50 protein-coding genes are annotated in these 57,501 nt (G+C 65.4%); 9 read left to right on the plus strand and 41 right to left on the minus strand.

Annotated features, from left to right (window positions below; translation table 11 throughout):
- The first annotated feature begins 81 nt into the window (after positions 1-81).
- The gene (locus tag SSO01S_RS09875) at positions 82-714 is read left to right on the plus strand and encodes a tyrosine-type recombinase/integrase (protein WP_066798664.1); all 633 of its coding nucleotides are present in this window, start codon (positions 82-84) and stop codon (positions 712-714) included.
- 264 nt (positions 715-978) lie between these two features.
- On the opposite strand, the gene SSO01S_RS09880 is transcribed toward SSO01S_RS09875, so the two are convergent.
- From SSO01S_RS09880 to SSO01S_RS09910, 7 genes are all read right to left on the minus strand, one after another.
- Positions 979-3,105, minus strand: a complete 2,127-nt coding sequence (locus SSO01S_RS09880; protein WP_066798519.1) for an Atxe2 family lasso peptide isopeptidase — start codon at positions 3,103-3,105, stop codon at positions 979-981.
- Positions 3,099-6,029 (minus strand): TonB-dependent receptor, encoded by a 2,931-nt coding sequence (locus SSO01S_RS09885; RefSeq protein ID WP_083942953.1) that lies wholly within the window; start codon positions 6,027-6,029, stop codon positions 3,099-3,101. Before SSO01S_RS09885 ends, SSO01S_RS09880 begins: the two co-directional genes overlap by 7 nt.
- A 98-nt stretch (positions 6,030-6,127) precedes the next feature.
- Positions 6,128-7,132, minus strand: coding sequence for a FecR family protein (locus SSO01S_RS09890; RefSeq protein WP_066798521.1), 1,005 nt, complete (start codon positions 7,130-7,132; stop codon positions 6,128-6,130).
- On the minus strand, positions 7,132-7,689 hold the full coding sequence (locus tag SSO01S_RS09895; protein WP_066798522.1) for an RNA polymerase sigma factor: 558 nt from the start codon (positions 7,687-7,689) through the stop codon (positions 7,132-7,134). The genes SSO01S_RS09890 and SSO01S_RS09895 overlap by 1 nt, the downstream gene beginning before the upstream one ends.
- Positions 7,690-8,253: 564 nt before the next feature.
- Positions 8,254-10,074, minus strand: coding sequence for an AAA family ATPase (locus SSO01S_RS09900; RefSeq protein ID WP_066798523.1), 1,821 nt, complete (start codon positions 10,072-10,074; stop codon positions 8,254-8,256).
- A gap of 188 nt (positions 10,075-10,262) precedes the next feature.
- Entirely contained in the window at positions 10,263-14,024 is a 3,762-nt protein-coding gene (locus SSO01S_RS09905) for a hypothetical protein (RefSeq protein ID WP_066798524.1), read from the minus strand.
- Between the two features lie 3 nt (positions 14,025-14,027).
- Positions 14,028-14,690: a CHAP domain-containing protein gene (locus SSO01S_RS09910; protein ID WP_169798346.1), complete on the minus strand. Its 663-nt coding sequence runs from the start codon at positions 14,688-14,690 to the stop codon at positions 14,028-14,030.
- Positions 14,691-14,899: 209 nt separating this feature from the next.
- On the opposite strand from SSO01S_RS09910, the gene SSO01S_RS09915 reads away from it, so the two are divergent.
- Complete coding sequence (locus tag SSO01S_RS09915; RefSeq protein WP_066798665.1) at positions 14,900-15,796, plus strand: LysR family transcriptional regulator; 897 nt, start codon at positions 14,900-14,902, stop codon at positions 15,794-15,796.
- Positions 15,797-15,897: 101 nt separating this feature from the next.
- On the opposite strand, the gene SSO01S_RS09920 is transcribed toward SSO01S_RS09915, so the two are convergent.
- The 3 genes from SSO01S_RS09920 to SSO01S_RS09930 all read right to left on the minus strand — a co-directional run bounded on the left by SSO01S_RS09920 (position 15,898) and on the right by SSO01S_RS09930 (position 20,927).
- Positions 15,898-18,963, minus strand: a complete 3,066-nt coding sequence (locus tag SSO01S_RS09920; RefSeq protein ID WP_066798526.1) for a beta strand repeat-containing protein — start codon at positions 18,961-18,963, stop codon at positions 15,898-15,900.
- Between the two features lie 93 nt (positions 18,964-19,056).
- Positions 19,057-20,295 carry a CsgG/HfaB family protein gene (locus SSO01S_RS09925; RefSeq protein ID WP_245646715.1) on the minus strand — a complete coding sequence of 413 codons (1,239 nt, stop codon included), beginning with the start codon at positions 20,293-20,295 and terminating at the stop codon, positions 19,057-19,059.
- Positions 20,296-20,378: 83 nt separating this feature from the next.
- The gene (locus SSO01S_RS09930) at positions 20,379-20,927 is read right to left on the minus strand and encodes a hypothetical protein (protein WP_218000359.1); all 549 of its coding nucleotides are present in this window, start codon (positions 20,925-20,927) and stop codon (positions 20,379-20,381) included.
- Between the two features lie 266 nt (positions 20,928-21,193).
- On the opposite strand from SSO01S_RS09930, the gene SSO01S_RS09935 reads away from it, so the two are divergent.
- Positions 21,194-22,066: a DUF4238 domain-containing protein gene (locus SSO01S_RS09935; RefSeq protein WP_066798528.1), complete on the plus strand. Its 873-nt coding sequence runs from the start codon at positions 21,194-21,196 to the stop codon at positions 22,064-22,066.
- 46 nt (positions 22,067-22,112) lie between these two features.
- On the opposite strand, the gene SSO01S_RS09940 is transcribed toward SSO01S_RS09935, so the two are convergent.
- From SSO01S_RS09940 to SSO01S_RS10060, 25 genes are all read right to left on the minus strand, one after another.
- Entirely contained in the window at positions 22,113-24,068 is a 1,956-nt protein-coding gene (locus SSO01S_RS09940; protein ID WP_157073720.1) for a hypothetical protein, read from the minus strand.
- Between the two features lie 114 nt (positions 24,069-24,182).
- Entirely contained in the window at positions 24,183-24,392 is a 210-nt protein-coding gene (locus SSO01S_RS09945) for a DUF2274 domain-containing protein (protein WP_066798530.1), read from the minus strand.
- Complete coding sequence (locus tag SSO01S_RS09950; RefSeq protein ID WP_066798531.1) at positions 24,389-25,591, minus strand: TraB/TrbI/VirB10 family type IV secretion system protein; 1,203 nt, start codon at positions 25,589-25,591, stop codon at positions 24,389-24,391. Before SSO01S_RS09950 ends, SSO01S_RS09945 begins: the two co-directional genes overlap by 4 nt.
- Positions 25,588-26,580 (minus strand): P-type conjugative transfer protein TrbG, encoded by a 993-nt coding sequence (trbG, locus tag SSO01S_RS09955; protein ID WP_066798532.1) that lies wholly within the window; start codon positions 26,578-26,580, stop codon positions 25,588-25,590. Before trbG ends, SSO01S_RS09950 begins: the two co-directional genes overlap by 4 nt.
- Entirely contained in the window at positions 26,577-27,260 is a 684-nt protein-coding gene (gene trbF / locus SSO01S_RS09960; protein ID WP_066798533.1) for a conjugal transfer protein TrbF, read from the minus strand. The genes trbG and trbF overlap by 4 nt, the downstream gene beginning before the upstream one ends.
- A gap of 6 nt (positions 27,261-27,266) precedes the next feature.
- Complete coding sequence (gene trbL / locus SSO01S_RS09965; protein ID WP_066798534.1) at positions 27,267-28,718, minus strand: P-type conjugative transfer protein TrbL; 1,452 nt, start codon at positions 28,716-28,718, stop codon at positions 27,267-27,269.
- A gap of 1 nt (position 28,719) precedes the next feature.
- A complete protein-coding gene (trbK-alt, locus tag SSO01S_RS09970) occupies positions 28,720-29,073 on the minus strand; it encodes a putative entry exclusion protein TrbK-alt (protein ID WP_083942957.1) in 354 nt (117 codons plus the stop codon).
- 11 nt (positions 29,074-29,084) lie between these two features.
- A complete protein-coding gene (gene trbJ, locus SSO01S_RS09975) occupies positions 29,085-29,834 on the minus strand; it encodes a P-type conjugative transfer protein TrbJ (RefSeq protein ID WP_066798536.1) in 750 nt (249 codons plus the stop codon).
- Positions 29,835-29,839: 5 nt separating this feature from the next.
- Positions 29,840-32,266, minus strand: coding sequence for a conjugal transfer protein TrbE (trbE, locus tag SSO01S_RS09980; RefSeq protein ID WP_066798537.1), 2,427 nt, complete (start codon positions 32,264-32,266; stop codon positions 29,840-29,842).
- 7 nt (positions 32,267-32,273) lie between these two features.
- On the minus strand, positions 32,274-32,552 hold the full coding sequence (locus tag SSO01S_RS09985) for a VirB3 family type IV secretion system protein (RefSeq protein ID WP_066798538.1): 279 nt from the start codon (positions 32,550-32,552) through the stop codon (positions 32,274-32,276).
- Positions 32,552-32,881 carry a TrbC/VirB2 family type IV secretion system protein gene (locus SSO01S_RS09990; RefSeq protein WP_066798539.1) on the minus strand — a complete coding sequence of 110 codons (330 nt, stop codon included), beginning with the start codon at positions 32,879-32,881 and terminating at the stop codon, positions 32,552-32,554. The genes SSO01S_RS09985 and SSO01S_RS09990 overlap by 1 nt, the downstream gene beginning before the upstream one ends.
- Positions 32,878-33,852 carry a P-type conjugative transfer ATPase TrbB gene (trbB, locus tag SSO01S_RS09995; protein WP_066798540.1) on the minus strand — a complete coding sequence of 325 codons (975 nt, stop codon included), beginning with the start codon at positions 33,850-33,852 and terminating at the stop codon, positions 32,878-32,880. Before trbB ends, SSO01S_RS09990 begins: the two co-directional genes overlap by 4 nt.
- 275 nt (positions 33,853-34,127) lie before the next feature.
- Positions 34,128-35,498, minus strand: a complete 1,371-nt coding sequence (locus SSO01S_RS10000; RefSeq protein WP_157073721.1) for a PepSY-associated TM helix domain-containing protein — start codon at positions 35,496-35,498, stop codon at positions 34,128-34,130.
- Positions 35,492-37,513, minus strand: coding sequence for a TonB-dependent receptor family protein (locus tag SSO01S_RS10005; protein ID WP_066798541.1), 2,022 nt, complete (start codon positions 37,511-37,513; stop codon positions 35,492-35,494). Before SSO01S_RS10005 ends, SSO01S_RS10000 begins: the two co-directional genes overlap by 7 nt.
- Positions 37,514-37,606: 93 nt before the next feature.
- Complete coding sequence (locus SSO01S_RS10010) at positions 37,607-37,999, minus strand: hypothetical protein (protein WP_157073722.1); 393 nt, start codon at positions 37,997-37,999, stop codon at positions 37,607-37,609.
- Positions 38,000-38,046: 47 nt separating this feature from the next.
- Complete coding sequence (locus SSO01S_RS10015) at positions 38,047-38,478, minus strand: CopG family transcriptional regulator (protein WP_066798542.1); 432 nt, start codon at positions 38,476-38,478, stop codon at positions 38,047-38,049.
- Positions 38,475-40,448: a conjugal transfer protein TraG gene (locus SSO01S_RS10020; RefSeq protein ID WP_066798543.1), complete on the minus strand. Its 1,974-nt coding sequence runs from the start codon at positions 40,446-40,448 to the stop codon at positions 38,475-38,477. Before SSO01S_RS10020 ends, SSO01S_RS10015 begins: the two co-directional genes overlap by 4 nt.
- A gap of 13 nt (positions 40,449-40,461) precedes the next feature.
- A complete protein-coding gene (locus SSO01S_RS10025; RefSeq protein WP_066798544.1) occupies positions 40,462-42,204 on the minus strand; it encodes a relaxase/mobilization nuclease domain-containing protein in 1,743 nt (580 codons plus the stop codon).
- Positions 42,205-42,451: 247 nt separating this feature from the next.
- Positions 42,452-43,159, minus strand: a complete 708-nt coding sequence (locus tag SSO01S_RS10030) for a lytic transglycosylase domain-containing protein (RefSeq protein WP_066798545.1) — start codon at positions 43,157-43,159, stop codon at positions 42,452-42,454.
- Positions 43,159-43,503 (minus strand): DUF736 domain-containing protein, encoded by a 345-nt coding sequence (locus SSO01S_RS10035; RefSeq protein WP_066798546.1) that lies wholly within the window; start codon positions 43,501-43,503, stop codon positions 43,159-43,161. The genes SSO01S_RS10030 and SSO01S_RS10035 overlap by 1 nt, the downstream gene beginning before the upstream one ends.
- Positions 43,487-44,083: a S26 family signal peptidase gene (locus SSO01S_RS10040; RefSeq protein WP_066798547.1), complete on the minus strand. Its 597-nt coding sequence runs from the start codon at positions 44,081-44,083 to the stop codon at positions 43,487-43,489. The genes SSO01S_RS10035 and SSO01S_RS10040 overlap by 17 nt, the downstream gene beginning before the upstream one ends.
- Positions 44,080-44,610 carry a DUF2840 domain-containing protein gene (locus SSO01S_RS10045; RefSeq protein ID WP_083942958.1) on the minus strand — a complete coding sequence of 177 codons (531 nt, stop codon included), beginning with the start codon at positions 44,608-44,610 and terminating at the stop codon, positions 44,080-44,082. Before SSO01S_RS10045 ends, SSO01S_RS10040 begins: the two co-directional genes overlap by 4 nt.
- Complete coding sequence (locus tag SSO01S_RS10050; RefSeq protein WP_066798548.1) at positions 44,607-44,882, minus strand: helix-turn-helix transcriptional regulator; 276 nt, start codon at positions 44,880-44,882, stop codon at positions 44,607-44,609. The genes SSO01S_RS10045 and SSO01S_RS10050 overlap by 4 nt, the downstream gene beginning before the upstream one ends.
- A 121-nt stretch (positions 44,883-45,003) precedes the next feature.
- On the minus strand, positions 45,004-45,735 hold the full coding sequence (locus tag SSO01S_RS10055) for a DNA -binding domain-containing protein (protein ID WP_066798549.1): 732 nt from the start codon (positions 45,733-45,735) through the stop codon (positions 45,004-45,006).
- Positions 45,736-45,933: 198 nt separating this feature from the next.
- Positions 45,934-46,257, minus strand: coding sequence for a DUF736 domain-containing protein (locus tag SSO01S_RS10060; RefSeq protein WP_066798550.1), 324 nt, complete (start codon positions 46,255-46,257; stop codon positions 45,934-45,936).
- 672 nt (positions 46,258-46,929) lie between these two features.
- Between SSO01S_RS10060 and SSO01S_RS10070 the strand changes: the two genes are divergently transcribed.
- A complete protein-coding gene (locus SSO01S_RS10070; RefSeq protein ID WP_157073723.1) occupies positions 46,930-47,277 on the plus strand; it encodes a hypothetical protein in 348 nt (115 codons plus the stop codon).
- Positions 47,278-47,294: 17 nt separating this feature from the next.
- On the opposite strand, the gene SSO01S_RS17750 is transcribed toward SSO01S_RS10070, so the two are convergent.
- Positions 47,295-47,462, minus strand: a complete 168-nt coding sequence (locus SSO01S_RS17750) for a hypothetical protein (protein ID WP_169798347.1) — start codon at positions 47,460-47,462, stop codon at positions 47,295-47,297.
- A 441-nt stretch (positions 47,463-47,903) separates the two neighbouring features.
- Here SSO01S_RS17750 and SSO01S_RS10075 point away from each other — a divergent pair, with 441 nt between their 5' ends.
- The 3 genes from SSO01S_RS10075 to SSO01S_RS10085 all read left to right on the plus strand — a co-directional run bounded on the left by SSO01S_RS10075 (position 47,904) and on the right by SSO01S_RS10085 (position 52,340).
- A complete protein-coding gene (locus tag SSO01S_RS10075) occupies positions 47,904-48,413 on the plus strand; it encodes a MerR family transcriptional regulator (RefSeq protein ID WP_066798553.1) in 510 nt (169 codons plus the stop codon).
- Between the two features lie 100 nt (positions 48,414-48,513).
- Positions 48,514-51,621 (plus strand): N-6 DNA methylase, encoded by a 3,108-nt coding sequence (locus tag SSO01S_RS10080; protein ID WP_218000360.1) that lies wholly within the window; start codon positions 48,514-48,516, stop codon positions 51,619-51,621.
- Positions 51,618-52,340, plus strand: coding sequence for a Fis family transcriptional regulator (locus tag SSO01S_RS10085; RefSeq protein ID WP_066798555.1), 723 nt, complete (start codon positions 51,618-51,620; stop codon positions 52,338-52,340). Before SSO01S_RS10080 ends, SSO01S_RS10085 begins: the two co-directional genes overlap by 4 nt.
- 311 nt (positions 52,341-52,651) lie before the next feature.
- Here the strand turns inward: SSO01S_RS10085 and SSO01S_RS10090 are convergent, their stop codons facing one another.
- Together SSO01S_RS10090 and SSO01S_RS10095 are read right to left on the minus strand one after the other, a co-directional pair.
- On the minus strand, positions 52,652-53,440 hold the full coding sequence (locus tag SSO01S_RS10090; RefSeq protein WP_066798556.1) for an SDR family oxidoreductase: 789 nt from the start codon (positions 53,438-53,440) through the stop codon (positions 52,652-52,654).
- Positions 53,437-53,766: a nuclear transport factor 2 family protein gene (locus SSO01S_RS10095; protein ID WP_066798670.1), complete on the minus strand. Its 330-nt coding sequence runs from the start codon at positions 53,764-53,766 to the stop codon at positions 53,437-53,439. Before SSO01S_RS10095 ends, SSO01S_RS10090 begins: the two co-directional genes overlap by 4 nt.
- Positions 53,767-53,862: 96 nt before the next feature.
- On the opposite strand from SSO01S_RS10095, the gene SSO01S_RS10100 reads away from it, so the two are divergent.
- Entirely contained in the window at positions 53,863-54,774 is a 912-nt protein-coding gene (locus tag SSO01S_RS10100) for a LysR family transcriptional regulator (RefSeq protein ID WP_066798557.1), read from the plus strand.
- 60 nt (positions 54,775-54,834) lie between these two features.
- Here SSO01S_RS10100 and SSO01S_RS10105 read toward each other — a convergent pair whose 3' ends face one another.
- The gene (locus SSO01S_RS10105) at positions 54,835-55,422 is read right to left on the minus strand and encodes an FMN-dependent NADH-azoreductase (protein ID WP_066798558.1); all 588 of its coding nucleotides are present in this window, start codon (positions 55,420-55,422) and stop codon (positions 54,835-54,837) included.
- Positions 55,423-55,508: 86 nt separating this feature from the next.
- Between SSO01S_RS10105 and SSO01S_RS10110 the strand changes: the two genes are divergently transcribed.
- Entirely contained in the window at positions 55,509-55,889 is a 381-nt protein-coding gene (locus SSO01S_RS10110) for a winged helix-turn-helix transcriptional regulator (protein ID WP_066798559.1), read from the plus strand.
- A 76-nt stretch (positions 55,890-55,965) separates the two neighbouring features.
- On the opposite strand, the gene SSO01S_RS17785 is transcribed toward SSO01S_RS10110, so the two are convergent.
- Together SSO01S_RS17785 and SSO01S_RS10120 are read right to left on the minus strand one after the other, a co-directional pair.
- Positions 55,966-56,397 carry an organic hydroperoxide resistance protein gene (locus SSO01S_RS17785; protein ID WP_066798560.1) on the minus strand — a complete coding sequence of 144 codons (432 nt, stop codon included), beginning with the start codon at positions 56,395-56,397 and terminating at the stop codon, positions 55,966-55,968.
- Positions 56,398-56,421: 24 nt separating this feature from the next.
- Entirely contained in the window at positions 56,422-57,438 is a 1,017-nt protein-coding gene (locus SSO01S_RS10120) for an alpha/beta hydrolase (RefSeq protein ID WP_066798561.1), read from the minus strand.
- Between the last annotated feature and the right edge of the window lie 63 nt (positions 57,439-57,501).

Genomic DNA, 57,501 nt, shown 5'->3' on the forward strand with positions numbered 1-57,501 from the left:
GACGCTGACTCCCCGCCCGTCCGCTCTTACTGCAACAAAAGCTGTTCAACCCACGGCCAATCAAGGCCGTGGAGAATGACCATGGGTTACTCACGTTTTGATCCCGGCGTTCAATCGCGACCTGCATGGAACGCAGGTAAGGTGGTGGGGACGAAGCGCCCGTTAACGCAGAAGCAAATATGGGCCGTCCGCTTCTTCCTGGACCGCGAGGGGCGCCTTCGCGACAGAGCGCTCTTCGACTTGGCGATCGACAGCAAATTGCGTGGCTGCGATCTGGTCAAGATCAAGATCGATGACTTGGTGTCCGGAGCCGAAATAAGAACTAGGGCGATCGTTATTCAGCAGAAGACGGGCCGACCTGTTCAATTCGAACTCACTGCAGATGTCCGCGCGAGCCTCCATGCATGGCTCGGATGCCGGGGCGGCACCAAGAGCGACTACGTTTTTCCAAGCCGCGTTGATCGCGCGGGGCATCTCAGCACGAGGCAGTACGCCCGGTTGGTAGATGAATGGGTCGATGCGATTGGCCTTCGACGAGCCGAGTACGGTACACACTCTCTTCGCCGGACCAAGGCGTCCATGATATACAAGGCGACCGGGAACCTCCGTGCGATCCAGATCCTGCTGGGACACACCAAAATCGAGAACACGGTTCGATATCTCGGCGTTGACATCGAGGATGCCTTGCTCCTCGCCGAGCGAACGGAAATCTGATCTCCGAGCGGCCCATCGGGACTGTAGATGGGCCGCTCTCATGGTCGGCAAACGCCACTTTTCGGGGGCCAGCCGGCGGTTCGCGATGGGTAAATCTGCCGATCGACAGCTCTCCTCACGCGCCGTGCTGCAACTGACGTGTTTGGCCAAGCACGTCTGCTCTCGCCGTTCGCATGCCGAAAGCGGACCGACGGCTGTCGGCCCAATTCCGGTCACCCAACACGGAATTTTGAGGTCGCGCCATCTTTTCGCTTTTTGCGCCAATTACGGCCTTCTCGCTGGAGAGACCGGCTTGCGTCTCAGACGCGCAATCAACTCCTCACGCAACTCTGACCAGCGCATGTTTGCGTCGGGGTCGATCGGGGGCTTTGAGTTCAGCCAGAAATCGAACCACGCCACGCCGCGCGTGTAGACCGCGAACCTGTGCGCGGGATGCGATTTGATATGGTTCTCGTCCGGGAAGACGTACATCTCGACCGGCGCGCCGTGCGCCTTCAGCGCCGCAAATGTCTCGGCGGCCCCTCGCACTTCACTATCCGAGACCTGCATCAGCAGTGGGACACGCATTCCGTCTGCATTCAACGCGAGCGACTGAGGTTTCCAGAAAGCGCGGCCGTCCGAACCAGCAGGCGGATAGCCCCAGCGTGCACCCGAGGAAGCGTAGCTGGGGCCTGCGACGAACATCATTCCAGGCTCGTCGCAGCATGAGCTGATTGCGGCGGCCTTGAACCGGTTCGAATGGTTGAGCGCGAATTGAACGGTGCTGGCGCCGTCGCTGAATCCTGTGATGCCGATCCGGTCCGGGTCGATTGAGCCGGTCGATACCGCGGTGTCGATCCCGGCATCCAGCGAGCGGAAGATACGGGTGCGCTCCGCCCACCCGGTGACGTTGATGCGTTGGGCTGCGTTCTCATCGCCTGCCGCGAGCATGGCAGGGAGCGGTTCGGGCTTCTGGAAGCTCAGCACGGCGAAACCATGGGTTGCAAGCAACTGGATCGGATAATCGTCGCCGGTCCCGCCGCGCAGGAATCCGCGGCTGAGATATTGCACGATGATCATCGGATGCTTGTCGCCCGCCTTGTGCGACGGCGGCAGGACCAGATCCCCGAAGGAGGGTACGCCGTTGCCGTCCACCCAGCGAATTCTCTGGACGCTTCCGAGCACCACGTCGGCCATATGCGGGTTCGGATCGAAGATTGGGCGAGCATCGCCGGTGTTGAGGTCCAGCTCAACGATTGTGCGAGGACGCGTCGCAGACTCGCGAGCGCACAATAGACTTCCCGCAGCCAACTGGCAGCTCGCTAGCAAATCGGTCGTCTCGAACAGGCGAACGGGCGGCCGATCGGCTCGGATATGCCAGCGGAAGAATGCGGTGCGGCCCCCATTTGAAGAAGTGCTGCCGCGCATCACGATAAGCTCGTCTGGACTGAACCACCATAGCCCGGCTATCGGACTGTTGCAGATCGCGTCGGCGCAGATCAGTTCACGCCCGCCCGCCTCAACGTGCAGCTTGGCGCCGCCGAAAGGCTGCGCGGGGTTAGCCAGCGCAACCCACGCTCGGTTCCCGGCAGGCGAACCCGCAAACAGCGTCGCATTGTTCGGCCTGAGGTTCGAAAGTCCTGGGCCGGTGCTTGCAGGCTGGGGTTCGTCCCGTACGGCGCCGGTCACTGGATCGACACGTACCGTCAGGCGTGGAAGCGGTGAGCGCGGATGCGGCCGTGCGTCGGCGGAAAGGCGAAACCGCTCGTCATAGAAATAACCGGTCGCCGCCTCGCGATCGATTTCGGCACTCTGCGCCCGCAGCGCTGGCATCGTCGTCAACAGCAGCGAACGTCCATCCTCGCTCCAGGCGATGCCAAGGACATCGTCCACTTGGCCGGGGACTGGCGTCGCCGGACGACCATCCAGGCCGACGACCCATGCCCGGCTCACGCCCTGGTCGCGTCTAAGAAATGCCAGCGACTGGCCATCGGGGGACCAGACCGGGTTCCCCTGTTTGACGGCGCCCGTCACGACAGCTTCGATGCCGAAGATGTCGGTCACACTCAGGATGAGTTCGCCTCCGACATCGAGGAGCTTTGGCTGCGCGCTGCCGTCGATCGCGATCAGGACCAGACCGATGCAATAGCTGTCGGTTGCGACATCGGCACGCCTGAGCGTCAACGCTGCATATCTGCCATCCGGGGAGATGCTGAAAGCCTCGGTGGCGCCTTCAACGCGCCCGAAGTCGCGCAATTCGATGAGGTCCTGGGCCGTTATCGCCCGCGGACCTGCTGCCGCCTCACGAGGAGGCGGCAACAGGCGCTCGATACAGGTCGCGGGCGTTGCGTGCGCCACCGCGATCCCGACCGAGACGTTGAGGAGGAGACACGCGACCGCGCACTTCACCATGTCTTCGTGACCTGGAGTGCGACGAAGCGGCCGAGCGGGCTGGCGTTCTCACCGTCATATCCGCTGGTGTAGGCGCCCGCGAGATAGGTCAGGTACGGCGGATCCGCATCAAACACATTGGTGGCGTTGAGCGAGATGCGCAGCCCTCTCAGAGGACCGCGATCGCGGTCGAACGCGTAGCCGATGTTGAAATCGAACGTGGTCCACGAATGGACTCGGGCGACCGGATTCACCGTCCGGTTCGTATAGCCGTCGGTGTAGTTGACGAAGACCGTCGCGCCGAAGCCGCCGCTGGACCAGCCGGCGCGACCCCGCACGCGCAAGTCGACCGGGTTGCCGGTGGTGTCGGCAACGTCGGCGGGCTTCGCCGTCACCGTCAGTTGCTGCCGGATATGCAGGATATAGGTCCCGACCGCGCCCAGTTCCACGCGCCCGCCGGCGGCGTCGAAGCCATATCCGATATCGAAATCGATGCCCGACTGCTTGACGATGGAGAGATTGGTGAGCCGCGCATCGACTTCCGCCGCGAAGGTCGCCGTGCGCGGGATGCCAGCCAAGTCGAGATAATAGGGCGAGTCGAAAATCTCGGCGACGCGCGCTGCCGACGGGACAGAAATCACCGGCGCATAGATGTCCCGGTCAGTCAGGAAGCTGTTGATGTTGGTGGCGACCGAGCCGATCCGGTCGCGATAGTCCACGTTGAACCAGGTCAGCCCGGCATGGAAGCCGGGCAGTCCCTTGGGGGCGAAGTCGGCACCCAGCGTCCAGCTGGTGGCTCGCTCGGGTGTCAGGTCGGGATCGTTGCCCCGGATGACGAGGATGTTCGACATGCCTGTTGGCGAGGCCGGATCGGCGACGGGATAGGCGAAATATCCCATCGAGCCCGGGTCCTGACGAAGCTCCGTGAAGGTGGGAGCCCGGAACGACTTGCCGTAGCTTCCGCGCAACGTGAGGCCATCGATAGGCTGCCACGAGATACCCAGTTTCGGGTTCGTGGTTTTTCCGAAATCGCTATATTCCTCCGTGCGGACCGCCGCCGACAGGTCGAGCTTGTTGAACCCGGGCATGATGGCATCGCCGCCGAACAGGGGGATCAGCAATTCGCCATATAGCCCCTTCACCACGCGGGTACCCGGCAGCGGGGCCTTGGCGATCGGTATGGGCGTCAGCGTTGAAACATAGGTTGTGCCCCCACCATCACGGTAGCTGTCCTCGCGATACTCGCCGCCAAAAGCGAGCCGCACATCGCCCGCCGGCAGCGCAAAGAGCGGTCCATCGGCGCGTAACGTGCCCGACCAGACGATGCCGTCATAGTTGCGATCACTATAGCCTCGAATCGAATCGATCGTGGCGCGGTTGGTTGAGGGGCCATCGCCGAAAAGATTATAGGCAGTCGCAGGGTTTGTGTCGGCAAGAGCCAGCGCAAGCCGGGCGGTGTTGACGCGGTTGAGCAGCAGATAGCGCTCGGCAAGCCGCCCCCAAGTACCATGCGCATCGACCGTCCAGCGCCCGAATGTGGCTTCCAGCCCGGCGGTGCCGCCATAGGCCCGGACCTGTCCATGTTGGGTCTGGGGGCCGAGATCGCGCGCGAAGCTATACTGCACACCGACCGGCAGATGCGTACCGATTGGATCGACATAAAAGGGATTGGTGACCGGCACCGTGCGGCGCGTGTCATTCTCCGGCCGTACGCCTTGGTCGAACTTGCGCCAGGTCGCGAGCCCATGTGCGTAGAAGCGTAGCGTCTCGGTCAGGTCCTGGCTTACAGCGGCGAACAGCGAATGGCGCTGCTGCTGAGGAAGAATATCGACGCCGTACCAATTGTCGCCGCGATTGATCGCGTCGGGAGTGAGCCGGGCGGCGGTCAGTCCGACGCCATTCTGGCCGCTTGGAATCGCGAAGTTCCGGCCGCCCGCGATGATCGTCCCCGGGCTCGCATAGTTGCTGCGGCGATCGGGGCCGCCAAAGGCCCGCAGATCGTCGGTGATATAAGGACGATCGGCGGCCTCAAGCCTGCCCCGCTGATAGAATTCATAGGCCAACACCGCGTGGCCGCCCGTCCAGCGAACGCCGATAAGCTGACTCGCCTGATATTCGTCGGCATGCCCGTCAGCGGTGCCGATCCGAAAGCTCGTTTCCGCGCCGCTGAAATTGTTGCGGGTGACGACGTTGACGACGCCCGCGACCGCGTCAGACCCATAGATTGCCGACGATCCGTCGGGCACGATTTCGACGCGTTCGATCACTGATGCCGGGATGACGGAAATGTCGGCGAAGGTGCCGCTGATACCGCCAAGTGGCGGACGGTCGCCGTTGATCAGCACCAGGGTCGAGGTCTGTCCGAGCCCACGCAGGTTCACTCCGGAGCCCCGCGATACGTTGCCGTTGCCGGCGGCAGAGAGAAGACCGGTGGTATTCTCATTGGCTCCACCGGCGAAGTTCTGAGGGATCGACTGGACGATCTGCTGGGTCGTAGCGAACCCTCCCTTGGCTATGTCCGAGCGGTCTAGGGTGATGACGGAAACGCCAACCGGGCCGCTCCCGCGGATCCTCGTGCCCGTGACTAGGATCTCCCCCTGCCCCTCAGCGGTTTCGTTTCCCTCCTGGCCGGTATCCTCGCGCTGCACGACGAGCGTGTTGCCGACGAACACCACGCGCAGCCGGCTACCGCGAAGCAACAGCGAGACCGCGTCCTCCGGACGGAATTTGCCCTTCAGCGCCGGCGCCTGATGGCCCGCCACGAGTTCGGTCGGCGCAATGACCTGCGTGCCCGACTGCTGCACGATCGCGCGCAGCGCAGCGCCCAGATCCTGGCTCGGAATATTGAACTCGCGCGCATCGTCCGCCTGCGCAAACGCCACCGGCGCAACCATGATCATCGCCGTGCCGGCCAAAGCCAGCGCACCCATTTTCCCCATGCGCATCTATCGCTCCCCATTTTGATGCCGCCGATTTGGCGGTCTGGGGTGCGAGACGAGGTTGGGCGGAAAACCCGCCTAAAATAATTTTGGGGTCATTTAGATTATGGGCGGCGAAGGATCAGATCGCCTTGCGGCGAGCGCTCGACGCGCAGCGAGAAGGCCGCGGCAAGGGCGGCGGCAAGTTCATCGACCGGAAGCGGCCGGAACCCGCCAGTCACGCGCTGGGAAGCAAGCGAGGGGTCGCCCAGGCGGATCTTACGCGGCGAATAGCGATTGGTCTGCTCGAGCACGTCGCCCAGCGGCATGCCGTCGAATTCGAGCATGCCGGAAACCCACTGCTGCGTGCCCGGCGGCGCCTTGGCCACCTGAGGCCTGCGGGAAAGATCGGTGAAGCATTCGCCGGGCGAGAGCCGCGTCACCGCCGCCACGCTGCCCGCGGGCGCAAGGCCGCGAACATCGACCGAACCGCGAAGCAGGCTCACCCTCACCCCTCCCGGCTCGAACCCGACATCGAACAAGGTCCCGAGCGCCGTGACGGTCCGGCCGCCCGCCTCGACCCGGAACGGGCGCGCCGCATCATGGGAGACATCGAACCGGGCACGCCCCCGGACGAGACGAACCAGGCGCAGATCGCCCGACAATCGGACCTCGATCGCGCTGTCGGTGTCGAGAGTCACCGTCGATCCATCCGCGAGCTTCACAGAGCGGATCTCGCCCACGCGAGACACTGTCGGCTCGGTGGCAGCAACCAGCGGCCCGTCGGGCGCTCCACTCGGCGCGCGCAGGAGCCAGAAGCCTGCCAACACCACCAGCAGCAGGGCAGCCACCGCGAAGGCCGGTCGCGCACCGGGCATTTCCCAGATCGGAGGCCTGCGCTCGGGCAGGCGGCGGTTGCGCCCCATCTCGGTGTCCGCGAGCCCGCCCGTCTTGAGCCATTGCCCGCCGGCCTCCTCATAGGCCTGGCGATGCGAAGGATCTGCGTCGCGCCACCGCTCGAACTCTGCACGCAGCTTTTCGCGATCGGGCCCTCGCATCCGCGCGAACCAGATTCCTGCCTGCTTGGCGACGGCAGGGCTGTAGCCGTCGTTGGGTCCGGGACCCGGCATCAATCCTTGCCCGCGAACTGAATAAGCATCGTCATTGCCTTGGCCATCTGCTTCTCTACGCCCGAGACGGACATGCCGGTCCGTTCGGCGATTTCGGTATAGCTGAGGCCGTCGAGGCGATGCGCCATGAATATTTCCCGAGTCTTGGGCTTCATCCGACGCATTACCGCCTCGATCCGCGCGAGACTATCGCGAGCTTCGAGCCGGGACACTTCATTTGCCACCGAAATGGCATCTTCATCGAACGGGACGTGCATCCGCTCGCCCCGGCCGGACGCGCTCTTTGCCCGATCGCGCAGCAGGTTGCGAGCCACCTGGCGCAAAAACGCGCGGGGTCGCGCGATCGGCTCGCTGCGCGCCTGCTCGCTTTGCGCAAGCCGCAGGAACACTTCCTGGGCAACGTCGCCGGCATCCTCAGGATTGGATCGATAGCGGGTGATGAACCGGACGAGCGCATGGCGTTCATTCCGATAGATCATCTCCAGCCCAAGCGGGGCTGCGTCCGCGTCGTCGGCATCGCTGAAGACCGGAACGGTCGAAGGCGCTGGAGGCGACATCAGGCCGCTCCACGCCCGCTGGACAGACCGCCGCCCTTCCCAACCATGGCCTCCATCTCCCCGCCTTCCGAACGCGAGGCGGGCCGGCAGAAGCCGGGTGTTGAGAACAAGTTTGAGGACTTGCGCCGACGCCTTTAGCCGCGAACGGCCTGGACATGCGCGTCGGCCACCCGGCAACTGGTCGCCTGGATAGGGATCTCAAACGAGGTTCTCACGCCTCGGCACCGCATTTTGAACGGTGCACTCCAAGACTAGGATTGGAAGGGTTCAAAAGGCAAGCCAATCAGGAAAGTAAGGAATCGCAACCGCTTCGGACGAATCTTCGCAGTCACTGCGACCTAAAAGTCGCACGCGCCGCAGGCGCCAAAAAAGGACGCACCCTTGCAGACGGACGGCCGTCGCGGCGGCGTGCGCGCGGGCCTGGGGGCCAGCCGCCGCCGTGACCTCCGGCCGGTCGCAAGCGTGCCACGCGGGTCAAAGAAGCGCGGACCCTGACGCCTTCGCAGAAGGCGCAGAGCACGCTCCGCTGATCCCCCGCGTTCCGATTTAATGCACGCCTGTGAACTAGGCGACGGTCGCATCCGTCTGGCCTTTGGCAAGGCAGGAAGTCACTCTCGCCAACCCAAACACAGCATTCAGCAAATGCCGCTGGTCAGTAATGCTGGAGACCGGCCCGACGCCTTCGTACGTCTGCGTGTATTGCTCCTTGAGCCCCTCCCACGCTGCGATCACGATTTCGCGGATGGCCTCGCGAGGAGGGAGCGTGTCGGGCGGCGCGCTCGCCGCGAGACAATAGGATTCGGCGCCATGAACCGAGAAGCCGCGGACCGCCACCTTGAAGCCCAAGGCAAGGAACAGGTCGGCCAGCCATTGCTGGGGGACCGGGATCGCGAAGCGCTCAGGGGCGAGCAAGGGGTAGATCTCGGTCACGAGCACAATGCCATTTTCGACGCCGGAGATGGCGTTCCACGCGTCGATGAGCGCGTCGCACCATGCCTCGGGGTCGAGCACGTGCAACACATTGGTGAGCAGGACGAGCCCGGCACGGACACCGGCCAGATCGGCTCGCGTTCCCACGACCTGTACAGAAACACCGTCGATCGGGGATCGGGCCAGTAAAGCCGCCCGGGTCGCGGGGACCGGCTCGTAGAGGATCCATGAGACCGGTTCGCGACTGGTCGTCGCCGAACGCTTGGATAATTCGGCAAGGGTTCGTCCCAGACCGGCGCCCCAATCGAGCACGACCCCGCACACGGGAGCGAAGGACGCGATGAACGACGCAATCTCCTCGGTCTGCCTGTCCATATACACCCGACGATTGGACGGCGCCGGATCGCATCCGAACAGGGTCCGCACCGCTTCGTTCAGATGGAGGTCGACGGACTCACGGACGAGGGCGGCTGTCGCGAGAAGCGCAGCGTCGGTCACATCGAACAACCGGTAGGCGCTGGCGAGCTTGGCTCGATCCGTTTCGAGCCGGGTGATCCGGCGCGGCGCGGATGGCTGCTTTTGGTATTTCAGGGCCTGAGCTGCGAACATCGGCCGGGGCGATGGCAATGCTTCCACATAGAATACCGCATCGACCGCGCGCCCGAAGATCAGATGGGGATGGTGGCTCGACAGGATCGTCTGACGGCAGTTGCGCTTGAGGTACTCGATCGTGCGCGAGATCAGTTCGGGATGCATGAAATTTTCGACTTCGTCGAAGATGTAGACTTCGGGCTTGAGAGCGAGAGTCGTTGCCAGAACGGTGAAGTAGGATTTCTGCCCATCGCTCCAGTTGGCAAAGGGCGCCGTAACGCCGCTTGCCCATCCAATCACCAGCTCGATGCCATCTTTTGCACGGCGGACACCGAGCCGGCAGTCGAACATGTCTTCGAACAATTTTGCGAATTCAGGAAGGTCGCTGCCCAGCCAGTATAGGCGCTCTTCCTCTTCCGGCCCGATCGCCGCAACCACGGTCTGCCGGTAGGCAGGATCGATTCCCCAGCGGGCATGATCGAAGTCCTCGGGCAATCCCAGAGCCTGGATCAGCAGGCCGAAGATGACGATCTGAACCTGGAGGTCGTGATCATTGTCGGCAATCGCTTTACCGGCTCGCGTCCCGGCCAGCATTCCAAGCGAAGTCATCTGCACCTTGTGGTGGTGCGGACGGTGGCTGGTGACCTTGGCAGTCAGATCGGCCGTCCAGCCATGACCCTTGTTGAAGCCGGCGGCGCTTTTGCCGCCGAGCAGGTCCTTCAGCATGCGCAGGATGAATGACTTGCCGCTGCCGTTTGGTCCGCACAGCACCGTGACGGTTCCCAGGCCTCCCTCGGACGGCAATGGGAATTGCAACGGGTTTTCGCCAATGGTCGAGGCCGGCATTGCGAGCGAACGGATCATCGGCACCTCGAGCCTGCGCCAGTGTTGCCGCAGATAATCGATAGTAGCTCACTTGCACACGCGCTCATATGCGTCGGGAGGGTTCGACCGGATGGCGGAACTTGCGCCTGCTCAATTCCCAGCGTTCGCATTCTCACGACCGTCACTATGCCGCCTTACAACCGTCACGAGCGGATCGCCGAAGACGGTCATGGCGATGTCGTCGACCGGTCGTTGTCCGCGGGCGGCGCGCACGGCCTGGTTTGCCTCGAAACAGGCGTCGATGACTGGCGCACCCTCCGCCCACCGGTCGAGAACGCGGGCAGCCACACCGGCGGAATCGACGTGTCGAGCGGCCAGGGCGGCGCTACTATCGCCCGGCATCCCCGATCGAGCAGTTGTTTTACGAGCCCAACCGTCGTGTTCGCGGCAGGATGCTTGTCGAGCCGTCCGCCCGAACAGACGAACAGGACGACCACGTTGATGTCCGAAATCTTACCCGAAAATGCCGAAGCAGCGAGCGCGAGATCGACATCGTCGGTGATGACCCGAAAATACTTCTTATCCTCGCCGACCCCGCCATGGGCGGCTATGATCGCCAGCCCGGAACCGGACATGTCCTTTGTCGGGGCCTCTCCTGTGGAGAGCGCGACGTCATGCTTGACCAAGCTGTCCTTCACGCGGTCGGCAAGGATGGCGAGCGCGGGTAAGCCCTCTTCTGGCTCTGCGTCGGGGATCCATGCCGCGATGCGATGATCTCCCGGCGGCGGAGTCTCTCGAGCGGCAGCCAACCATTCCAGAGACGGCGCGAGACACAGGCGATGCGTATAGCCCGCAAGCTGCCGTTCGACCTGAAAAAGGTTTGGCGGGAAGCCTTGTAGCTCGGCGCTTGCGACGATCACCGAGCGTGCGGGAAGCGAAGATAGGCCGAGTCTTTCGGTACTGACGTAAAAGTCCTGCGAGGTGTCACGCTTCGGATCCTGATAGGCGTAGGGGTATTTCGTACTCCATTCAGCAAGGGCTTGCGTTGAGAAGGTAGCGGCTGGCTCCACGGCGCAGCACGCTCCTTCGCCGCTGAAGACGACGCGGGTGAGGCCATTGTCCGCGCGGCCGAGCAGGACCACGGCCAGGTCGGCAACGGCGATCGCGCGTGCCGCTTCGCTGGGCGCGGCCGCATGGCGTAGAATTTGCCGGGCAGCACCCTTGTCGCCGGGAAGCCGCAGCGCATGGTCGGCAAGCGCTTCGATGGCATAGGCAGCGTCCTCGGGCGCATCTTGCAGACCAGAATCGAGCAATCGGCTAGCGCCAACGGCAAGGTGCTTTACATCGAAGCCAATATCCCCGGCATTTCGCGCGACATCCATTCTGCTGGCAAGGCCGACCAGCGCCTCGACCGAGGGCACACGCTCGGCAGATATGTCGATCAGGCCTTTGGCAGCCTCGCCAAGTCGCTCCATGCCGGCGGCAATGCTCGCTTCGGCGGATGCGGGAATATCCACGCCTGCATCGCGCGCTATTCGCACGAGAGAGGCGAGCATCAATGTCGGCGGCGCGGCGTCGTCATTGGCATCTACGACCTGAACGACATTTTGGGCGGCGCGTTCGATAAGTTCGATGAGGATGCCGACATCAAGACTCGTCCGATCTAACTCGGCTAGCCGCATCTGCAGTTCGATCGAGTCGAGCCAGTAGCTCCGACTGGCTTCGATCCCGGCATGACGAAGGGCCTCCCGCGCCTTTTTCAGAATCGGCCCGGTAAGTGCAAAGAGCCCCAAGTCTCGAAACAGCCGCAGGGCCAGGTGGTTTTCGTACCACATCTGGTCCCAGTCCGCGGCCTCGTCGCATGCCAGCGCGCAGGCCAACCCGATCAGGCCTTCGAGAGTATTGCCGGTTCTCGCATAGATGTCACCGAAACTGTACCAGGCCACGCGTCTTCGGTGGGGATCGGCCCCGGCGACGTTGAGCGCCTGTTCAGCCAGATCGCGAGCACGCTGGGTCAAACCCGCAAGCGAGAAGCGTCCGGCTACAGCGCGAAGTACGAGCAAGTCGGCGTCGGGCTCGTCGCCGAGCGGAGCGACCGCGGTCGCGACAAGCAAGCAATTCTCGATCAGTTGCTCGTCCGCTCGGTCGCTCATCTGTTCGCCGGCATGCTCTATGAGGCGCAGGAGCCCGGCGACAAGCTGCTCCGCCGGTGCTGGCAGTTCGTTCTTGGGCAGGCGCATCCGTCCCAGGATGATCGCAGGCTCGCGTGAAAAACGCTCGAGCGCGCTTTCGATAAATGGGACCAGCAGTTCAAGATCGCAGGCGCGTGCGCGATCCTCCACCGGCACACTGGGCCGAAGCAATAGGGGGCGCTGGCCGAAATCCAGGGCCACCTTCGCGATCACTGCGGCCCCCGTAACGCCGCCCAGAATCTCCGGTGACAGCAACCGGACCAGACGGAGTCGGGTCCAGCCATCGGTCGGGTGCGAGGCGAGCCAGCGTATTGTCGCTCCGGTCACCGCAGCAGACATGTCGTTGTCGCAGCCCGGATCTCGCGTCAGGATGCCACGCTCGAGCATTTCGAGCGCCGCCCAGAGCGTTGTCTCGTCTAACTCGCCGTCAATGGCGGGGCCGGCAAGGAGCATGTCGAGCGCATCAGCTCGGAGCCCCGAGGCTTCCATCGCGCCGGCGAGCGCACGCAGATTTTGCTCACGCCGGTCCGGCCATCGCTCATGCGCCTCGATTAGCAAGGCCTCGGGGTCTACAAGAGGGACGCCAAGCTTTTCCGCAAGCCAGCGCTGATAATCGGCTTCCTCCTCGAAATGGGCGTCGCCGGTTGCCGAGAGGGCGGCAGCTGCATCATCTCTACGGTTATTCGCGAGGTGGCGGTGGGCCTCCCGCTCCGCAAGAAGCCTCGATCGCGGGAAACGGGCATTGAGCGCGGCCTCAAGCACCGCGGCGCTCTCGGCGTCCTCGAGATTGTCGGCGACACGCAGTGCCTGCTGGAGCACCTCCACATGGGTTAGCGTGCCGAGAGCGCCGCGCAGCAGTTCGATCGCGAGCGCTTCATTTCCGACGGTCCGGGCAAGTTCGGCAAAAGCGAGTCTGATGCCGGCGGGCGCCGCGCGGATTAACCCGTCCTCCCGCTCCAACAGCGCCAGCGCTTCCTGCGAATTTCCGGCAAAGCGGAAGGCCGACATGCGTTCAAACAATTTTCGGTCGTCGGAGAGATCTTCCGTCGCATCGATCTCCGCGAGCGCCTCGCCAAGCGCTCCGGTTTCGGCAAGCTCGCGCCATCGCTTCGTCAAGGCAAACATCTGGAGCGGGGTGAGCTGTCCCAACGGCGCGCTGGCGACCCCGCAGTGATCGACCTTCAGCAATGCCTCCTGGTTTGATTCACGCTCAGGCCAGAACTCACCCGCGTCGAGCGCGACGTAACTGCCGGTTTCGCGTGCGATCGGCACCAGCACATTCGCCAGCGAGACGAGTTGCGGCACCCAGACATCCTCGGGCGCCTCGACGAGCTCGGGTAACGGCAAGGGCGAGCGATACGCGGCGGCAAGAGGAATGATGAACGTGATTCCTTCCGCGCCTCTGCTGAGCAGCAGGTCGCGGAGGCTGTCGGCATCCTGCAGAGCGGCGTTGACGAATTCGATCCTGGGCGAAAGAGCCGCTGGCTCATCCGCGAGGGTTTCCGGGCGCAGCACCAATGACCCGCGACGATAACCGTCCCCCACCCGTTCCTGCTCGGCCTCTCCACTGCCCGGCGGCATCACCACGATGGTCCGCCTTACCAGCGGGCCGTCCTCGGTCCCGATCGCTACGTGATAGGCGGCGTGCTCACCGGCTCGCTCGATCGAGCCATTGCCAATGACAAAGAAGTCGCCGCCGGGGCTGACCCCGTGCTGCATATAAAAGCTGAAGATGCCGCGCGGCCCCACGACATCTCCACCGGCCTCTCCGGTTTTGCCAGCCAGATCCTGCGCCACGGCCTAGCGCACGAGTCCAAGATAGCGCGCGAATATCGGATCGCGCACCTTATCGGCGGGCAAGTTGGGATAGGCCTTCCGAATGCGGGTCAGCTCGATCGCGTGGCCGCGGAAGATCGTATCTGCGCGATCGAACGCTATCGCGTCGCCGGTCTTGTGAAACGGCGTGGATGCGCATTCGATGGTGTCGTAGCTCCCATCGACCCGGACGGCCGTTATAAGGGCAACGTGTCCGGGGGTGCCTTCGACACCAGGCGCGATCTGATAATTCGGATAGAGGACAATATCTCCTATTTCCGGGGCGTCGATGCGGGTGAAGAGTGCCTTGTCCGCCGTGGCGTCCTTGTAAATCTGATCGGTCCCGAGCTTGGTGCCGACCCCGATCTGCCTGGGCGTTCTTGGGAGACCGACGCACCAACCGACGAAGCCGCTGCAGTCCGCATTATGACCCCGTGGCCAAGCCGCCAGCCGTTCCGACGGAGGCTCGGCGTAAAGGGCATATTTCGTGCCGCGCCGCTTGGCGGACTCAGCTCGCGCGAGAACTGTTTCAAGCGCGATCTTCGGCGCGCGCTGTGCGGCGGTTGCAGATCGTGAGCTTCCGGTGGCCATTAATGCCGAAGTTGCTGCGATTCCGCCAAGCACCGAACGACGATTTACCTGCGCCATCTCGCACCTCCCCATGTTTCCCTCGCATCATATCGCATCAGCGGCGCGATGATACCGGTACGTGCGACCAATTCGGAAGTAATACCCAGCCTGATTTCTCAAGATTACCACCCCATTTCTTGGAATGGCTTCAAAGCGTTGCGCGCAGGATGGTGCGCCAGCGCGATCGCCAGCCGGACATCGGTGCAACGGCACGCGCAGGAGCGGGCATGATCGAGGTTCATTTGCTGCGCTACGCGCTCGCCGCCGCCGAAAGCGGCAGCTTCAGCCAAGCAGCTGACAGGTTCGGCATCAAGCAATCAACGCTCAGCAAGCGCATCCATTATCTGGAGGACCGGCTCGGTTTTGCGCTCTTCCGCCGCTCAAGCCGGGGCGTAGTGCCGACCGACCCCGGCATCGGTATCCTGCGCAAGGCGCGCCAGATCGTCGAGGACATCGACGCGCTCGACCAGGATTGCTTCGCAATCGCGCGGGGCACCGCCGGCGTGTTGCGGTTCGGCTTCCACGGATCGCTCGGAAGCGGCGACCTCTCCGCCGTTGTCCGGGATTTCAGGGCGGCATTGCCGGGTGTGGAGTTGGCTGCGCGCGAGCGCAGCCGAACGCGGTTGCTGCGCGCGCTGGAACGCGACCAGCTCGACTTCGCGGTGGTGAGCGGTCAGGCGCAGCGCCCCGGCATCGTCTCGCTGTCCTTCTGGAGCGAGCCGGTGGTGATCGGTCTGGCCCGCAGCGACCCGCTATGCGCCCGCGATCCGCTTTACTGGACCGATCTGCGCGGCATGACCTTCGTGATCAGCAAGGTCGATCCCGGCCCCTTTCTCAACGATCTTGTCGCCTCCCGGCTGTCGGGGCCCGGCTTCGGTCCGAGCGTCCGGGTCCAGGACGTGCGCCGCGAGAATCTATTCACGTTCGCGGGTAACGGGTCGGTCGTCGTCACGACCGGGGTGGCGCGAGAAGATGAGGCGCTGGTGCTGCGTCCGGTGCATGACGCGTTCGGTGCCACCCATCTCGAACAGGCGATCCACTGGCGCCGCGACAATGACAGCGCCGCCCTGCGCCGCTTCCTGGAGATGCTTGCGCACCGCTACGGACGTCCGCTGCCGTCCTGATTCCCCTTGCAGATATTCGAAGGGCCGCCGCGCGAGGGGGGAGCGCGGCGACCCTTCCCGCTGACCGGCTGTCCCAGGGGGCGCGGGACAGCCGGCGCGGATCAGCGAAGGCTGGTGACGGTGTTGGTCGCCTGGTTGCCGATCGCGACTGCACTCACCTGATTGCCGGTGAGCGCGAAGCTGCTCCCCGTCATCGCGCCAAGCGGCATGGTCAGCCGATTGCCGGTCGCGAACGCGATCACCGGACCGTAATTGGTCTGGCTGCTGACAACCGCCACACTGGGCGGCGAGCCGACGGACGACAGCGTCGCGGCGTTGGTCGCGGTGTTGCCATAGGCGGCGGCGGAAACGCTGTTGCCGCCGACCACCAGCGAGGACCGGCTCATGCCTGCGAGCGGCCCGTTGAATGCCGCGCCGACCATGCTGTCCGAGGCCGCGGCGGTCACGCTGCCATAGTTGGTCTGGGCGTTGAGCAGCGGGGCGCCGGCCTCCGCCCAGAGGTCGTACCGGCCGGCCCCGGCCGACGCCGCCGCCATTGCCACGCCGCCGCGCACGACCAGTTGGTTGTCCGCGGCATTGCCGCGGGCGAGCGCGCTGGTGGCATTGTCGGCGATCGACACCAAGGACCCGTCGATCATCGGCGTCCCGGGGAATGGCGAGACGCGATAACCGGCGTCCAACGACGCGCTCGCTGTGACATTGGCGGTGCTGAACTGCTGGTTGCCGAGCGCCGACGCCGCGCCGCCGCCCACTGCAGCGAACTCGACGACATTGGTCGCCCGGTTGGCCGCCGCCTCCGCCGTGGTCGCATTGTCCGCGACCACGAAGCGCGAGCCGGCCAACCCGATGCCGCTGTCGGCATTCTCGATCGACGTGATGGCGTCGGCGGAAATGCCGCCGCCGGCAAATTGCAGATTGCCGAAAACATGGTCGCCCGAGACCGCGACACTGCTGCCGATCGCGACCTGTGCGTTGCGGCCGGTAAGCGCGCCGCCATAGACAGCATCGAGCGAAAGCCGATTGTCGGCCTCGTTGATGCCGACGTAGGCTTGGTTGATATTGGCTTTCACCGACACGCTCGAGCCGTCCAGCGATCCCGGCGTGACCAGCGCCTGATAGGCATGCGCCTTCCCGATCACCTGGCCATATTGCGCCGAGGACAAGGCGGAGCCGGGCGCCGGCAAGTCCGCCGCGCCGAGACTGACCGCATCGACCGACACCCGGTTGGCGACGGTGTTGCCGATGATCGTCGCGGCGACCTGATTGTCTTCGACGCCATAGTCCGAGCCATAGGCGCGGGAGTCTCCGAGCATCCCGAAACGGCCGGCGACAATGCTGTCGAGGCCGACCGCATCTTCCAGCGCGCCCGACAAGCCGAGCGTCTGGCTGCTGGCCAGCGCATAGTCCGCCGCGGCGCCATAGCCATCGGGAAGCGGTCCCGAGACTGCTTCGTCATGCGCGCTGCCATTGGCGAGGCCGGTGCCCGTCACGTACACGCTGTTCGACGCCGAATTGCCGATCGCGGTCCCGGTCAGCGCGTTATCCCGGACCGACAGCTCGGAGCCGAGCACCGTCGCCGGAAGCGCCAGGACCGTACCGAGCGGTGCGAGGCCATTGCCCGCTTCCACCCGGATCCCGCCACTGCCGCTCTGGATATTGTTGAGGTCCGCGCTGGTTCGCAGCGCGGGTGCGGCGAGTGTGAGACCGCTGGTCGCACCATTGCCCGTCGCCGCGACGCTGACCGCATTGCGGTCGGCGGCCAGTGCCGAGCGCAGGACAGGACCCGCCACGCCGAGCTTGAGCGCGCTGGTCGAGACCGCGGCGATACGGGCCTTGCCGAAGTCCTGGACATTCTGGACACTGAAGGCGGCGGTCACGCTCGAGCTGTTGTCGTATCCGCTCGATGCGGTACCGACAGGTCCTGATCCCGGCAGGCCGACGGTGTCGATGTCGGTCGCCTCGACGCTGAGCAGGTTGCGCTCCGCGAGATTGGCGATCGCGACGGCGCGTGCGGTATTGTCCGACAGCGAAGCCTGCGCCTCCGACATGGTCCCCAGAATGTTGGACCGCATGCCGCCGACGGTATCGGCCCTGATGTCGATATCTCCGGCGCGCTGCACGCTGGTGATGTTGGCGACCGCGCCGCCGCCCGAGACCGTGCCGATCCGCAGCGCCATCGCATTGTCCGACTGGCTGCCGTAGCTGCCGGCGACGAGGGCATCGCCGTCATGCCGCGCGCTGGACCGCGAGAGTTGGCCGAACACCACCAGGTGGAACGGGTCCGACCCGTCGTAATCGCCGGCTCGAACCGTGACGGACCCGTCCTGCTGCTGATGGCTGAGCGTCGCGAAGGTCGCCGAGACGGCGGGGTTCCCATCGGACGGAACCAGCGACGCCGGTGCGCCACCATCCGCCCCCCATGCATTGGTGCCGGTGACGGAGAAGTCGCTTGAGAACGCGTTGCCATAGCCGAGTGCGCGGACGAGATTGTCCGTCATCGCGATCTCGCTGTCGAAGGTCGCCCCCACGCCGATGCGCATCGCGGCCATGTTCGTGGCAGTGACGGCCGATCGCGGGTCGTTCGACTGGAAGCCGAGGATGCCGCCCGCAGCCGGTTCCTGCAGCCCCGCCAGGGACAGCGCCGCGGCCGCATCGTTGCCGAGCGCTTGGGCATCCAGACGGTTGTCGGCGACAGTGATGCGGTTGGCATGGCTGGTATCGGCGCTGATCGCGAGGACACCGCCGGTGCTCAGCGCGGTCGTGGTGGCGGCCATGCCGCGCTGGGTCGTGACAAGCAACGCGGCACCGTCGGCGACAATGCCGCCATTGCCCGACATGAGTTCGGTGGTCCGGCGCCAGCCAGCTTCGGACACTTCGGTGGCAAGCTTGCTGTCCGAACGGTTGGCGCGCACCGAGGTGGTAACTGCGTTGGCACGCAGCGCGATATCGGAGCTCTCGGCCGGGGGTGTGGCGGCTACGATCTCGAAGCCGCTGGTATCGGCAAGCGCGCGGCTATGGTCGGCACGCTGGTGGCTCTCGGCGACGCGCGTGCCGTTGACCTGATCAGTGGACTGCGCGGCGGCAGGCGAGACAGCAAGCATGGCGGCAAGCGCTGCGGTGGCGGCGCCGATCATCAGCGCGGTGCGGGAATGAGCGATACGGGACATGGGGGTTACTCCAGTTGAAGGATGAAGGCAGGCAGTGGGTGAAGACTGAGCTGTCGGGTCGGCGCCTCCCTGAGACGTGAGGGATCGAGCCGCTCAGCCGCCGATGCGGCGGCGAGCGAGGTTCTGGGCGCCGGCTTCACCGCGATGCAGGGTCGTGTCGGACGAGGCCGGCCGCCAGCGCAGTGCAATCACGGCCTTGCCGACGCCGCGGGCGGCCAGGGCCGCGACCACCGCCGCGATCCGCTGGTCGGTGAGCGCGTCGCGCTTTGCCGGTTCGAGCACTTCCACGTCGCGCGCCGCGATCCGCAGCTCGACCGGCGCCGCGCGCGCCGCGCCGGCAACGCGGTCGAGCAAGGCCTGCGCCGAACCGCCGAGATCGGAGGACCCCGGCTCGAACATCAGCGCCACCCCGTCGCCGGTCCCCGAGCCCGGCTGCGCCGCGGTGTTGAGCGCCTGCGCGGTCACGACCGCGCCCTTCGAGACGGGGTCAGCGCGTTCAGCGAAGCCGATGGGCGGAAGCGAGATCGCAGGGTTCCAGGACTGCATCGCAATGCACCCTTGGGGATCGACGCCAGCGACGGCGCCCACCAGCCGCATCGTCGCTTCCTCGAGCGTGGTACGGATGCCCAGCTGCAGCGGCTCCTGCCCCTTTGCGCCGAGGTTCACGTCGAACAGCTCGGACCCGAAGAAGCGGAAGGTGTTGAAGCCGACCTCATAGCCGGTGAACTGCTTGGTGAGGCTTACCGTGCGGGCGACCAGCAGCGAGCGGGTATCGACGATCCTGAGATCGATCGCGACCGACTGGGTATAGGTGCGGACCTTGGGCCCGACCTGCCCGACCCGCACTTCTGCGCCGCCCGAGCGGATATTGTAGTTGAGCTCGGTGATGCCGCCGACGATGTAATAGTCCGAGGCAGCGATGCTCCCGCCATAATAAGGCAGCCACGGAACGTTCGACGCGCCAGTAGCGCCGCTCACTTTATGGGCATTGCCGTCGCCGAGCTGACGGCGCTCGGTGTAACCAAGCTCACGCTCGCCGATGGTCGGGTCGAAGCGTTCGGCGAGCGTGACCGGCCCCGCCAGCTTGCCGAGCGCCGATGCGACCATCAGCGCGCCGCCCTGGGTGATGGCGGTGCCTTCGCTGACCGAATATTTGCCGGTGAAGTCGCGGACGTCGCCGACCGCAATCACCAGTCGGTCCCGCTGCGCTGCCGAGAGCTGCGCGCTGAAGCACGCAAGCGCGGGGTCCATAGGCGTGCGGTTGTCGCGGGCAGCGGCGCCGATCAGCACCGGCTCCTCGCCCGGCGCCAGGCGCTGCTGCTTCAGAGTCACGCATCCTGCCAAGGCAGGCAGCAGCAGAGCGGACAGGAGCGAGCGGGTACGGGAGCGCGTACGGCTCGATAAAGGCGGCGCCATCAGTTGAGCGCTCCGAAGCCGCAGGCGGTGCTACCCTGGACGCTGGCACGCTGGTCGCCGCCATTGGTCTGCGAGGAGTTGAGCGCCTGCCAGGCCGGGCCGTCGGCACTGGCGCCGGTGGAGCCGATCGCAGTCGATGCGACGGGACCGCTATTGTCCTGATCGAGCGCGAGATTCGCCCGGCTCTCACCCGAGGCCGAGCCCGCATTTCCGGTCGCCGCCGAATTGGCGCCTGTCACGCTGGGCGAATTGGCGATGGCGCTTTGCGCGCCGCTATTGCCGACCGCGCTTGCCGCGACAGAGCAATTATACTGGCGCGCGATGTTCGTGTTGTAGACCGGCGGCGCATAAATGCCGGCGCGGGCCCGTGCGATCAGTTCGGCCATCGCGGCCTGGGCAGCGAGGTCTTGCGGGGTCTCGAACTGCCAGGCGCGGTTCTCGCCAACCTCCTGCGCGAAGGCCGGACCGGCCGCAAGCGATGCGAGAACTGCCGCCGCCGCACTCAGGCGCAGCCCGCTGAACCCCGAAAATTCGAACCCCTTGATCATGACGATGCTCCTTTCGCCGGCGCGGAAGCGCGGCGTCGGGAGCAAGGAAGAGAAGCGCAAAGGGCTGGGCCGCAACAGCAATCGGCGGCCGTCGCAGCGTGGCGTAGAAGTAGAAAGCTATGGCGGTGGCGAGGGTCCGGGCAGTGCGCGCCTGGAATCCAAACGCCGCTTCGATTTGGCGGGACAGCAACCGCGAGTCGCGTCGGCTGGAACCGTCAGCGCCTGCGAAGCTTGCGAGACTTCGGACCGGGCGTCATCCTCACCTTGTGAAGCATCATTATGTTCCGCAATTCCTGCTGCGGCGCTGGGCGAACGCTCAGGGCAAGGTGCAGAATCTCAGCGTCCGCCGCGGCCGCCTGGTGTGCAGTGCCCGGATGCCCGAATATACCGGCTACGAAAATGGCCTCTACGCAATCGTCGCGAGCTCGCTTGGACTATCGCCCGATCATCTCGAGCGCAGCTTCTTCAGTCCGATCGACAATGATGCGGCCAAGGTGCTCGAAAAGTTCGAGCAACACGCCGAGATCACCGCCGATGAGCATCGCGCCTGGACTTTGTTTCTCAGCTCGCTGCGCATCCGTCAGCCCGACGTGCTGGCCCATCTGCGCAAGCAAGGCATCGCGCTCCTGAGGGCGACGCTGGCGGAGCGCGACAAGGATACGCTGCCGGAAGGCTGGCCCTCGACCGAGGAGTGGTTCGCGCAGAATTTCCCCGGCGCGCTGGACGCGGCGCCGCTGCTGCACTGGCTGCCGGACATGATCCGGCAGGACGGGGTGATGGATGCGTTCGCCGGTCTGAGATGGTGGTTCCGCGAGTTCGATTCGGCCGGCCCCAGCCTTCTGCTTTCGGATCTGCCGATCCATTGGGAAGGCGGCTTCCACAATCCCGGCTTCATGATCCAGCTGCCGGTCGGGCCTCACCGCGTCTTCTTCGGCGCCCGCTCGGCCGAAACCGAGCAGCTTCTCGACCAGCTGCCGCCAGCCGATCTGACTGAGCGGATAAACCGGACCTCGATCGCCGCATCGGCACAGCGGCTCTGGGCCTTGGACAAGGAAGAAGCGTTGGCCCTGATCGGGGCGAACCTCGATATCCTGGGAGCCAATGTCACGCCGTTCGGATCGATCATGCCAACCGGCTGACCAGCGTCAGGTCACGTCGATCAACACAACACGCACTCCGGGATCGTCAACGATCCCCGCTGCGCGGCGTTATGCCGACCTGAACCTCGACGGTTGGCAGCTCCAAGAGCCGGCGCGGCAGGCAGCCAGGCCTGCCCTCGGCCTTTTCCACCAGCGCGGCGTAGGGGTCACCTATCCGGAGTGCGAGCGCGTCGTAGGTCAGCCAGTCGGCAAGCGAACGGGATGCGGTGGCAACGACTTCCTTCCGCAACCTCGTCCCGGATCCTCTATGCTCAGATAGGTCGGCAACAAGCTGCGTCGGGATCACGGGAACGCCGCGGCCGAACAAAGGCGGTGCGAGGAAGAAATAGACGCTCGAATCGGTTTGTGCCTGAAGCGCGAGCCGCTGTTCCCGGTGGAGCGCGAAAGAGGTCTGCCAGGTCGGCTGCACCTTCGCCCTTCTGTTTCGATAAAGTCGCTTGGCCTGGATGAGCGTGACGCGCCTTCCCAGCGAGATGCCGTCGAGCATCGGATCAACGATCAGGCAAAGGTCGGCCGAAAAGCTCTTGGCCCCCTTGATGCCCTTGCGGCCTTCCTCGGGCCGATCGACGTTGCGGTATCGCATGCTCACGGAAGCTCGATGCGGCGCCGCCGAAGCGCGAGCGAGCGCTTCAAGTGTATCGTCGAGCGCCGAGAACCGGGTCGAGAGGTCGCGAAACAGCGTCGCAAGAAGGCGGTCTTCGCCCTCGTCGCCATGCGCATCATATTCGCTGGCGACATGGGCCTCTACTCGAGAGATCGTGTGCTCGATAAGTCGCTCGATATTGCGGTCGCCCAGCCAGGTGCGGGGAAACTCGCCGGTGTCCGGCGTCCCGCTTTCCAACGTGACCAAGCTCCCGACCAAGCTATTGGTGCTGGGAAGGACGGTAGCCATCGGCAGGTCGCTGAACTTGGCCGCGCGGACTGCGCGCGCCGCGTATCGGACGAGATCGACCGGATGGCTTTCGAGCTCGATCAAAAAGTCACGGTCATCGGCATGGACAAGCGCCACCGCTGCAAATTGCGCCAGATCGGCAGCCTGACCGCTCGGCCACCACAGCAACGCCTCGATCGCCGCTTGTCGAAGGTCGGCATCGTCTCCGATCAGCTCCTGCAGGCTATCGACATAGGCGGCACGGGTTTCCGCCGGCCGGGACAGGAGATCCGTTTCGCCATAGCCTGGGCGATGCTGGACCAATTCGAGCAGCATGACGGCCAACGCGCGGACCTTAGTCTGCCCTTCGATGGCGCGCGCCATTTCATCGCGGGCTGAAACGAGCAGTCGAGAATCCGATTGCAGTTTCGGGATTTCGAAAGCTGCATAGGGTTCGGCATATGCCGGCCGGACTCGAAGGATCGCCATGAGGACGGTCCAGGGAGTCCATCCAACACCGCGACCGATGGCGGCGAACAGACACGTCGCAAAGTCGCGTTCGTCACGCCCGCCGATCGCCGCGATCAGGGTGCGCGCCTGAGCCTTGGTCTTTACCGCCAGTTGCGAGAGCAGGTCCTCAAGCCACAAATTCTGTCGGGTCGTGCCCTTCAGCTCGTCCGCAAGTCTGGCAATAAAGAGCGGTTCGTCGGCCAGGCGCGGAAAATGCTCGAAGAGCGAATATCCCATATGCCGTTGCGCGGCATATGCGGCGAGCGCCGCTTCGAAGTATGACCAGCGCCGTTCGACATGCTTTACGATTCCTGCCCGCAGCGCTTCATCGCGGCCTGTCGAACGATGGTCCTTGCTCAACTCGAGCAGCTTGAGGACAACATTCAGGTCGACATGCGCGTCAGCGGTTTCCTGGGCGAGGGCCGCGACCGCCTGCTCCAGTTCGTTGAATGACGGCACCCTACCACTGCTCCCTAGATTGAGGATGCGGCGTACACGATATCGGGGCCGACGGTCAGGGAGCAGCGTGTCGATAACCGCGACCAGCATATCCTCAGCGGTCGGCGGCTTGTCGCTTGTCGCATCTTCGTCCGCCAACACTCGTCTCTCCCTGCTCGATCACACATTTTGCGGATCTTGGCAGGCGGATACTAGGCCGAACGAAGATGATTGCGACTCTTCAGCTTCCGAGGTCTGGCGATTACCGCCCGATCGTCATCGCCTGATCTTAGTGAACTCGCGATCGCTCGCCATGAACTGAGCGAGCATCGGCACGACGAGCTTTGCGGGGCCCTGCGAGGCCTGTCCGGTCTCCGCGGCGTGCGCCTCTGCATAGGCGGTCAGGTCGCGATAGACATCGGCGGGCATGTCGATCGTGACCTTCACCGGCTTGTCGTCCGCGATGGGGCCGAGCTTGAGCGTCATTTCGAGCCCCCATCGCCCGAACCAAAAACGATATCGCGCGTCACGATCACGCGCAGCTGAAAGCCCGGCCGGATCGTCAGCGTCGGTTGCACACCCATCTGGCGCCGGACGAGATCCTGGCCCGTTCGCCCGATCGATTGCGCGCTTCGCTGCCGCAAGGCCCGGACGAGGTCGTCGTCATCGCTGTTACCGACTTCGGTTCCGACGCTGAGCAGGGTGGAGATCAGCGCGGCGCGAAGCATCCCGCCCCAGTGCTGGTTTACGTGGTCCTCGAGACCCGAATAGCCGGCGACGTCCGCGCCCGGCACTCGGTCGAGCTGGATCGAGCGGCCGTCGGGCAGGATGAGGCGGTCCCAGGCGAGGAGCACGCGATTCTGGCCGAACGAGACCTGCGAGTCATATTCGCCGATCAATCTGCTGCCTTGCGGGATCAGCAAATACCTGCCGCTCACGCTGTCGTAGACATTCTGGGTCACTTGCGCGGTGATCGTGCCGGGCAGGTCGGAGCGGATGCCCGTAATCAGTGCAGCGGGAATGACGCTCCCCGCCAGGACGGTGTGAGGCGAGGCTGGCGCGACGCGGTAGCTGCTCTGCGTGGGACCATTGCCGGACCCCCGCAGGAAATCGCGCTTCCCCGACTGGTCCGTCCCGGCGTTCGTCGAGCCCGGTGCCGCTGGGACCGCGGCAGCGCCGGCGGGCGCAGGCGCAGACAACGACGGGGCTCCCGCCACAGACATGGATGCAGCGGTGCTTTCCCCGCCCGCAAAGACCTTGCTGGTGCGCGCAGCGTCACGCTCCTGCCGCACCCGATCGCGCGCGGCATGGGCAGCGTCTGCGCCGGCGGCCGGCACCGGCGCACCCATCGGCGGCGGCGAGACGTCGACCCCGCGTTGTTGGGCGGAAAGAATCGGGCGGCCGAGATCGCCTGGGAGCGGCGGGCCGAGCTTGGGCACTTGTGAATAATCCTTCGGCGCACCGGCGAGATTGTCCGAGGTCGCACGGTTGTCGGTCGCATAAAGTTCGGTCTGACCCTTGGGCGCCGAGGGCTGGAGCGCGTAGATCAACGCACCGCCAATCCCGGCAGTCGCGACCAGGCCGACCGTCGCCAGCGCTTTGCGAGACAGTCGCATCACGCGCGGCGGGTCGCCGCGCAGGCGCAGGTCTGCCGCGCCGATCGAAGGTTCGGCGGACGCGGTCATTTCGACTTCTCCCGGCGCGCGGGATCGAGGCGAAGGATGCGGACGCGTTGCTCGGCCTTGCCGCCGCCTAGGCGCATCTCGGCGCCCGCGAACAGGCGATCGACAACCAGATAGCGGCCGCGCACCCGGTAATTGACAAGCTCGCCCTCGCCCTTGGCGCCGGCAATGAACAAGGGCGGAAGGTCGCTCTGGCCAACACTCTGCGGCAGCTCGATGAACACCTGGCGGCCATCGTCGAACGCGCGCAGCGGACGCCATGCCGGCCGGTCGCCTTCTATACGGTAGCGGAAGTCGAGCGCATCGATATCGATGCTGGGCACGACCGGCGGCGCGTCCGCCGCCTCGCGATTGCGTGCCGCGAGCGCGATCAACGCATCCTGCGGATAGGTCCAGGACACCGACGCCATATAGGTCTCGGGTGTCGAGTGAAGTTCGACGTGGTAGGTGCGGCGGTCGGTGTTGATGACCAAGTTGGTCACCAGACCGCTCCTCGTCGGCTTTACGAGAATGTGGACGCGCTGCGCGACCCCGACGCCGCTCACGGTATCGCCGATGATCCAGCGGACCGTATCACCCGCGGCGACCGGACCGGGGCCAACCAGCTGCTCGCCCTCCTGGAGAGCGATGTCGGTGACTTGCCCGGGCGCGGTGTACAGCTGATAGAGGGCGCCTTCGGCCCAGGGATAGAGCTGGATCGCATTGAGAAAGCCTTCGCGTACCGGCTGCATGCGCGCGGCGGCGTTCGCCGTGCCGATCCGCGCTCTCGGATCAGCAGGCTCGCGCGCGGCCGGGGACGATACCGGCTTCAACTGCCCAGGCAGCGGCAAGGGCTCCGGGATACGAACGATCTCGACCGATCTGGGCGGGTTGGGTTCGGGCACCGCAGCCGGCGCGGCGTCGAACGCCAGCGGCGGGGTCTGCGCTTGTGAAGCGGTGCAGGCGGCGAGCGGAAGGGCCGCTAGGACCAGTGCCGAACGGATGGGGGTCATTGCGAGAGCTCCTTTGACCAGTTGAGGGCATTGACGAAGACGCCGAGCGGATTCTTGCGCAGGGCATCTGGCGTGCGGGGGGTCTGGATCACTACGGTCGCGATCGCCGACCAGCGTTCGGTGGCGGCGAGGCTGCCGTCCTGATAGCGGCGCTCAGTCCAGGAGATCCGGAAGCTGTTGTCCGAGGCGCGGATCACGCTCGATACGTCGACCGCTACCTGAGACTTGCCGACCTGCGCGAACGGGTCGTTGTTGCGGGCATAGTCGTTGAGCGCGAGCGCACCCTTGGCGGTCGTGAAATCATAGGCTCTCAGCCAGCTCTGGCGCAGCACCACGGGGTCGGCGGGGATGCCGCGGACATTCTCGATGAACCGCGCCAGATGATAGGCGATCTGCGGGTCGCTCGGCCGATAGTCGGCATCGGCGGGAGCGACGGCCTGCGCCTCGCCCAGCTTGTCGACCTGGACGATCCACGGCGTGATCGTGCCGCGCATCGCCATCCCGATCAGGCCGGCAATGGACAGCGCCAGGAGTGCCAGCGACGCGAAGCAGGCGAGCCGCCAGCTGCGGGCCTGGACCCGGCCCGAGCCGATCCGGTCATCCCATTCCTGCCCAGCGCGCTGGTACGGCGTCACGGGTTCCGGCGTTGCGCCGTAGCGCACGGTCGATCGTCGAAACATGATGATTTACTCCTTGTCGGTGACGCTGACGGAGGCCCCGGGGCCGCGGCTGTCGCCGCCTCGCAGCGTGTGGGTTGCAACGTTGGCGCCGTGGACGATCGCCTGGTGGCGACGCATCGATTTGGCCCAGGCGGGAGGCTCGCTGCGCGGCGTGTCCGCTGCGGGTGGCGGCGTGGATGGGGTTTCCTCGGCCTGCCCCGTGGCAGCAGTCGTGGGCGTCGCTTCGCTCTGGGGCATCGGAACTCCGCCGCTGTCGCGCTCGACCGGGCCGGCGCCGGTCTGAGGTTTGGGGGCGCCACCCGAATCGCGTTCGGCCGGTGCCGGTGCGGGCGATGGTGCCGCGGCGCTCCCCGAAACCGGGGCACCGCTGCCGCCGCCCGATCCGCCAGTGCCGCCGCCGGAAGCGCGGCGAAGCGGCGACATGGCGCTGTTGGCGGCTGTGCGGCCGACATTGCCGAGCCCGGATGCGACCCCGGCGATGCCCGACTTGCCTTCGGCACCCGCGCGATAGGCGCTGGCTGCCGTGCTGACCGTGCGGCCCGCACCCGCCAGCGCGCCGCCTGCGGCGCCCAGCGCTGCGCCACCGGCGGCGGCGCCTGCCGCGACCACGCCGCCTGCGGCAAGTGCAGTGCCAGCTGCCGCGCCGGCGCCCAGCTGCGGGCCGCCCGAGACGATGCCGCTGGCGATACCGGGGCCGAAGATGCCGAGGCCCAGCAGGCACAGCGCGCCAAGCACGATCGCCATCGCGTCCTCGATCGTCGGCTGCGCGTTGCCGATCGCGTCGGTGAATTCGGAAAAGAGCGTCGAGCCGATCCCGACAATGACCGCGAGCACGAGGACCTTAATGCCCGACGACACGACGTTGCCGAGCACCCGCTCGGCCATAAAGGCAGTCTTGCCGAACAGTCCGAACGGGATCAGCACGAAACCGCACAACACGGTCAGCTTGAACTCGATGAGGGTCACGAAGAGCTGGACGGCGAGCACGAAGAAGGCGAGCAGCACGATCACCCACGCGAACAGCAGCACGACGATCTGAATGAAGTTCTCGAAGAAGCTGATGTAACCCATCAGGCCCGAGATCGAGTCGAGGATCGGGCGTCCGGCGTCGAGGCCGACCTGGGCGACCCGACCCGGCTGCAGCAATTCAGCGGTCGTGAATCCCGTGCCGGACGCCTTCAGGCCAAGTCCGGCGAAGCTCTCGAAGACGATCCTCGCGAGCATGTTCCAGTTGCCGATGATGTAGGCGAAAATGCCCACGAACAGCGTCTTCTTGACGAGGCGCGCGATGATGTCGTCGCCTTCGCCGAAGGTCCAGAAAAGCGCCGCCAGCGTCACGTCGATGACGATCAGGGTCGTCGCAAGGAAGGCGACCTCGCCCTGGAGCAGGCCGAACCCGGAATCGATGTAGGAAGTGAAGACCTCAAGGAACCGGTCGACCACGCCTGTGCCGCCCATGTCACTGCTCCTGCTGGAAACTGGGATCCGCGTCGTTCGCGACGATCGTCGGTTCGGAAGACTTTGCCGGTGCCTCGCTCTGCGCCAGCTCGGCCTCCTGGTCAGGCCGTAGTCCGAAGAACCGCCGGCGGTTCTCGGCCCAGGCTGCGAGGCAGCCCGGGTCCGAGCCCGCCGCCTGTCCGGCCAACTGGCAGCTCCGGAGCTTCGCCTGGAGCGGGTCTGTGGGCAGGTCGGTCGAGAGGGTGGCGGGTGGCGATGCCGGTTTCGGCTCCTCGCGAAAGGCGAGCAGGCCCATTGCGAGCGCCACGCCGAGGCACGCACAAGCGCCGATGCGAGCCGGAAGCCGGATGTTCATCGCCCCGGCCTTCAGCGGTGGAACATCTGCACCGCGGTCGGCTGATAGCCGGTCCCGGGCGTGAGGAAGCGGCGCAGCTGCTCGCGCGCCTGGTCCTGCGCGGCGGCGCGCTGCGCGCTTTCCAGCGCCTGTGCGCGACCCTGGGCGGCGACCACTGCGGTCAGGTCGGCGAGTTGCCGGGCTTGGAGCGCGAGCAACTGGTTGCCCGCTTGTGCCGCCTGCAGCGCGCCGGACGCGGACTGGCTGGAGCCGATGATCCGGTCCATCGCCTCGCGCGACCCTTCGATATTCCCGACAACCCCGGCCTGGACCTTCAGCGCGTCCTCTAAGCCGGCAACCGTGTCTTCCCAGCGCCCCCGGGCATTGTCGACCAGCGCCTTGTCGGTCGCGGACATCGGTGCACCGCGGTACCGCTTGGTGAACGCCTCGTCGATCGACTGGACCGAATAGGCGATACGCTGGGCGTTGCTGAGCAGCTGCTGGGTCGCACGGACCTGCGACTGGAGCTCCGCAAGCGCGGATGTGGGCAGCGATGCCAGGTTCTTGGCGTCGTTGATCAGCGACTGGGCTTCGTTCTGCAGCGACTTGATCTGGTTGTTGATCTGCTCGAGCGTGCGCGCGGCGGTCAGCACATTCTGCGAATAGTTGGTCGGGTCGTAGACGATCCCGCCGAACTGGGCATGGGCGGGCGCCGCCATGCAGGACAGCAGCAATGCTGAAGCGCCGGAAAGCGCGAGGCGGCGAAGCGATTTGATACGCATGACAGTTACTCCTGGGCAGTGAGGGGCAGAAGATCCGCGGCCCAATCGAGTCCGCGGGCGCGCAGCCACGCGGCGGCGAAACCGGCGCGGCCATGGGCTTCGAGAAGTTCGGCGATGCGCCGCTGGTCGGTCCGGGACGACGCGGCGGAAAAGGCGAGCGCGACCTCGCCTAGTCCGAGATCGAACAGGCGATTGCCGCGGCGCGACTGGCAGTAATAATCGCGCTTCGGAGTGGCCCGGGCGAGGATCTCGATCTGGCGATCGTTGAGCCCGAACCGGCGATAAATGGCAGCGATCTGCGGCTCGAACGCGCGTTCATTGGGCAGGAAGATGCGGGTCGGGCAGCTCTCGACGATCGCCGGCGCGATTGCCGACGTTTCGATATCGGCAAGACTCTGGGTTGCGAAGACGACGCTCGCATTCTTCTTGCGCAACGTCTTCAGCCATTCGCGCAGCTGCTGCGCGAAAGCCGGGCTGTCGAGGACGAGCCAGCCTTCGTCGATGATGATCATCGTCGGCTCACCGGTGAGATGCGCCTCGATCCGGTGGAACAGATAAGAGAGCACCGCTGGCGCTGCAGCGCTGCCGACCAGCCCTTCGGTCTCAAATGCCTGGACGCGTGCCTCGCCCAGATGCTCGGATTCTGCGTCGAGCAACTGGCCGTGGGGCCCGCCGACGCAATAGGGTCCAAGTGCCTGTTTGAGCTGCTGGGACTGCAGCAGCACGGCGAGGCCGGTGAGCGTCCGCTCCGAAACGGGCGCGGAGGCCAGCGAGTTCAGCGCCGCCCAGAGATGCTCCTTGGCCTGGGGATCGAGCGGCACGCCTTCCGAGGCGAGGATGGCGCCGAGCCACTCTGCGGCCCAGCTGCGCTCGGCAAGGTCGTCGATCCGAGCGAGGGGTTGCAGCCGCACGCCATGGGGACTCTCATCCTGGGGCGCATGTCCGAGGTCCTGCCAGTCTCCGCCCATCGCCAGGGCAGCGGCGCGGATCGACCCGCCAAAGTCGAACGCGAAGATCTGCGCATCCTCGTAGCGCCGGAACTGCATGGCCATCAGCGCCAGCAGCACCGACTTGCCGGCGCCGGTTGGCCCCACGATCAGCGTATGGCCGACATCGCCGACATGGAGCGAGAAGCGGAAGGGGGTCGAACCTTCGGTCCGGGCAAAGAACAGCGGCGCCGCATCGAAATGCTCGTCGCGCCCCGGCCCCGCCCAGACCGCCGAGAGCGGTACCATATGCGCGAGATTGAGTGTCGAGATCGGCGGCTGGCGGACATTGGCATAGACATGGCCGGGCAAGCTGCCGAGCCAGGCTTCGACTGCATTCATCCCTTCCGCAATGACGGTGAAATCGCGGCCCTGGACCACCTTTTCCACGAGCCGGAGCTTCTCGGCGGCAAGGCCGGGATCTGCATCCCAGACGGTGACCGTCGCTGTTACATAGGCCTGGCCAACGACGTCGCTGCCAAGCTCCTGCAGTGCGAGATCGGCATCGGCGGCCTTGTTCGATGCGTCGCTGTCGACCAGCACCGACGCCTCGTTGGTCATTACCTCCTTGAGGATCGCGGCGATTGATTTGCGCTTGGCGAACCACTGCCGGCGAATGCGGCCGAGCAGCTTGGTCGCGTCGGTCTTGTCGAGCGTGATTGCCCGCGTCACCCAGCGATACGGAAAGGCCAGCCGGTTGAGATCGTCGAGCAGGCCTGGGAAGGTCGAACTCGGAAAGCCGGTCACGGTCAGCGTGCGCAGATGCTGGCTGCCAAGCCTCGGCTCCAGTCCTCCGACCAACGTCTCGTCCGCCAGGATCGAGTCCAGATACATCGGGATGTCGGGGACGCCGACCCGCTGGCGCCGGCAAGAGACCGTCGAATGGAGATAGGTCAGCGTCTCGCCGTCATCGAGCCAACGCGCTTCCGGCACGAATCCTTCGAGCAGCTGGAGCAGCCGGGTGCTGCGATCGACGAAGCTGGCAACCAGCTCATGGGGATCGACGCCCGTGCGCGAGCGGCCCTCATAGAGCCAGCCTTCGGCGCGCGCCGCATCCTCGGGTGGCGGCATCCATTGCAGCGTCAGGAAGTACGCACTCTCGAAATGCGCGCCTTCCTCGGCGAACTGTTCGCGACGCTCGCGCTCGACCAGTGCCGAGGCCGGATCTGGAAACTGGTCCAGCGGGTAGTCGAGCGCCGGAATGCGCTGCGCCTCGAAGAAGATCGCCCAGCCAGAGCCCAGCCGCCGGAGCGCGCTGTTTAGCCGTCCGGCCGTGGCGACCAGCTCCGCGGGTGTCGCCGAGTCCAGGTCGGGACCTCGGATTGCGGCGGTCCGCTGGAACGAGCCATCCTTGTTGAGGACCACGCCCGGCGCGATCAGCGCCGCCCAGGGCAGGAAATCGGAAAGCGTCGTGCCGCGCGCACGATATTCGCGGAGGAACATCATCGTCGCCTCACGCCCGCAGAAAGGCGGGGTAGCGCATATGGCGCCGGCCGACTTCGAGGAATTGGGGGTCCCGGCGGGCCGCCCAGACTGCGGCGGCGTGGCCGACCGCCCAGATGAGCAGCCCGACCAGCCACAGCCGCAATCCCAGGCCGACCGCACCGGCAAGCGTGCCGTTGACGATTGCGACCGAGCGCGGCGCGCCGCCGAGCAGGATCTGCTCGGTCAGCGCGCGATGGACGGGCGCGAAATAGCCGGGGATGGCCGCGCCGGGATCGAGCGTCTCCATCAGATCAGCGCCCCACCGCCGAAGCTGAAGAAGCTGAGGAAGAAGGAGCTGGCGGCAAAGGCGATGCTCAGCCCGAAGACGATCTGGATGAGACGGCGGAACCCGCCCGACGTCTCACCGAAGGCGAGCGTCAGGCCGGTCACGATGATGATGATCACCGCGATGATCTTGGCGACCGGGCCTTCGATGCTCTCCAGGATCGACTGGAGCGGGCTCTCCCATGGCATCGACGATCCCGAGGCATGCGCCGGGCTGGCGGCAAGCGCGACCAGCGCGCAGGTGGTGAGGGCCGCCACGCGGGTGCGGGCGGCGGAAAGCGAGACGTTCATTCGGCTTCTCCGTGGTCAAGGAAATGGAGGCGATATTCGCCCGAGGGCTCGAGTCCTTCGACGCGGGCGAGTTCGGCGAGGCGGCGGCCGGTACCGTCGCGCACCAGCACTGCGATCAGGCCGATGGTCTCGGCGATCAGCGGGCGGGGCACGGTGGTAACGGCTTCCTGGATCAGTTGTTCGAGGCGGCGCAGCGCGCCGATGGCGGTGCCGGCATGGATGGTTCCGAACCCGCCGGGGTGGCCTGTGCCCCAGGCCTTGAGGAGATCGAGCGCTTCGGCGCCGCGGACTTCGCCGATCGGAATGCGGTCCGGGCGCAGGCGCAACGAGGAGCGGACGAGATCGGAGAGTGTCGCCACCCCTTCCTTGGTCCGCATCGCGACCAGATTGGGTGCGGTGCATTGCAACTCGCGCGTGTCCTCGATCAGGACGATACGGTCGCTTGTCTCCGAAATCTCGGCGAGGAGTGCGTTGGTGAGCGTGGTCTTGCCGGTACCGGTGCCGCCAGCGACCAGGATGTTCTCGCGCCCGGTCACCGCGGCGCGAAGCGACGCGCACTGGGCGATGGAGATGATGCCGGATGCGACATAGTCGTTGAGCGTGAACACCGCGACTGCGGGCTTGCGGATCGCGAAGGCCGGCGCGGTCACAATCGGAGGCAGCAGCCCTTCGAAGCGCTCACCCGACTCGGGTAGTTCCGCCGACACCCGCGGGGAACGGCCATGCACTTCGCTGCCGACATGGTGCGCGACCAGCCGGATGATCCGTTCGCCATCGGCTGCCGAGACCATTTCGCCGGTGTCGGCGAGCCCGGCGCCGAGCCGGTCAACCCAGAGTCGCCCATCCGGATTGAGCATGACCTCGACGATCTCGGGATCGTCCAGCCACGCGGCAATCGCGGTACCGAGCGCCGTCCGCAGCATGCGGGCGCCGCGGCGCGAGGACTCGGATCTGGCTGGCGTTGCCGTCACGATCGGACACCCTGGCTTCAGGCCGGAGCGTGAGTGCGCCGGCGACAGGGCTGACTAAGGGCGCACGAAATATTCTCAGCGCAACAGCTACTTAATTCCGTCGCACAATAGCGTAGAAGAAGAAGGTTGCGGCGTGGGTGCCGGCTGGAGCAAGCGGGCAAAACCCGCTTGGGCAGCGTCTTGCTATGCAAGCACGCGACTCCGCAGTTTGCGGCGGCCTACGGATCTTGACCGCCGCAAACTGCGTCAAACCTAAATTCGCCGCTCGCGGTTGCTTATCGGCCGGCGATCCTAGCTTTGAAATTCTTTCGCAGCACGCGAAGCACCGCTTCGAGCGTGAGAATGACGGCCAACGAGAGCCCGAACAATGGCAGCAAGGCGCCGAGCACGATAATAACCGCAATCGGCCATCGCTTGGACAACGAACCTTGTACCGGGGGTGCGCCTACTGCGCCCTGCGGGCGGCGTTTCAACCACATCGCAACCCCTAACCCGCTGATTGCCACGAGTAAGATCGCAGTGATCAAGCCCATCAGTTGATTGGCGAGCCCGAACAGCTGGCCCTCATGCCAGGCGATGCCGGTATTCACGATCCGGTCGACGACATGCTTGTCTGCGAAACCGCTTCGCCCCGTCTCGGCACCAGTCTCCGGGTCGTAGGTTACTTCACGACCCAAAGGCCGATTCTGCGCTTCGGATTTGGCGGTCCACACATCGCCGGTCGGCGGGCCGAAGCGCTGTGGCGCGTGGGGCGGGATCACCAGTGCAGGAAAGGCCAGATGCTCGACCTGCGCCTTGGCGACGAACGCCGATAGCGTCAGTCCGGCGGGGATCGACGCAGGCAACATGTTCATCGGCATTGGCATACCCTCTGCGTGATGATCGTGCTGCGGTTCGCTCGCGGCGGTACCGATCTTCCATTCCTGCCGCCCTTCGACCAGCCCGAGTTCGGTGCGCGCCCATTTGAATGCGCTGCCCCATGCCCCGGCCCAAGGCAGACCGCTTGCCAGCATCACCAACACGAAGCCTGCGATCCAGAAGCCAGTGACCCGGTGGATATCCTTGAGCAGCGGGCGCCCCTTGAGAGAGAGGCGCGGCCACAAGGTCCCAGCGGCACTGAACGGTCGGGGCAACCACAGATAAAGCCCGCTCAGGATCAGCACGATCGTCCAGCTGGCGGCCAGCTCGACCAGCCAATCGCCCCATTTGCCCAGCAGCAGCGTTCCGTGGATCTTCGCCACCGTCTCAGAAATCTTGCTCGCCGGATCGCGCGCGCCGAGCAGCTGGCCCTGGGGCGACACGAACACGTCCAGTTTGTCGCCATTGGCGAAGACGAGCGTGATCATAGCCGCATCGCCTGCCCTTTGTGGCAGGCGATAGGCATTCAGGCGCCCCGTGGGGAATGTGGTCAGCGCCGACGCGAGCTGCTGGTCCGGCGATACCGCATTGTCCGTCGGGAGTGCCTGATAGGAGCGTTCTTGCCATCTATCGATCTGCGGCTTGAACAGATAGATCGTGCCCGTCACTGACAGGATCAGGATGAAGGGCAGGACGAACAGCCCGGCGTAGAAATGCCAGCGCCAGATCCTGCGATAGAGCGTCCCCGAGCCGGTACCGGCCCGGGGCTTTGCTGCGGTCGTCACCATTTGAACCGCACTCCAGCGAAGACCGCTCGGCCGGTGCCCGGATTGAAAAGCTCCGAGCCGGGGCTGGCGACACCCGCGACCGCGACGGTCGAGATATAGCGCCTGTCGGTCAGGTTGCGTCCCTCGACATAGATCGACCAGTGTTTGCCCGTGTCGAACCCGGCCTTGAGGTTGAACAGCGCATAGGGATTGACCGTCAGCGTGTTGGCATTGTCGGCATAATAGGATTGGGGCGACCATTCGGCATTGGGTCCGGCATAGAAGCCGCTCTTGTGCTTGTAGAGCAATTCGGCGCGCAGGAAGTGCTGCGGCACGCCAGGTAGACGGTTGTCGCCATAGGTCGCGTCGTCGTCGAAGAAGAAGTCGCTATAGGTGTAAGCGCCGGTGAACGAGAGGCTGTCGCCCGAGTTGGACAACGGAATCGTCGCGTCGACGCCGGCTTCGATCCCCTGATGCACGGTGTGGCCGACATTTATGATGCCGCACGCGCTGAATGGGCCGGTTGTCAGGCACTGCAGTTCGTCGGTGAGCTCCGAGCGGTAGAGCGAGACGTCCCAGCCGAAATTGCCGCGATGCCCGCGCGTGCCGATCTCATAGGTGGTCGCTCGCTGCGGCCTGAGATTGACCGCGGTGATGACGTTGGCGTCGTAGCTCGGCACTTCGGCGCTGCGTGAGACGTTGGCGAAGATCTGGGTGCCGGGCTGCACTTCCCACAGCACGCCGAACTTCGGGCTCCACAGGCTGAAATCCCTGCGGCCGGACTGGTCGCCGTTCGAGAGGAAACGGTCGCGCCGGTCGCGGCTCGCATCGAGGTACTGGATGCCGGCGATCAGCGAAAGGTTTGGCCGCACATATAGCGAGTCCTCGGCGTAGAAAGACAGGTTGCCTGACTTGTCGACCATCGAGGCAGCAAGCGCACCCTTGGTGGCCGCGACGTTGACATATTGATTGGTGTCGATCGTCCCGTTCTGGAGATTGGCGCCGACCGTCAGCCGGTTGCGCAGACCGCCGAGAGAGCGATCGTCCACCACCCGCACGAACGCGCCGTAGTCGTCGACCGTATAGTCGAGATACTGGAAGATCGGATGATCGACATGGCGCCAGTTGTAGAAAGCGCCGACATCGAGCGTGGTGTCGCCGAACGTGAAGCTGGTCTTGTTCGACACGCGGATCGATTCGACGTTACGCTGCTGATCCTGCGCCTCCCAGACGGCGTTCGCGGCGCGCGGCGTGTTCAGCGCCTGCGCTTTTGTCACTTCGCCGGGAATGCGCTGATTGGTACTCGCTGCCGTCACATAGAAGCGCGTCTCGACCGTCGGCGATAAGCGGTAGCCGAAGTTGAGGTTTCCGCGAAGCGCATCGCCGTTGCTATGATCGCGATAGCCATCGATGCGCTGGCCCGAGACGGTCGCGAAATAGTCGAAGTTCCCCGATGCGCCGCCGGTGCTGACCTGCCCCTTCACATAGCCGAAGCTGGCGACGTCAATCCGCGCATCGAGCATTGACGCATCGCGCCCGGTGGGCGTCACCAGATTTACGGCTCCGCCAAGCGCGTTCGAGCCGTAGCGCAGCGCGTTCCCACCCTTGAATACCTCGACATAGCGGTAGGCGCTGGGATCAATCTCGAAAAAGTCCATCAGGCCGTCCGACGTGTTCATCGGAATCCCGTCGAGCAGAACCGTGATGCCGCGGATGCCATAAGCGCGCGACAGGCCGGAACCGCGGATCGCGACACGCGCGTCGTCGCCCATGCGCAGCTGGGTGATGACGCCTGGCACATAATCGAGGATATCCTTGATGTTCTGGACCGGCGTGTTCTTGAACGTGGTGTCTGACACGACCTCGACGCCACCGGGCGTGCGCTCGATCTCGGTCCTCGCCTGTTCTGTTTCGCGTGCGCCGATGACGATAATGGTGGTCCGGTTTGTGCGATCCTGATCGTCAGCGCGATCCTGCGCAAACACCGGCGTGGCAATCGTAGTGGCGAGCAGCGCCGCCAACATGGTCTTGTTCATTTTGTCATAGCCCTTTTCAGGCGCGGCGAAGCCGCACCCGTAATCCTGATCGGAACGAGAGGACGGGCCTCGCGTCCGCGTGAAGCAGTCGGATCAGGCCAGGACCGGAGGGCCTCTGAGCGGCGGGCGCAACCGAAGGATGGCGCGTGGCGGCAGGTATGGCGAGAAGGTGAGCCCAAGCGCCAAGACAAACGCGACCAGCACGGCAAGCTGGATCGGATCGGCGCCGGCCAGCGAAGGAAGTGATAGATCGGCGAAGGCGCATGGGCTCTGCGCCTGACGATCTTCGGGCTGATGCTTAAGCCCGGGAATCTCGACGACAATCTTTGTCGGTCCCATGCCCGAGCAAATGCTCATGACCATCCTGCCGTCCCGCACCACCGGCATGAACCCCGCGGGTACCAGAATGCGCAACAGCAAGGCCGCCACCACGATCAGTGCGGCCAGATTGCGATGGGTGCGAGCAATGGTGCGGAGCGAGGCCACGGGCGGCGCTCTAATACCCGCACGGTTGGTTGTCACCCGGTCAAGAGTCAATCCAGGCTGTCATCCTGCGCAGGGACATCTTCTGCGATCTCATTCCTCAATCGCGGCCCGAACTCCATGCGTCGGTTTAGTGTCTCGACAAACCGCTCCCAGCGTTCCCTGCCCATGGCCTGGGCCGCGGCAAGCGCGGTGTCCGGGAGCGGCGGATTGTTGATGAGCCAGAACCTCACGAATTGTGCCAGCGCTTCGTTGCCAAGCTCGACGTTCCAGGCGAGGCGATCGGCCTGGCGAGATAGCCGGTCCAGCCGGCGACTCAGCACCGCCTCGAGATGTTCGCTGCTGTCCCCGGACAGGAAAGACGTGAGTGCCGTCTCGACCACCAGCGCCTGAGGCACGCGCTTGCGCGACGCATAGTCGGCGAGTTGCGCCGAGAGGTCGGGCGGGAGCCGGAAGGTATGCTTGATCCGAAGCGCGCTCATAGGTCGATTCCATCCTTGGGGTCCAACGACGCCTGACGCGCGGTGCCACGCATCCGGTCGGTGAGGCGGCGCGCCGCGGTCGCATCCTCGGTTGCGCCATCGTCGAATTCGAACTCGCCGGGCGGCGGCGCCGGCCGCGGCACGATGTCCTGCTCTTCCGGCAGTTCGGGCTCGCGGCGGACGCCGCCATTGGCGGGATCGTCATCGCCTTCCGTCGTCCCGGCAGCAGGCTGCCCGCGTTCCGGGATGGGCAGCGCGGACCAGTCGTTCTCGCGCGGGGCGCTAGACCCGCTTGGCGACGGCGGATCCATCACACGGGCGACCAACCGCTTATCGGCGAAATAGCGTACCTTCTGCGCGCGGATCGGATGGGTGCCCGCCGCCATCACGATCTCGTCATCGGGCGGAAGCTGCATGATCTCGCCCGGGGTCAGCAACGCGCGCGCGGTCTCGGTGCGCGAGACCATCAGATGGCCGAGCCAGGGCGACAGCCGGTGGCCGGCATAGTTCTTCATCGCCCGCATCTCGGTGGCGGTGCCCAGCGCGTCGGAGATCCGCTTGGCGGTTCGCTCATCGTTGGTCGCGAAGCTCACCCGGACATGGCAATTGTCTAGTATCGCATTGTTGGGGCCATAGGCCTTCTCGATCTGGTTGAGCGACTGGGCGATCAGGAACGCCTTGAGGCCATAGCCGGCCATGAAGGCGAGCGCGGACTCGAAGAAGTCGAGGCGGCCAAGCGCCGGGAACTCGTCGAGCATCAGCAGCACCTTGTGCCGTTTGGCACTGGGCCTCAGCTCCTCGGTCAGCCGCCGCCCGATCTGGTTGAGCAGGAGCCGGATCAGCGGCTTGGTGCGGCTGATATCGGACGGCGGGACGACCAAATAGAGCGTTGCCGGGCGATCAGCCTCGACCAGATCGGCGATCCGCCATTCGGATCGGCTGGTGACCTGCGCGATCACGGGATCCCGGTACAGGCCGAGAAACGACATGGCGGTCGAGAGCACGCCCGACCGCTCATTCTCGGACTTGTTGAGCAACTCGCGAGCCGCGGACGCGACCACCGGATGGACCCCGGCGTCGCCCAGGTGCCGCGTCGACATCATCGCCGCCAGCGTCGCTTCGATCGGACGCCTCGGGTCGGACAGGAAGGCCGCCACGCCGGCAAGCGTCTTGTCGGGCTCGGCGTAGAGGACGTGGAGAATCGCGCCGACCAGCAGCGCATGACTGGTCTTTTCCCAATGGTTGCGCCGCTCGAGCGAGCCTTCGGGATCGACCAGAACATCGGCGACATTCTGGACGTCGCGGACCTCCCACTCGCCTTTGCGCACCTCGAGCAGCGGATTGTAGGCCGCCGATGCGGGATTGGTCGGGTCGAACAGCAGCACCCGCCCGATCCGCGCCCGAAAGCCAGCGGTCAGCGTCCAGTTCTCGCCCTTGATATCGTGGACGATCGCCGAGCCGCCCCAAGTCAGCAGCGACGGGATGACCAGACCCACGCCCTTGCCCGATCGCGTCGGCGCAAAGCACAGTACATGCTCGGGGCCGTCATGCCGCAGATAGGCTTGGTCGAGACGGCCGAGCACAACGCCATCGTCGCCGAGCAGCCCGGCACGCTCGACCTCTTTATGGGTAGCCCAGCGCGCCGAGCCATAGGTCTCGGCATGCTTGCGCTCGCGGGCGCGCCAGACCGACATGGTGATCGCGACCACGACCGCGGCTATCCCGCCCGACGCCGCGATATAGGCGCCCTGCACGAAGACATCCGGCGCATAGGCATCGTAGCTGAACCACCACCAGAAAAAGGCAGGCGGCGGATAGACTGGATAGCCTTCCAGCCGGAACCAGGGCGGCCCGAGCTCCGGCTGATATCCAAGTGCCTGGGCGGTCCATTGCGTCGCGCCCCAGACCGCGCCGAGCACGATCAGCAGCACGACCGTCACTTGCCCCCAGAGGATCTTCGAGGATTGCATGGGGTCTGCCTTTCTAGATGCCGTGGCCGCGGCTGCGGCCGAAGGTCCAGTCGATCCCGCCGCCGGCTGCCATGGTGCCGGTGACGCTTGCCCCCAGCTGCCGGTCGAGCGCCGGGCGCCACGGCACGAGCTGGAAGCCGAGGCCGTCGTCGATCATCGCAAAGCGGCCCGAGGCGAGCGTGACGCGCTCGCGATAGGTGCCGGCGATCGTCGAGCCGGGTGCCGTCTCGTAGGGTGTCAGTCCGGTGCGCGCGGCGATGCGAGCGGACGCCTCACGCAGGTCGGCCGAACGCAGCGTATCGATCAGATTGGGGGCAAGGATGACGCGCTTGCCGTTCCGGGTCGCCAGGCCCTCGGCCACGAGATGATCCTCGCGTGCGCGCATCGCGTCGCGAACCTCGGCGCCGAACCCCTGGCTGGCCGGCGCGAAATCGCGCGCCAGCAGCTGGCGGTCGAGCCAGGTCGCCCCGCGCGCGGTGACCTGGCTTTGGAGTGGCAGATCGCTGCGCACCGCCAGCGCGCTGCGCTGGACGCCACCCCTGTCCTGCCAGCTGCGCAGCTCGACGATCGCGCCGGCCGCGGCATCGCCGGTCAGCTCGAGGTCGCCGAGCCGCAGGTGATGGTGACGTCCATCGATTCCGTCGACGATCGCATAAGCGGTGCCGGTCAGCTCGTCCTGGAGCCCGCGCGCGACAAGGCGCCCGACCAGCGGCTCCGCGGCGCCGGGAGGGTGAATGGCGAGCCGGCTTTCCTGGATGGCATGGCCGCCCTCCCGCATCGCGCGGTGCATCGTCTTGATGATGTCGCCGCGATCGCCAAGCTCGCGAAGCCGCGGTTCGATATTTGGCTTGAGCCTCCAGCAGGCCGGACCTGCCGGTGTCGCGAGCCCGAGCCGCTCGAGCTTCTGGGCGCGGCCGGTCAGCAGAAGCGACCGGCGATCGGGCGTCGAGCTCGCTCCGGGCCGGAGATCCACCACGCCGTCCTCGCCGGCGCGCGATCGCAGCCCCTTGTCGAGGCTGGTCCACCGGTCGGCCTCGACTTCCCGGGCTAGCGCGTGCTGGATCTCGCGCTCGCTGCGCGGTCCGAGTTCCAGGGTGACGCGGGCCTCGGCGCGGTCGCGCAGCCCATGGGCCATATAGCCGCGGTCGATGACGAGATCAGCGCCGTCTTCGGCGACCCCGCGGACCAGGATATGGACGTGGGGATTGTCGGTGTTCCAGTGATCGACCGCGACCCAGTCGAGCCGCGGGCCGAGGTCTTTCGACATGTCGCCCATCAGTTCGCGGGTGAAGGTCCTGAGATCGGCGAGCTCGCCGGCATCTTCGGGCGAGACGATGAAGCGGAAATGATGCCGGTCGTCCGCGCACCGCCCGGCGAACGCGTCGCCGCTTGCCCGGTCGGATCCGGCATCGAACATGGACGCATCGCGCCCGTCGCGAGTCACGCCGTCGCGCTCGAGATAGGCAATGTGACGCGCGAGCGGCGCGGCGCGAAAGCGCGGACCCGAATGGCGGACGATCCGGGCTTTGACGATGACCCGCCGCGATGCCGCGGAATGCCGCCCGGCGAGCGCGGCGCCGCGTCCCCGCCCCAGCCGCCCGGTGCCGCCACCGCGCCGGGTCGGCCGGCGCGCGAAGCCGGCGCGCGCTGCGGCACGCTTGACCTGCGCGGCCAGGCTGAGCGGCCGGACGCTTCCCGACCCCCGGCTTTTGCCCTTTCCGGGTCGGACCTGGAAGTCGTCGTCGCCCGCGGTCATTGGCGTGCTCCCGGTGACGCTGCCAGCGCACGAAGTGTTGATTTTCCAAGATAAAATGGGGCAGGCGACGGCAGGGTGTGGGGACAGACGGCGCAAATTCCACAATCGGAACAACCACATGCGCCCAGGCCGACGGCGGCGCTTTTATCTCGCCATCCCCTATGTCCTCCTTCCTGCACTCCCCCCAGCCTGTTTCCCGATGGCTGCTCCCAACGGCCACAAAGCGAGCGAAGGACGAGTTGAGCCATCATTTCGGAACGCCCGTCCGAGGCACGAACACGGAGTCCCGGGGAGGTCCGGACGGGCGTGAGTCGGTTGCTGTTTGCGGTTCGGAAGACGAAGATTCGAGCGGCTCCGCAGCCTCCCCGGCTGGACTTTCGGGCGCGCGGACGAACAGGCCACCGCGCCGCCAGGCCTCGGGATCGGGACCAATTCGCCGCGTGATCGAAGCCCCGTCGGCCAACATCCGGCCCGACAAACGGGCGACATAAGCGACGGTCTCGGCGGGCAAGGGTCGGCCGGCCAGATAGGCTTCGTAGCGCCCCGGACCCGCATTATAGGCCGCCAGAAATCCCGGATCGCCATATCGGTCGAGCAGTTCGCGAAGGTAAGCAGTGCCTGCGAAAATATTGTCGCACGGGTCGAACGGATCGCTGCCGAGCGCGTAGCGCCGGCGCAGCTCCGCCCAGGTGCCGGGCATCAACTGCATCAGCCCCATCGCGCCCTTGGGGGACACGGCATAGACCACGCCGCCGCTCTCCACGGCGATGACTGCGCGGATCAGACTGTCCGGAATGACGAAGCGCTGAGACGCGCGTGCGATCGGTTCATCGAGCGCTATCGAGGGCAGGCACGGCACCGCGAGCAGGGCGGCATGCGCGCTCGCCATGGGCGGGTAGAGCCACGCCAGGGCGAGCGCGACGCCAACAATCCGATGTCCGATCGCACGGTCCATCACTGCTGCTCGCTCTCGCGGCGGCGTGACCCACGCTGCCAGAAGAGCAGATGCGGCTGGCCTTCGACCGCCGGCCGAAAGAGGTTTGCGCGCAGCGGGCGGGGAAAGACGGGATCGTCGATGACGATCGCGACATAGGGTCCGGCCTTCTCGCCGGTGCGCTTCCAGCCGGCGCCGACCTCGGGTCCCTCGCCATTATCGCCGACATGCACGCGATAGTCGGGCGCATTGCGGATATCGCTTCGGGTCGCCGGCACGATGGTCAGTGCCGCCCCGATCGCGAGGGTTTCGAGGCGCCCGGCAAAGCCGTCGCCGCGTTCGTTGAATTCACCGATATGGATCATGGGAGTCTCCTTGGGCCTTGAGTTCGGGGGAAGTTTCGCGCACGAGCGGCGCGCTCGCCGGGGCAGCTTCGCTGCCGCCGGGAAGCCAGAGCGGCGTGAGCACCGCGACGATTCCGCGGGCGGGCACCGGACCGAAATAGCGTCCGTCAAAGCTGCCGGCGGAGGCGGGATTGAGCAGCAGGACTTCGCCGGAGCGCAGCGTCCGGCAGCCGTTCCACGACGGCAGCGGGCGGCCGAGGCGATCGCGCGGTCGGGCCTTGGCGACTGCCAGGCCGTCGATCGTGACGACGAGGCCGGAGCGGCAGACGGTCTGCCCGGCCACGGCCATGACATGCTTGAGCATGGGCACGCGCAGCGGCAGATAGCCGCGCTCCGCCATCAAGCGGGCGACGGTTGCTGGCGCATGCGCCGCGACCAGGTCGCCACGTTTCACGCCTGTTGCCGGGCGCGCCGCATAGAGGCCGACCGGCACGCTGGCGCTGGCGTTCCAGACGAGGCGCGGCACCGGGCGAATGACGGCCGGGAGGATCACCGCGCCGATCGCGCAATAGCCGGTGAGCAGGATGCCGGCCCGCTTCATGCCCCGATCTCGCGGCGCAGGAGCCAGGCGCGATGGCGCGCCAGCGAATAGGCGCGCGGGCGAAACCCGGCGATCAGCCGGTTATGCGCATGGCGCCAATAGTCCGGTGCGACCGCGCCGGGATCGACCCCCAGAGTCTCGATCCCGTCGATCAGTTCGAGGCAGGCGCGGACCTTCGGCCAGCCGCCAAGATGGAGCAAAAGCTCGCCGCCCGGCGCGACGCATGGGAGCGTCGTATAGGCTTCGCCGGGCGCGACCGTGCGCACGATATCGAGGCGGGAGAGGATGGTGCCATAGTCGTTCGATGCCCAGCGAACGAAGGCAAAGACGCTGTTCGCGGCGAAGGAAAGCAGGCGCCGCCGCCGGTCGAGGATTTGATCGAGCAGCGGCGTGCCGAAAAGGATCCAGCGCTCGGTTGCTTGCTCGACCCAGGTCAGTTCGACCGTGGTTATCCCCGTAAAGGGATAGGCCTGGCCGCGAACGGGGACAGCCGGATCGGCGCCGGACGAGGCGATGGCGGCGCTCATCGCCGCACCGGACCCTTGCGATCGAGAATGCTCGGATCGATGCGCTTGGCGGGATGGACGGTGCCGGTCCCGCTGTCCGAGGTCGAGCGGCGGACGCCCTGGTCCGCCCAGCTGATGAGGTCGTCGACCGCATAGACGATGCGCCCGCCAAGCTTGCGATAGACGGGCCCGGTTCCATAGCAACGATGCTTCTCGAGCGTGCGCGCCGACAGACCCAGCAACAGGGCGGCATCGGGCGTCCTGAGCAGCCGCTGGGTGGTCTCACCTGTCATCAAAACTCTCCGGGCGTTGGCCCGGCAAGCGCGGCGGGCCCATTCCAATCACGGGCCTCCAATGGCGGCAGATGGCGGGGCGAAGGGAGCGGCTGAAACCGCACCCCGACAAATGTCGCCCCTAGCCGATCAGCATGTCCCGATAGGCCGAGGCGGCGAGGCCATGGGCCTCGTCGACAAGGCGCTGGACGCGGCGGCGCTCGCTCGTCGCCTTCCATGCGATTGCGTCGGTGCCGGCGAGCCAGGGATAGACGATCTGCGTCCCGATCGCGCGATTGGTGGCGCCGCCAAGCGAGGCGTCGAGCACGCGCAGCAGCAACGCGAGGCGCTGTCGCTGCAAGGCGCTGGGCCGCATGACGCGCACCGTTTCGGCCATGCGCAATCCCGCGAGCATGCGCCGCGCCGCATCGCAGGCAGCGGTGGCGAGCGCGTTGCCGAGCGGCGGCAGGAGGATCGCGAGCGCCCCGCGATCGGCTTCCCGAACCTCAAAGCGATGCCGCGTGCCGGCGATGTCGAAGACGAGATGGCGCATGCCGGCAACCGCGAATTCCGCGGTCGCCGATATGCCGGGCAGCGGCGCCGCGCCGCTGAACCGGGCAGGCGCCGCGACCAGCGGGACGATCTGCGACGCGCAGTCCGCGCGCCAGATCGCAGGTGCGGCACGCACCGCGCGATCGGGGTCGAACAAGCGGATCAGCCCCCAGCGGCGGGCCTCGGCCAGCGCCTCGTGCCCTGCCAGATCCCGATGAGAGGCGCGCCAGGCAGCGCGATACGCCGCGTTTCGCCGCAGATATTCCTGCGCGAAATCGGCGCGGTCGTGCTTCGCAAGGCCGGAGGCGGCATAGGCCGGCAAGGGCGAGCGAATGGCGACGGTATCAGCTCCGGCTCGGGACTATTCCCGCCGCCAGAGCGCCACTTCACGTCCACGCTTCGAAGTCCCCGCGGCGCAGGATCGCTGCGCCCGCATGGGGACAAGCCAATCCAAAGAAGCGCGTTGAAAAGGACATGCGAAAGGCGCCCCGCCGTTTCCGGCGGAGCGCCTTGGCCTCGATCAGTCGTTGCTGGAGCGCCGCGGGCGCGACCAGATGAGGCTCGAAGTGTCGCCGCCCTCGTCGTCGAAAAGGTTCGCGAAGATGGGCTGGGCGAAGCTGGGATCGTCGAGCTTGACCGAGAGGTAGGGTCGCTGCTCGGCCGAGGTCTTGGCCCAGGCGGCGCCGATTTCCGCGCGGCCGACATAGACCCGGTGGGTGGGCGCATTGTCGTTGGTGCTGGCGGGTTCCGGAACGATCCGGACGCCTTTGGCCTGGACGCTCAGGGTCACGATCGAGCCCTGATATTCCTCGCCGACTTTCTTGAAGCTGCCGATGTTCGCCATTGTCTTAATCCTCAATTCCTCAAGACCGCCCCATGCGGCCTCGATGGCGTCGAAAGGACGGGTGCGAATGACGCCGCAGCTTTGCCCGCAGCGCAGCGGAGGACTGCCCAGCCGGGCTTTCTTGCCTCGCGAGGAATGGGCGCAGCCCAGGGGAAGAAAGTTTGGTTGGGCAGTTGCGGCTAGTCAGGCGAGGCGAAGCCGGTATCCGTCCATACAGCCATCAACGAGGCCTCAGGGGCGGCTGGCAAGCCGAGGATGACACTTAGCGGGACCATCGCTTCAACTGCGTCGGCATGGCAGGTCAGGGCCAGGCGAACCCCGTTTCCAGGACAGGTCCGGACCTCCCTGGTCCGCCCGACCAACAATGCCGCCAGCCATCTCGGGAAGGCCTGGGCCGCACGCATCCGCGCCACGGGCCTAACCGCCAGGAAGCACCGGTTCGAGGATCTGCCGATGCCCCTCGTCCCCCGCCGTATCGTCCCTGCAGTGACGGGAAAGGCGATCCCTGCCGTCGGCAGTTCGCCTGGCAAGTGCTGCTACGATCGAGGCCGAGGCGTCCCGCCGGACCGCGGGCGCCGATCGTGCAATCTTACCGCGGAAGGGCGCGGCGTTGGACTCACATCGCCAATGTTCTATATTCGTTCCAGAGAATCGATACGGGATTTTTTGAAAGTGGCTAGCGTGACCAAGGCAGGCGAGGACGACAGGGCGCTCAGCGAAAGCGAGGCGGATTATTCCAAGCGATTGTTCGATGCCGTGCTTGATACCGTGATCAGCCTCAACGCGGTTCCGGGGACGGAAGGTGGTTATGTCAGCCCTGACATCGTCCGGATCGCGTTGACCGATGTGATGGTGGCGGTCGATTTCAATTGCGGGCTTGGCCGCGTGCCGAGCGCGCGCCGCAAGACCGGCGAATATATCGGATCGCGTTATGCGAGGCTGCTCAAGGACTTCATCGACAATCCGGAATGCGCATGGACACCGGCCATGCAGGTAAGCCGCGAGGGCACGCTGAACTAGCCTGACGTCGCGCGCCGTCAGCGCGCGAACGGATCATATTCGCGAACGATCAGCGACGGATCGCCGTCGAAGTCACGTTCTTCGGCAACGCCGAAATTGCTGCCTTCGATGCGGAACACGACGACGATGGTCATGAGGGTCCGTGCGAGGTTCCAGGCGTTCCTTTGTGCGAGGGTGAGCGGCATCTCGAAGCTCCTGTCCGGGAGCGGGGACCGCCCCCGCTCGACAGGCGCCCGAAGTGTCCGGCGCACGGCCGCAATCACCGCGAAGACGCAGGCGCAGCGGCCGCATGCGAAGCATAGCGGACCCTTTACGGGTTGATGGCGTCAGGCCGTGGGCCGGTCCAAGGAAGTGCCTCAAAGAGCGGGGGGCGGCTCCGCTGAGGCAGAGCAATTCAGCTCGGGCGTTCATACAAGGAACGGCTGGTTCTGGGCCGTAAACGGTCCGGCCGATATAGTTGATTGGGAACGGGAATGCAGACTTGCGAAGCGTAAGTGGCACGACAAGGGTCCCGCACGCGTTCTCACGAGGGGGATCATGCAGAATGCTTTACCGCCAAGAATGGGCATGATACCCGTTCTCGTCGGGAAGATCGGGCATCATACCCGTTCTATTGGGGATTTGCTGTGCGCTTCGTGCCGACGCCTGTTGCGTGCAAGCTGACGGGACTATCAACAGAGAAGCTACGTGAATGGACAAGCCGTCGCGCAATCGTGCCGGCAGATGTTCGCCCCAAGGGCAAGGGTACTGCTGCCAAATTCAGCTGGCAGTCGGTCCTGACGCTGCGCGTTGCCGTGCTGCTGCGCGACCAGTTCAATTTGGAACTCCAAGCGCACAAGACGTCCTTCGATGGCTTGCGGACGATGCTCGGCGAAAACTCCTTTCTTAGCCTATGGGGCAACCGGCTCGTCTTGCGGCCCGGAGGCGCTTGGTCCTTGGTGGACGCGGATAAATTGCCGGTAGTCGGCGACGCCATTGTGATCGTTCTCGACCCGCATCTGGTCGCGTTGCGCGATGGCTTCGCGCTACCGGACGCGAGCGACGGCCAGTTGGACCTATTCAGCCTTCCTGCCGTTCGTGGCGCGCGGCGCGGTTCCTCTTCTCCCGAAACGACAGCTAGGCGCCATTCGGCATGATCTGCTGTACCGCTCCCTTCGCGCGCGACCGGAATAGGCACTTTCCCATTCCGAATGTTCCTGATATGTTCTCATGCTGTCTCGCCCTTTGGAGCGTGTCGTGAGTTCGGACCATGTCACAAGCTGGCTTGAGAAACTCGGCTACGCGGCCGAGCCGAACTTGCTGCATATGGCGGACGGGGCAGTTCCCGACGCTCATCCTTATGGTCTCGAAATTCGCGCCCTGTTGAATGCCGAAGGTGCCATTCGTGCGCGCGCGGTTTTTGAGGTCGAAGGCGTCCCGACGGTCGTATTCGTCGGAAGCGACGACAAGCCGCTAACCGCTGCCGAGCTCGATCTGGCGCGCAAGAAGATTTGGAATCAGAACCTTGCGACGATAGTAATCGAAGTCATGGGCACGCAGGCGCTGGCCGTGCCAGCGCGCAAGCTCAAAAACGCCGGGGAACAGCTCACGCTCGATGAAGCGCGGCCCGATGGTCCGTTCTCCGCACTCGACGTCGCAACGGCAAACCTGTCGCGCCGCATGCCAGAATGGTTCGACGTCAAGGCCCGCGTCGATCGAAAGCTGCTCTACAACCTTTCAACGACGGTCAAGAAATTGACCGAGGCCGGGTTCGCAGACGCGGTCGATGCTCGAACGCGCAGGCGACTAGCAGAACTGCTCATGGGGCAGCTGCTCTTCATCTCGTATCTCGAGCATCGCGAAATCGTCGGCGAGACGTATCGCGACCGCCGTAAGGTCAGCCAGCTGCCTCTGCTCGTGGGCGCGGAGGACCGTCACGGCCTGCGGTCACTGATCGATAATCTGAGAGCCGACTTCAACGGCGACTTTCTCGGCGACGATCGCCACGACCCCTGGCAAGGCCTGAACGATACCGGCTTCGGGTTGCTCAACCAGTTCTTGCGGCGCACCGACATGGTGACCGGGCAGGGCGACTTCTGGAACTATGACTTCAGCTATATCCCGGTCGAACTCCTGTCGGGCCTCTACGAGAAATTCCTGACCCCGGAGGAACAGGCCAAGGAAGGCGCGTATTACACGCCGCGCAACTTGGCGATGCTCGCAGTCGATCAGGCGCTATTGCAGTCACCCGACCCGCTTTCGGAGACGATCTTCGACGGAGCCTGCGGTTCGGGCATCCTGCTCACCACGGCCTATCGACGCCTGCTGGCGCTCTGCGAAGCGCATAAGGGGAGCAAGCTCGGCTTTGCCGAACGCGGGGCGTTGCTCAAACGACAGATCTTTGGCGGCGACATCAACTTCATGGCTTGCCGCGTCACCGCGTTCAGCCTGTACCTCTCTCTGCTCGAGGGGCTCGACCCGGCCGACATCCTCGAAGCGCAGGAGCGTGACGGTACCAAGCTGCCGTCGCTCAAGGGCAGCAACCTGGCGCATGGCCGAGACCAAGCGGACTTCTTTAAGGCGGATCACCTCTTCGCCGACAAACGCTTCTCGTTGATCATCTCCAACCCGCCTTGGGCCGAGCCGGAAGGCGAGAGTCACACGACCGCCGACGATTGGGCCGCGCAAGCGAAGATGCCATTTGTGCGCCGCCAAATTGCCGGCGCTTATGCGCTGCGCGCCAGCGAATTTCTGGCGTCGGGCGGGCGCATTTGCCTGATCCTCCCGATCGGTCAGCTGCTTGGCGCGTCGAGCGCCGATTTCGTCGCCCAACTGCTCAAGCTCTATCGTCCCGAACGGTTGATCAATTTCGGCGACCTGCAGGGACTGTTGTTCCCGACCGCCGAGAATACCTGCCATGTCTTCCTAGGAAGCGTGCGAGATCTGGTCGCGCGGGACTATGTGCCGTCTGGCGAGACGTTCGAATATCTCGTTCCCAAAGCCGACCTGAGCCTGGCGCTGGGCCGCCTGACGATGCAGTCGGCCGACAGGCACCAGCTGCAGACCCGCTCGGTCGCCGAGGACCCGCAACTCCTCGTTACGATGATGTGGGGCGACAACAGCGACCTCGCAATCTGGTCAAGGCTGACCGTTCGCGGTACGTTCGGCGACCTCTGGAGCGGGCCGCGCAAGGCACGTCGCTGGACCAATCGCAAGGGCATTCACCTCCAGGACAAAAGCCGGGAGGCCGTGGATGCCGCACCCTTACGCAGGCACCGCTTCATCCCGATCGCAGCGCTGAGCGCCGGTTCGCCGGTCCTGCATCCCACGCTACTGACGGCTTGGCCTGCCAATTTCACGACCGTGGTCGGGCTTAGCGAGGAAGTGCAAGCCGTCTTCGACGGGCCGCGCGTCGTGTTTCCGGACGGGTTCTCGCGCGGCGAGCAGAATATTCGCGCGGTCTATTACGACAAGCCGGCGAGTTTCACCCACAGCGTGGGGGTTATTGCCGGCCCCAAGGAAGATGCCTCGCTCCTGAAATTTGCAGCGGTCTATCTGCGCTCCACACTGGCGCGATATTTCCTGATGATGCGCGGCTGGAAAATGCTGTGCGAGCGTAACAGCCTGCATCTGGCCGATGTCGAGCCGTTCCCTTTCTTTCCCCCTGAACACGCTCCAGATCCTGACGCCGCAGCCCAGGCGATCGTGCAGGTCGCCGCGAGCGTCGATGCGATTGCCGGGCTTGAGGAGATCGAGCAGCCAGCGCGCTATCAGGCGCTCCGCGACGACTTGGACGAAGCGATCTTCACGTATTTCGGACTTGAAGCTCAGGAACGGGCCCTGATTCGCGAGACCGTTACCTTGCTGATGCCGTCGATCCGACCGCGCAGCTTCAAAAGCCTAGACACACCGGCCCAGCACATCGTCGAGAAGCAGCAGCTCGGGATCTATGCTCGCGCGCTTGCAGAAGCGCTTAGCGAATGGCGCAAGCGGATGGGGGGGCGCGGCAGGTTCAAGGTTGAGGTAGCATCCAGCGATCCGTCGCGTGCCGGCCCATCCGGCATCATTCGGATCCTTTATGAAGACGTGATGCTGCACGGCGCAGAGTTCGCAACGCAAGTCAGCGATGAAGTCGTCTTGCAGACCCTCGATCAGCTTCGCCATGCTGGTCTGAGCGCCTTGCATAGCGGTGATTTTCTGACGTTGGTGCCGGATGCGCGTTTATGGGTGGACGGCACGCTATACCTTGTCCGGCCGCTCACGAAGCGGAGCTGGACCGTACGGCAGGCCCTGCGTGATGCCACACGGATCGTGCGGGACGTGCAGTCCATCGGCAATGCCGATAAGCCGATGGTTGTCGCATGAGCGCTGCGGCCGGATGGCTCACGGCATTCCCGATTCAACCGGCTTCCGCCGCGGTCGATGCCTTGATCGAAGGCTGGAAGGAGCTGAGCGCGCGAGAGTTGCCGCACTTTAACCACAAAACCCGAGAGGACATCCTCACCAAAACCCTGAAGATATATGTCGAAAACCATGTCGCTCCGCGCCATGGCCTACTCGGAATGTGGTCGGCAGAAGACGTAATCGGCGATGTGGATCCGGCTACGGGCGAGCGGGTCGAGGAACGGCGCACTGATATCGTCTACGGCTGGAATGACGCGACGCAGGGGCTCAAGCTGGTCTTCGAGTTCAAGCGCCTTGGGCGCCAAAAGAAGCACCGCGATCATTATCTACGGGACCGAGGACTCGGCCGGTTCGTTTCCGGGATCTATAGCCGCAAGCAGGCCGTCGCGGCGATGGTTGGTGTCCTATTAGATCCGGAGCCTGATGTCGTTCCACCGATCCGCAATGCGCTGAAGGACACCGTGCTCGGAACCGAATTGCGTTTAATTGCCACAGCGTCGGGCGAGCCGATTTCGAAGCCGTCGGCCCTGTTTCCTGCCGCCGATTTCGATACCGAGCACGTCCGAGATGCTGCGCTTGCCCCGACCCATGGGTCGATCCGCGTTTCGCACTTCTTTTTCGCGTTCGGTTATCCGACCTCCACGGTGAAGCCGAAAAAGCTTGCAGCGCCCAAAGTCTGAGACCCTGTGGATGCATCACATGCTGGTGTCTCGGCGCGAAGCGGGCGTCGAAGGCGCATATCCAACGGCAAGTTGTGTGCCCACGTTTGATCAGGCTGAATGATTGAAATTAGGGCGCCTCGTAGACCGGCAACTCGTGCCAAAACCAGCCCGGCGCCTCTTGGGCCGCTTGCTGACGGGCAGCTTCAAACAAATCCCCACCCGAAGCAGACGTATTTTCGTCACGATCGCGCGGCCCAGATCTACCTGAAATCGTCAGTGCAAAGGCCGCCAATGCGCCCCCGGGCGCGGCGGGCACCCGATGAGCGATTTCAGACAGTGCGAATGGTTCCGCCGTCGATAACGAACTCGGCTCCGTGGATCGCCGCGGCACGGTCGGCGGCGAGATAGGCGATAAGATCGGCCACCTCTTCGGGCTGGGCGCCGCGCCCGATCGATATTCCGCCCAGGGCATCGAGCACGGACTGGCGCGCGTCCTCGATGGTGCCGCCATGGGCTGCCTGGATCGTCCCGAGAAAGTCTCCCGCGGCCTCCGTCATGATCCAGCCGGGAGAGACGGCGTTGACGCGCACGCCCTTGGGACCGAGCTCTTTCGAGATCGACTTGCTGTAGGTTCTGAGCGCGGCCTTGGCGGCAGCATAGCCGGTGGTGGATTCGGGTAGCGGCAGGACGGACTGGATCGAGGTGACGTGCACCACGACGCCCGCACCCCGCTCAACCATCTGCGGGATCAAAAGGCGATCGAGGCGGACGGTCGCCAGCAGGTTGAGATTCAGTTCGGCAAGCCAGTGCGCGTCGGTCAGCGCGGCGAAGCCGCCGGCGGGCGAAGCCGAGCCCCCGACGACATGGGCAAGGATGTCGATGCCGCCCAGCCGTTCGATCGCGGCGCTGGCCAGCATTTCGCTGCCCTCGGCCGTGGCCAGGTCCGCCTGGACATAGTCGACGCCGTCGATGGTGTCCCGGATCGTCCGGGCGGCGGTGATGACCCGCGCGCCGCCAGCCAGGAAGCGCTCGACCGTGGCGCGGCCGAGACCCTTGGTACCGCCGCTGACGAACACGCGCTTGCCGTCGAACTCGGTAGGATCTGCCTTGATGCTCATAGCGTGACCTCCAGCGTCCGGATGGCGCCGTCCGCCAGCATGAAGCGATAAGTGAAGCGGAGCGGGCTGCCCGGAAAGTCGCCATGCGCTGGCCCTTCGACGATCACGTCGCCGCCTTCTTCCCGAACCGTGTCGGGCGTGAAGATCGCCTTTACCGGGATGACCTCCGTTTCCAACAAATGGCGGATCGCCGCCTTTCCGGCAAAGGGCTTGCCGTTGTCGATGAACACGGCGTCGGGATGGAAGGGCCTCAACATGCCGTCGATATCGAGACGGGCGTTTGCCTCGACATAATCGGCGATCGGCTTGGGTAGATTCAGGGACATGGTCATCTCCTCGATGGTCACGAGGCTGATTTAGCGATGGACTTTCCTCCTGATAATCGAGACAAATCGGCATAGCGTGTCACGGAAAGCGGGATAATGAATCGCCATTCGCTGATCGAGCTGGAAGCGGTGCTGGCCATCGTTCGGTGCGGCTCGTTCCGGGCGGCCGCGCTCGATCTTGGCCTGTCGACCACGGCGATCAGCAATGCGGTGGGCAAGCTGGAGCGGGAACTCGCCGTGCGATTGTTCAACCGCACTACGCGGAGCGTGTCGCTCACCCATGCCGGGCGCATTTTCGTCGCCCAGATCAAGCCGGCGCTGGAAGACATTCAAAAGGCGATGAATACGGCGCGCTCGCAGCAGGAGACGCCGTCCGGCACCTTGCGGATCAACGCTTTCGCGACGGCGGCGCGCGAGATCATGGCGCCCCTCGTCCTGACCTATCTGCAACGCTATCCGCAGGTGCATATCGACCTCGTCACCGAGGGACGGCTGGTCGATGTCGTGGCGGCGGGCTTTGATCTGGGTATCCGCAGCGCGGACCTGGTGCCGAGCGACGCAATCGCAATTCCGCTTGGTCAGGCGCAACGCATGGCGGTCGCCGCATCCCCGACCTTTTTCAAAAGCAGGCCCATCCCCCGGATGCCACAGGACCTGCTCGCCTATCCCTGTCTTCGCGTCCGGCTTCCCAACGGGGCGCTGTTCCGATGGCGGTTCGAGAAAGACGGCGGGGAATTGCAGATCGACGTCGAGGGACCGATAACCCTCGACGAAGCATCCTTGGCCCGGATCGCGGCAACGAACGGCGTGGGGATCGGTTATTTCATGGAAGCCGATGTGCGTGAGGACATGGCGGTTGGGCGGCTGGTCCGCATCCTTGAGGACTGGACGCCGCCGCTCGCGCCGCTCTGCCTCTATTATTCGAACCGTCGCAATCCCTCGGCGGCCTTCCAGGCGTTCATCGCGCTCGCCCGCGACTTTGCCGCCGGACGGCTGGCACAGCCGTGACCTGACCGATCTCGCCCGGTTCGCCCGATAGCGGGGGAACCGGGCACATCAGATTGCCGTTCAGTGGGCGAATTCCGCCGGTGCGAAGTCGCCCGGCAGCAGGGCAATTCGGCTCAGCGAGGAGGCGACGGCCGTCTCCCGCTGGTTAGGGCCGATGGCGACGCCTTCGGCGACCACGAACTCGGGCTGGGTGATGCCGATGAAGCCCAGCATCGCGCGCAGATGCGTTTCGGCATGTTCCATCGCGGCCGCGGGACCATCGGCATAGTGGCCGCCGCGTGCCAACGCGACGAGGACGCGCTTGCCACCCGCCAGGCCTTCGACGCCTCTCTCGCTGTAGCGGAAGGTCTTGCCCGAGACGAGGATGTGGTCGAACCAGCCCTTGAGCTGGGTCGGGATTCCGAAATTGTACATCGCGGCCCCGATCACCACGATGTCGGCGGCAAGAAACGCGTCGAGCGTGGCCGTTGCCTCGGGCGTGGCGAAGCCGGGCAGCGTGAGATGGGGCAGCGGCTGTGCGCCGAGATCGCGGTAGGACAGCTCAAGCGCGCCGTGCGACCGGCGCAGTTGCTCGACAATGGCGGCGGACAAGGTGCGGCTGACGGAAGCGTCGCCTTGGATCGATGAATCGAGATGAAGTAGGTGCATCGGGCCTGTTCCCTTCTGACGTGACCCACACCACGTAGAGTGCCCGTTTGGACCGCCAAGAACGCATATTTTCGAGACCTAGTCACATGGATATGACCGCTTCCACCGCCCATAATCCCGCTCGCTGCCAGGACGTGGCGCGCCATCTGGGATGGATCGGGGATCGATGGACATTGCCGGTCGTGGTCGTGCTCGCGTCGGGGACGCTGCGCTTCAACGGGCTGCGCCGGGCGGTGGCGGGGATATCGCAACAGATGCTGACCCGCACGCTGCGCCGCCTCGAGCGCGACGGCGTGGTGACCCGGACGGTGCACCCCACCGTGCCGCCGATGGTCGAATATGCGCTCACCCCGCTGGGGCATTCGCTGGCCGACCTCGGCAAGGATCTGGGCTGCTGGGTCGTGGATCACGAACAGGCGATCCAGGCCAGCCAGGCCGCGTTCGACGCCCGGGACACCACGGACTAGGGTCTGCGCGTTGGATCTGCCGGAGTGGCGCGACAATGGCCCGGGCAGATCTCCCCGGGCCATGCACGCTTGGGGGTCAGTTGCTTACCGCGACGTTGAGGGTAACCTCGATGTTGCCGCGCACCGCGTGCGAATAGGGGCAGATCGTGTCCGCCTCTGCCACCAGCGCCTCGGCGTCGCCCGCGTCGAGACCGGGAAGTGAGATATCGAGCGTCACGGCGAGCCCGAACCCCTTGTCCGAGCGCGGCCCGATGCCGACCGTCGCGCTGACGCTGGCATTGGCGGGCAAGCGCGCATGCTTGCCCTGGGTGCCAACGAATTTCAGCGCGCCGAGGAAACAGGCGGCATAGCCGGCAGCGAACAGCTGTTCCGGGTTGTTGCCCTGGCCGTTGCCGCCCAGTTCCTTCGGCGTGGCGAGCGCCACTTCTAAGGCGCCATCGTCGGTCCGCGCCTTGCCATCGCGGCCGCCGGTTGCGGTGGCGCGGGTCGAATAGAGAATCTTGGTCATGTCGGTCTTCCTTTCCGGGGGGGATCAGCGGACAAAGCTGCTGCGCAGGCGGGCGGCGCCCTGGGCAATGGCAGCGCGGGCCGGTTCGCTACCGGCCAGCGCGTTGAGCATCACGAAGTCGTGGATCGTTCCGTTGTAGCGGGTCACGGCGACCGGCACGCCGGCTTCGATCAGGCGGCGGCCATAGGCCTCGCCCTCATCGCGCAGCAGGTCGTTCTCGGCGACGATGATGGTCGCCTCCGGCAGACCGGCAAGCTGGTCGAGCGAGGCGCGCAGCGGGAAGGCAAGCACGTCCTTGCGGCGCTCGGCCGGGTAGTTCGCCGCCAGGAAATAGTCCATCGCCCGGCGGGTCAGGAACGGTCCGTTGCCGAACGCGCGGTAGGATGCATTGTCCGACACGTCGGCGGTCACCGGGTAGAAGAGCAGCTGATGGCCGATCTTCGGGCCGGCGCGGTCCTTGGCCATCATCGTCACGGCGATCGCCATGTTGCCGCCGGCGCTGTCGCCCGCCACGGCGAGCCGCGACGCATCGATGCCGAGCGCGGCGCCATTCGCCGCGACATAGTCGAGCGCGGAATAGGCCTGTTCGTTGTTGACTGGATAGCGGACTTTCGGCGCATTATCATATTCGACGAACACCACAGCAGCGCGCGCCTGCACCGCCAGTTCGCGAATCAGGTGATCATGCGTATTGCGATCGCCCATCACCCAGCCGCCGCCGTGATAGTAGAGGACCGCGGGCAGCGCGCCCGAAGCATCCGCCGGGCGGACGATGCGGACGCGGACCTGCCCGGTGGGGCCGATCTTCCACACCAGATCCTGCGTGGTCGTCGCGGCGGACGCCGCGACCTTGTCCGCCTGAACGCTCGCCAGCACGGCGCGGGCGTCGGCATAGGGCAGTTCGTAGATCGGCTTTCCGGCGGCAGCGGCCTTGGCGAAGGCGTTGGCAGACGGCTCAAGCGTCTGTGCCGAGGCGGGGACCGAGGAAAGGGCCAGCAATGCAGTCGAAGCGAGAGCAGCGAGGCGAGGCATGGTGCGCATGATCAATATCCCTTGTTAAAATCGTGCACGATTCAATCGTGCGCGACCTAAATAGCCGCGCCA

Source organism: Sphingomonas soli NBRC 100801, from assembly GCF_001591025.1.
In the GTDB taxonomy this organism is placed as follows: domain Bacteria; phylum Pseudomonadota; class Alphaproteobacteria; order Sphingomonadales; family Sphingomonadaceae; genus Sphingomonas; species Sphingomonas soli.

Bases quoted from the DNA above. Each gene is read 5' to 3' on its own strand.
- SSO01S_RS09875 (WP_066798664.1), top strand. From the start codon at position 82: ATGGGTTACTCACGTTTTGATCCCGGCGTTCAATCGCGACCTGCATGG.
- SSO01S_RS09880 (WP_066798519.1), bottom strand. From the start codon at position 3,105: ATGGTGAAGTGCGCGGTCGCGTGTCTCCTCCTCAACGTCTCGGTCGGG.
- SSO01S_RS09885 (WP_083942953.1), bottom strand. From the start codon at position 6,029: ATGCGCATGGGGAAAATGGGTGCGCTGGCTTTGGCCGGCACGGCGATG.
- SSO01S_RS09890 (WP_066798521.1), bottom strand. From the start codon at position 7,132: ATGCCGGGTCCCGGACCCAACGACGGCTACAGCCCTGCCGTCGCCAAG.
- SSO01S_RS09895 (WP_066798522.1), bottom strand. From the start codon at position 7,689: ATGTCGCCTCCAGCGCCTTCGACCGTTCCGGTCTTCAGCGATGCCGAC.
- SSO01S_RS09900 (WP_066798523.1), bottom strand. From the start codon at position 10,074: ATGATCCGTTCGCTCGCAATGCCGGCCTCGACCATTGGCGAAAACCCG.
- SSO01S_RS09910 (WP_169798346.1), bottom strand. From the start codon at position 14,690: ATGGCGCAGGTAAATCGTCGTTCGGTGCTTGGCGGAATCGCAGCAACT.
- SSO01S_RS09915 (WP_066798665.1), top strand. From the start codon at position 14,900: ATGATCGAGGTTCATTTGCTGCGCTACGCGCTCGCCGCCGCCGAAAGC.
- SSO01S_RS09920 (WP_066798526.1), bottom strand. From the start codon at position 18,963: ATGTCCCGTATCGCTCATTCCCGCACCGCGCTGATGATCGGCGCCGCC.
- SSO01S_RS09930 (WP_218000359.1), bottom strand. From the start codon at position 20,927: ATGATCAAGGGGTTCGAATTTTCGGGGTTCAGCGGGCTGCGCCTGAGT.
- SSO01S_RS09945 (WP_066798530.1), bottom strand. From the start codon at position 24,392: ATGACGCTCAAGCTCGGCCCCATCGCGGACGACAAGCCGGTGAAGGTC.
- SSO01S_RS09950 (WP_066798531.1), bottom strand. From the start codon at position 25,591: ATGACCGCGTCCGCCGAACCTTCGATCGGCGCGGCAGACCTGCGCCTG.
- trbG (WP_066798532.1), bottom strand. From the start codon at position 26,580: ATGACCCCCATCCGTTCGGCACTGGTCCTAGCGGCCCTTCCGCTCGCC.
- trbF (WP_066798533.1), bottom strand. From the start codon at position 27,260: ATGTTTCGACGATCGACCGTGCGCTACGGCGCAACGCCGGAACCCGTG.
- trbL (WP_066798534.1), bottom strand. From the start codon at position 28,718: ATGGGCGGCACAGGCGTGGTCGACCGGTTCCTTGAGGTCTTCACTTCC.
- trbK-alt (WP_083942957.1), bottom strand. From the start codon at position 29,073: ATGAACATCCGGCTTCCGGCTCGCATCGGCGCTTGTGCGTGCCTCGGC.
- trbJ (WP_066798536.1), bottom strand. From the start codon at position 29,834: ATGCGTATCAAATCGCTTCGCCGCCTCGCGCTTTCCGGCGCTTCAGCA.
- trbE (WP_066798537.1), bottom strand. From the start codon at position 32,266: ATGATGTTCCTCCGCGAATATCGTGCGCGCGGCACGACGCTTTCCGAT.
- SSO01S_RS09985 (WP_066798538.1), bottom strand. From the start codon at position 32,552: ATGGAGACGCTCGATCCCGGCGCGGCCATCCCCGGCTATTTCGCGCCC.
- SSO01S_RS09990 (WP_066798539.1), bottom strand. From the start codon at position 32,881: ATGAACGTCTCGCTTTCCGCCGCCCGCACCCGCGTGGCGGCCCTCACC.
- SSO01S_RS10000 (WP_157073721.1), bottom strand. From the start codon at position 35,498: ATGGTGACGACCGCAGCAAAGCCCCGGGCCGGTACCGGCTCGGGGACG.
- SSO01S_RS10005 (WP_066798541.1), bottom strand. From the start codon at position 37,513: ATGAACAAGACCATGTTGGCGGCGCTGCTCGCCACTACGATTGCCACG.
- SSO01S_RS10015 (WP_066798542.1), bottom strand. From the start codon at position 38,478: ATGAGCGCGCTTCGGATCAAGCATACCTTCCGGCTCCCGCCCGACCTC.
- SSO01S_RS10020 (WP_066798543.1), bottom strand. From the start codon at position 40,448: ATGCAATCCTCGAAGATCCTCTGGGGGCAAGTGACGGTCGTGCTGCTG.
- SSO01S_RS10025 (WP_066798544.1), bottom strand. From the start codon at position 42,204: ATGACCGCGGGCGACGACGACTTCCAGGTCCGACCCGGAAAGGGCAAA.
- SSO01S_RS10030 (WP_066798545.1), bottom strand. From the start codon at position 43,159: ATGGACCGTGCGATCGGACATCGGATTGTTGGCGTCGCGCTCGCCCTG.
- SSO01S_RS10035 (WP_066798546.1), bottom strand. From the start codon at position 43,503: ATGATCCATATCGGTGAATTCAACGAACGCGGCGACGGCTTTGCCGGG.
- SSO01S_RS10040 (WP_066798547.1), bottom strand. From the start codon at position 44,083: ATGAAGCGGGCCGGCATCCTGCTCACCGGCTATTGCGCGATCGGCGCG.
- SSO01S_RS10045 (WP_083942958.1), bottom strand. From the start codon at position 44,610: ATGAGCGCCGCCATCGCCTCGTCCGGCGCCGATCCGGCTGTCCCCGTT.
- SSO01S_RS10050 (WP_066798548.1), bottom strand. From the start codon at position 44,882: ATGACAGGTGAGACCACCCAGCGGCTGCTCAGGACGCCCGATGCCGCC.
- SSO01S_RS10060 (WP_066798550.1), bottom strand. From the start codon at position 46,257: ATGGCGAACATCGGCAGCTTCAAGAAAGTCGGCGAGGAATATCAGGGC.
- SSO01S_RS17750 (WP_169798347.1), bottom strand. From the start codon at position 47,462: ATGCCGCTCACCCTCGCACAAAGGAACGCCTGGAACCTCGCACGGACC.
- SSO01S_RS10085 (WP_066798555.1), top strand. From the start codon at position 51,618: ATGAGCGCTGCGGCCGGATGGCTCACGGCATTCCCGATTCAACCGGCT.
- SSO01S_RS10090 (WP_066798556.1), bottom strand. From the start codon at position 53,440: ATGAGCATCAAGGCAGATCCTACCGAGTTCGACGGCAAGCGCGTGTTC.
- SSO01S_RS10095 (WP_066798670.1), bottom strand. From the start codon at position 53,766: ATGTCCCTGAATCTACCCAAGCCGATCGCCGATTATGTCGAGGCAAAC.
- SSO01S_RS10100 (WP_066798557.1), top strand. From the start codon at position 53,863: ATGAATCGCCATTCGCTGATCGAGCTGGAAGCGGTGCTGGCCATCGTT.
- SSO01S_RS10105 (WP_066798558.1), bottom strand. From the start codon at position 55,422: ATGCACCTACTTCATCTCGATTCATCGATCCAAGGCGACGCTTCCGTC.
- SSO01S_RS10110 (WP_066798559.1), top strand. From the start codon at position 55,509: ATGGATATGACCGCTTCCACCGCCCATAATCCCGCTCGCTGCCAGGAC.
- SSO01S_RS17785 (WP_066798560.1), bottom strand. From the start codon at position 56,397: ATGACCAAGATTCTCTATTCGACCCGCGCCACCGCAACCGGCGGCCGC.
- SSO01S_RS10120 (WP_066798561.1), bottom strand. From the start codon at position 57,438: ATGCGCACCATGCCTCGCCTCGCTGCTCTCGCTTCGACTGCATTGCTG.